The 57,671-nt window shown below is 37.1% G+C and carries 56 protein-coding genes (1 of these 56 running past the window's edge); 32 read left to right on the top strand and 24 right to left on the bottom strand.

The genetic code is table 11. From position 1 onward, the window contains the following. Positions 1-431: the 5' portion of an IMPACT family protein gene (locus tag QM481_RS17185; protein ID WP_283382626.1), read on the bottom strand. Its footprint begins 184 nt before the window's first position; the window shows 431 of its 615 coding nt (coding positions 1-431); its start codon is at positions 429-431; the stop codon falls past the left edge of the window. 425 nt (positions 432-856) lie between these two features. On the opposite strand from QM481_RS17185, the gene QM481_RS17180 reads away from it, so the two are divergent. From QM481_RS17180 to miaA, 3 genes are all read left to right on the top strand, one after another. Further along, positions 857-2,434 (top strand): NFACT RNA binding domain-containing protein, encoded by a 1,578-nt coding sequence (locus tag QM481_RS17180; RefSeq protein WP_283382625.1) that lies wholly within the window; start codon positions 857-859, stop codon positions 2,432-2,434. A 591-nt stretch (positions 2,435-3,025) separates the two neighbouring features. After that, positions 3,026-4,699 carry a sodium/sugar symporter gene (locus tag QM481_RS17175; RefSeq protein ID WP_283382624.1) on the top strand — a complete coding sequence of 558 codons (1,674 nt, stop codon included), beginning with the start codon at positions 3,026-3,028 and terminating at the stop codon, positions 4,697-4,699. A gap of 314 nt (positions 4,700-5,013) precedes the next feature. After that, a complete protein-coding gene (gene miaA / locus QM481_RS17170; protein ID WP_283382623.1) occupies positions 5,014-5,925 on the top strand; it encodes a tRNA (adenosine(37)-N6)-dimethylallyltransferase MiaA in 912 nt (303 codons plus the stop codon). Between the two features lie 285 nt (positions 5,926-6,210). Here the strand turns inward: miaA and QM481_RS17165 are convergent, their stop codons facing one another. Beyond that, entirely contained in the window at positions 6,211-6,444 is a 234-nt protein-coding gene (locus QM481_RS17165) for a hypothetical protein (RefSeq protein WP_166552946.1), read from the bottom strand. 383 nt (positions 6,445-6,827) lie between these two features. Further along, on the bottom strand, positions 6,828-7,268 hold the full coding sequence (locus tag QM481_RS17160; protein WP_283382622.1) for a GNAT family N-acetyltransferase: 441 nt from the start codon (positions 7,266-7,268) through the stop codon (positions 6,828-6,830). A 304-nt stretch (positions 7,269-7,572) separates the two neighbouring features. On the opposite strand from QM481_RS17160, the gene amaB reads away from it, so the two are divergent. The 7 genes from amaB (at position 7,573) to QM481_RS17125 (ending at position 16,825) form a co-directional block, all read left to right on the top strand. Next, positions 7,573-9,099 (top strand): L-piperidine-6-carboxylate dehydrogenase, encoded by a 1,527-nt coding sequence (gene amaB, locus QM481_RS17155; RefSeq protein WP_283382621.1) that lies wholly within the window; start codon positions 7,573-7,575, stop codon positions 9,097-9,099. A gap of 90 nt (positions 9,100-9,189) precedes the next feature. Beyond that, positions 9,190-10,107, top strand: a complete 918-nt coding sequence (locus QM481_RS17150; protein ID WP_283382620.1) for a DUF1338 domain-containing protein — start codon at positions 9,190-9,192, stop codon at positions 10,105-10,107. A 211-nt stretch (positions 10,108-10,318) separates the two neighbouring features. Continuing rightward, complete coding sequence (locus QM481_RS17145; RefSeq protein ID WP_283382619.1) at positions 10,319-11,374, top strand: saccharopine dehydrogenase family protein; 1,056 nt, start codon at positions 10,319-10,321, stop codon at positions 11,372-11,374. 514 nt (positions 11,375-11,888) lie between these two features. Further along, positions 11,889-13,061, top strand: a complete 1,173-nt coding sequence (locus QM481_RS17140; RefSeq protein WP_283382618.1) for a PepSY-like domain-containing protein — start codon at positions 11,889-11,891, stop codon at positions 13,059-13,061. Positions 13,062-13,165: 104 nt separating this feature from the next. After that, positions 13,166-14,470 (top strand): hypothetical protein, encoded by a 1,305-nt coding sequence (locus tag QM481_RS17135; RefSeq protein ID WP_283382617.1) that lies wholly within the window; start codon positions 13,166-13,168, stop codon positions 14,468-14,470. A 419-nt stretch (positions 14,471-14,889) separates the two neighbouring features. After that, positions 14,890-15,444 (top strand): RNA polymerase sigma factor, encoded by a 555-nt coding sequence (locus QM481_RS17130; RefSeq protein WP_166552953.1) that lies wholly within the window; start codon positions 14,890-14,892, stop codon positions 15,442-15,444. After that, positions 15,428-16,825, top strand: coding sequence for an outer membrane beta-barrel protein (locus QM481_RS17125; RefSeq protein WP_283382616.1), 1,398 nt, complete (start codon positions 15,428-15,430; stop codon positions 16,823-16,825). The genes QM481_RS17130 and QM481_RS17125 overlap by 17 nt, the downstream gene beginning before the upstream one ends. A gap of 40 nt (positions 16,826-16,865) precedes the next feature. Here the strand turns inward: QM481_RS17125 and QM481_RS17120 are convergent, their stop codons facing one another. The 3 genes from QM481_RS17120 to QM481_RS17110 form a co-directional block, all read right to left on the bottom strand. Then, positions 16,866-17,327: a DinB family protein gene (locus QM481_RS17120; protein WP_283382615.1), complete on the bottom strand. Its 462-nt coding sequence runs from the start codon at positions 17,325-17,327 to the stop codon at positions 16,866-16,868. Positions 17,328-17,500: 173 nt separating this feature from the next. Next, positions 17,501-18,127 (bottom strand): NAD(P)H-dependent oxidoreductase, encoded by a 627-nt coding sequence (locus tag QM481_RS17115; RefSeq protein ID WP_283382614.1) that lies wholly within the window; start codon positions 18,125-18,127, stop codon positions 17,501-17,503. Positions 18,128-18,287: 160 nt separating this feature from the next. Continuing rightward, positions 18,288-18,755, bottom strand: coding sequence for a nuclear transport factor 2 family protein (locus tag QM481_RS17110; RefSeq protein ID WP_166552958.1), 468 nt, complete (start codon positions 18,753-18,755; stop codon positions 18,288-18,290). 132 nt (positions 18,756-18,887) lie between these two features. Between QM481_RS17110 and QM481_RS17105 the strand changes: the two genes are divergently transcribed. The 3 genes from QM481_RS17105 to QM481_RS17095 all read left to right on the top strand — a co-directional run bounded on the left by QM481_RS17105 (position 18,888) and on the right by QM481_RS17095 (position 21,263). Further along, complete coding sequence (locus QM481_RS17105; protein WP_283382613.1) at positions 18,888-19,766, top strand: ChaN family lipoprotein; 879 nt, start codon at positions 18,888-18,890, stop codon at positions 19,764-19,766. A 203-nt stretch (positions 19,767-19,969) separates the two neighbouring features. After that, the gene (locus tag QM481_RS17100) at positions 19,970-20,539 is read left to right on the top strand and encodes a hypothetical protein (RefSeq protein ID WP_283382612.1); all 570 of its coding nucleotides are present in this window, start codon (positions 19,970-19,972) and stop codon (positions 20,537-20,539) included. Between the two features lie 163 nt (positions 20,540-20,702). Beyond that, positions 20,703-21,263 carry a GNAT family N-acetyltransferase gene (locus QM481_RS17095; RefSeq protein WP_283382611.1) on the top strand — a complete coding sequence of 187 codons (561 nt, stop codon included), beginning with the start codon at positions 20,703-20,705 and terminating at the stop codon, positions 21,261-21,263. Between the two features lie 81 nt (positions 21,264-21,344). Here QM481_RS17095 and QM481_RS17090 read toward each other — a convergent pair whose 3' ends face one another. Both QM481_RS17090 and QM481_RS17085 read right to left on the bottom strand, forming a co-directional pair. Beyond that, a complete protein-coding gene (locus tag QM481_RS17090; protein ID WP_283382610.1) occupies positions 21,345-22,517 on the bottom strand; it encodes a glutathionylspermidine synthase family protein in 1,173 nt (390 codons plus the stop codon). Between the two features lie 35 nt (positions 22,518-22,552). Next, positions 22,553-23,227: a Cj0371 family chemotaxis-regulating polar lipoprotein gene (locus QM481_RS17085; RefSeq protein ID WP_166552963.1), complete on the bottom strand. Its 675-nt coding sequence runs from the start codon at positions 23,225-23,227 to the stop codon at positions 22,553-22,555. A gap of 379 nt (positions 23,228-23,606) precedes the next feature. On the opposite strand from QM481_RS17085, the gene QM481_RS17080 reads away from it, so the two are divergent. Further along, positions 23,607-24,635 (top strand): S1 family peptidase, encoded by a 1,029-nt coding sequence (locus tag QM481_RS17080; protein ID WP_283382609.1) that lies wholly within the window; start codon positions 23,607-23,609, stop codon positions 24,633-24,635. Positions 24,636-24,720: 85 nt separating this feature from the next. Beyond that, a complete protein-coding gene (locus tag QM481_RS24925; protein WP_374760916.1) occupies positions 24,721-25,071 on the top strand; it encodes a LytTR family DNA-binding domain-containing protein in 351 nt (116 codons plus the stop codon). Between the two features lie 99 nt (positions 25,072-25,170). Here QM481_RS24925 and QM481_RS17075 read toward each other — a convergent pair whose 3' ends face one another. The 3 genes from QM481_RS17075 to QM481_RS17065 all read right to left on the bottom strand — a co-directional run bounded on the left by QM481_RS17075 (position 25,171) and on the right by QM481_RS17065 (position 29,154). Then, positions 25,171-26,508, bottom strand: a complete 1,338-nt coding sequence (locus QM481_RS17075; RefSeq protein ID WP_374760915.1) for a Gfo/Idh/MocA family protein — start codon at positions 26,506-26,508, stop codon at positions 25,171-25,173. Between the two features lie 121 nt (positions 26,509-26,629). After that, positions 26,630-27,997 carry a 3-keto-disaccharide hydrolase gene (locus tag QM481_RS17070; RefSeq protein ID WP_283382608.1) on the bottom strand — a complete coding sequence of 456 codons (1,368 nt, stop codon included), beginning with the start codon at positions 27,995-27,997 and terminating at the stop codon, positions 26,630-26,632. Between the two features lie 227 nt (positions 27,998-28,224). Beyond that, positions 28,225-29,154 carry a carbohydrate kinase family protein gene (locus tag QM481_RS17065; RefSeq protein ID WP_283382607.1) on the bottom strand — a complete coding sequence of 310 codons (930 nt, stop codon included), beginning with the start codon at positions 29,152-29,154 and terminating at the stop codon, positions 28,225-28,227. Between the two features lie 95 nt (positions 29,155-29,249). Between QM481_RS17065 and QM481_RS17060 the strand changes: the two genes are divergently transcribed. After that, positions 29,250-30,503: a dipeptidase gene (locus QM481_RS17060; protein ID WP_283382606.1), complete on the top strand. Its 1,254-nt coding sequence runs from the start codon at positions 29,250-29,252 to the stop codon at positions 30,501-30,503. Positions 30,504-30,765: 262 nt separating this feature from the next. Here QM481_RS17060 and QM481_RS17055 read toward each other — a convergent pair whose 3' ends face one another. Together QM481_RS17055 and QM481_RS17050 are read right to left on the bottom strand one after the other, a co-directional pair. Beyond that, positions 30,766-31,452: a hypothetical protein gene (locus QM481_RS17055; protein ID WP_283382605.1), complete on the bottom strand. Its 687-nt coding sequence runs from the start codon at positions 31,450-31,452 to the stop codon at positions 30,766-30,768. A gap of 5 nt (positions 31,453-31,457) precedes the next feature. Further along, complete coding sequence (locus QM481_RS17050) at positions 31,458-32,327, bottom strand: hypothetical protein (RefSeq protein WP_283382604.1); 870 nt, start codon at positions 32,325-32,327, stop codon at positions 31,458-31,460. 185 nt (positions 32,328-32,512) lie between these two features. Between QM481_RS17050 and QM481_RS17045 the strand changes: the two genes are divergently transcribed. The 5 genes from QM481_RS17045 to QM481_RS17025 are packed head-to-tail and all read left to right on the top strand — an operon-like array spanning position 32,513 to position 35,813. Beyond that, a complete protein-coding gene (locus QM481_RS17045; protein ID WP_283382603.1) occupies positions 32,513-33,115 on the top strand; it encodes a hypothetical protein in 603 nt (200 codons plus the stop codon). 32 nt (positions 33,116-33,147) lie between these two features. After that, complete coding sequence (locus tag QM481_RS17040; protein ID WP_166552973.1) at positions 33,148-33,981, top strand: ABC transporter ATP-binding protein; 834 nt, start codon at positions 33,148-33,150, stop codon at positions 33,979-33,981. A 28-nt stretch (positions 33,982-34,009) separates the two neighbouring features. Beyond that, the gene (locus tag QM481_RS17035) at positions 34,010-34,792 is read left to right on the top strand and encodes a hypothetical protein (RefSeq protein WP_283382602.1); all 783 of its coding nucleotides are present in this window, start codon (positions 34,010-34,012) and stop codon (positions 34,790-34,792) included. Between the two features lie 4 nt (positions 34,793-34,796). Next, positions 34,797-35,165 carry a GntR family transcriptional regulator gene (locus tag QM481_RS17030; RefSeq protein WP_095167038.1) on the top strand — a complete coding sequence of 123 codons (369 nt, stop codon included), beginning with the start codon at positions 34,797-34,799 and terminating at the stop codon, positions 35,163-35,165. Between the two features lie 33 nt (positions 35,166-35,198). Further along, positions 35,199-35,813 carry a hypothetical protein gene (locus QM481_RS17025; protein ID WP_283382601.1) on the top strand — a complete coding sequence of 205 codons (615 nt, stop codon included), beginning with the start codon at positions 35,199-35,201 and terminating at the stop codon, positions 35,811-35,813. A 53-nt stretch (positions 35,814-35,866) separates the two neighbouring features. Here QM481_RS17025 and QM481_RS17020 read toward each other — a convergent pair whose 3' ends face one another. The 6 genes from QM481_RS17020 to QM481_RS16995 form a co-directional block, all read right to left on the bottom strand. Further along, a complete protein-coding gene (locus QM481_RS17020) occupies positions 35,867-36,037 on the bottom strand; it encodes a hypothetical protein (RefSeq protein WP_283382600.1) in 171 nt (56 codons plus the stop codon). Between the two features lie 303 nt (positions 36,038-36,340). After that, entirely contained in the window at positions 36,341-36,532 is a 192-nt protein-coding gene (locus QM481_RS17015; protein WP_283382599.1) for a hypothetical protein, read from the bottom strand. A gap of 12 nt (positions 36,533-36,544) precedes the next feature. Further along, complete coding sequence (locus tag QM481_RS17010; protein ID WP_283382598.1) at positions 36,545-38,686, bottom strand: peptidase domain-containing ABC transporter; 2,142 nt, start codon at positions 38,684-38,686, stop codon at positions 36,545-36,547. Between the two features lie 86 nt (positions 38,687-38,772). Further along, positions 38,773-39,282 (bottom strand): TlpA family protein disulfide reductase, encoded by a 510-nt coding sequence (locus tag QM481_RS17005; RefSeq protein ID WP_283382597.1) that lies wholly within the window; start codon positions 39,280-39,282, stop codon positions 38,773-38,775. 35 nt (positions 39,283-39,317) lie between these two features. Beyond that, positions 39,318-39,965 carry a hypothetical protein gene (locus QM481_RS17000; protein WP_283382596.1) on the bottom strand — a complete coding sequence of 216 codons (648 nt, stop codon included), beginning with the start codon at positions 39,963-39,965 and terminating at the stop codon, positions 39,318-39,320. A 384-nt stretch (positions 39,966-40,349) separates the two neighbouring features. Continuing rightward, positions 40,350-40,544 carry a hypothetical protein gene (locus tag QM481_RS16995; RefSeq protein WP_283382595.1) on the bottom strand — a complete coding sequence of 65 codons (195 nt, stop codon included), beginning with the start codon at positions 40,542-40,544 and terminating at the stop codon, positions 40,350-40,352. A gap of 504 nt (positions 40,545-41,048) precedes the next feature. On the opposite strand from QM481_RS16995, the gene QM481_RS16990 reads away from it, so the two are divergent. The 7 genes from QM481_RS16990 (at position 41,049) to QM481_RS16960 (ending at position 46,726) form a co-directional block, all read left to right on the top strand. Further along, a complete protein-coding gene (locus QM481_RS16990; RefSeq protein ID WP_283382594.1) occupies positions 41,049-41,348 on the top strand; it encodes a hypothetical protein in 300 nt (99 codons plus the stop codon). 201 nt (positions 41,349-41,549) lie between these two features. Then, entirely contained in the window at positions 41,550-42,323 is a 774-nt protein-coding gene (locus QM481_RS16985) for a PASTA domain-containing protein (RefSeq protein ID WP_095167050.1), read from the top strand. A gap of 30 nt (positions 42,324-42,353) precedes the next feature. Then, a complete protein-coding gene (locus tag QM481_RS16980; RefSeq protein ID WP_283382593.1) occupies positions 42,354-44,261 on the top strand; it encodes a T9SS type A sorting domain-containing protein in 1,908 nt (635 codons plus the stop codon). A 33-nt stretch (positions 44,262-44,294) separates the two neighbouring features. Further along, positions 44,295-44,591 carry a rhodanese-like domain-containing protein gene (locus tag QM481_RS16975; protein WP_283382592.1) on the top strand — a complete coding sequence of 99 codons (297 nt, stop codon included), beginning with the start codon at positions 44,295-44,297 and terminating at the stop codon, positions 44,589-44,591. Between the two features lie 176 nt (positions 44,592-44,767). Beyond that, positions 44,768-45,055 carry a rhodanese-like domain-containing protein gene (locus QM481_RS16970; protein ID WP_166552980.1) on the top strand — a complete coding sequence of 96 codons (288 nt, stop codon included), beginning with the start codon at positions 44,768-44,770 and terminating at the stop codon, positions 45,053-45,055. Positions 45,056-45,222: 167 nt separating this feature from the next. Beyond that, positions 45,223-46,071, top strand: coding sequence for a prolipoprotein diacylglyceryl transferase (gene lgt / locus QM481_RS16965; RefSeq protein ID WP_283375528.1), 849 nt, complete (start codon positions 45,223-45,225; stop codon positions 46,069-46,071). Positions 46,072-46,294: 223 nt separating this feature from the next. Beyond that, positions 46,295-46,726 carry a hypothetical protein gene (locus QM481_RS16960; protein ID WP_283382591.1) on the top strand — a complete coding sequence of 144 codons (432 nt, stop codon included), beginning with the start codon at positions 46,295-46,297 and terminating at the stop codon, positions 46,724-46,726. A 197-nt stretch (positions 46,727-46,923) separates the two neighbouring features. On the opposite strand, the gene QM481_RS16955 is transcribed toward QM481_RS16960, so the two are convergent. The 5 genes from QM481_RS16955 to QM481_RS16935 all read right to left on the bottom strand — a co-directional run bounded on the left by QM481_RS16955 (position 46,924) and on the right by QM481_RS16935 (position 53,325). After that, the gene (locus QM481_RS16955) at positions 46,924-48,129 is read right to left on the bottom strand and encodes a C40 family peptidase (RefSeq protein ID WP_283382590.1); all 1,206 of its coding nucleotides are present in this window, start codon (positions 48,127-48,129) and stop codon (positions 46,924-46,926) included. A 61-nt stretch (positions 48,130-48,190) separates the two neighbouring features. Then, positions 48,191-49,441, bottom strand: a complete 1,251-nt coding sequence (locus QM481_RS16950) for a serine hydrolase (RefSeq protein WP_283382589.1) — start codon at positions 49,439-49,441, stop codon at positions 48,191-48,193. Between the two features lie 176 nt (positions 49,442-49,617). Then, positions 49,618-50,676, bottom strand: a complete 1,059-nt coding sequence (locus QM481_RS16945) for an aminotransferase class I/II-fold pyridoxal phosphate-dependent enzyme (protein WP_283382588.1) — start codon at positions 50,674-50,676, stop codon at positions 49,618-49,620. Between the two features lie 333 nt (positions 50,677-51,009). Then, positions 51,010-52,023 carry a dipeptide epimerase gene (locus QM481_RS16940; protein WP_283382587.1) on the bottom strand — a complete coding sequence of 338 codons (1,014 nt, stop codon included), beginning with the start codon at positions 52,021-52,023 and terminating at the stop codon, positions 51,010-51,012. A 93-nt stretch (positions 52,024-52,116) separates the two neighbouring features. Beyond that, entirely contained in the window at positions 52,117-53,325 is a 1,209-nt protein-coding gene (locus QM481_RS16935) for a molybdopterin molybdotransferase MoeA (protein ID WP_283382586.1), read from the bottom strand. A gap of 119 nt (positions 53,326-53,444) precedes the next feature. Between QM481_RS16935 and moaC the strand changes: the two genes are divergently transcribed. The 4 genes from moaC to tyrS all read left to right on the top strand — a co-directional run bounded on the left by moaC (position 53,445) and on the right by tyrS (position 57,127). Next, on the top strand, positions 53,445-53,936 hold the full coding sequence (gene moaC, locus QM481_RS16930) for a cyclic pyranopterin monophosphate synthase MoaC (protein ID WP_166552988.1): 492 nt from the start codon (positions 53,445-53,447) through the stop codon (positions 53,934-53,936). After that, entirely contained in the window at positions 53,936-54,493 is a 558-nt protein-coding gene (gene mobA / locus QM481_RS16925; protein WP_283382585.1) for a molybdenum cofactor guanylyltransferase, read from the top strand. The genes moaC and mobA overlap by 1 nt, the downstream gene beginning before the upstream one ends. Before the next feature lie 118 nt (positions 54,494-54,611). Continuing rightward, positions 54,612-55,274: a thiamine diphosphokinase gene (locus QM481_RS16920; RefSeq protein ID WP_283382584.1), complete on the top strand. Its 663-nt coding sequence runs from the start codon at positions 54,612-54,614 to the stop codon at positions 55,272-55,274. Between the two features lie 548 nt (positions 55,275-55,822). Further along, the gene (gene tyrS / locus QM481_RS16915; RefSeq protein ID WP_283382583.1) at positions 55,823-57,127 is read left to right on the top strand and encodes a tyrosine--tRNA ligase; all 1,305 of its coding nucleotides are present in this window, start codon (positions 55,823-55,825) and stop codon (positions 57,125-57,127) included. Positions 57,128-57,671 lie beyond the last annotated feature (544 nt).

Raw genomic sequence — 57,671 nt, 5'->3', positions numbered from 1 at the left:
AAACGTACTTCATAAATCTCATTGACTGTTTTTTCAATGATTTCCGCATTGATTAAGGCTTCTTGAGTAGCTGTTTTATAGGCGTTAATCAGACCCGGAACGCCTAATAAAGTACCACCAAAATAACGAACGACTACTACCAAAATGTTAGTTATATCTTTTGACAATAAGACATTTAAAATTGGTTTTCCTGCCGAGCCAGACGGTTCTCCATCGTCGTTGACCCTAAAATTGGTACGATCTTGTCCCAAGCGATAGGCATAGCAATGATGAACCGCTTTGAAATGTTCCTTTTTGAGTTGGTCTACTAATTCTTTTACCTCTGACTCGTCTTCAATAGGATAGGCATAGGCAAAAAATTTACTGCCCTTATCTTTAAATAGCCCTTCAGCCGAGCCAGTAATAGTTTTGTAAGTATCTTCAAATAACATAAAATCTCAATTTTGTTAGCGCTTTCAGTTGTTGATAGGCTGTGCTCTTAGAATACGTTTAAAATTTTATTTGGCACTTAAAGAAAGAATAAAATTTCCCTTCGCCACACCTTACTTTTCTTGTCTTGCCACAAGAAAAGTAACAAAAGAAAGGCAAGAAATCCTAAACTCGCCTTCGGCTCAAACAGTAGGATTTCATAAAATTAAATACTTCAAATTATAAAGTTTGAGAATGATTTATGAATATCTACAAATTTACTTAAGTAATTGGAGAAAATGATGCTATCAAGGATGATACGTGTTTGACTTCGTTGCTGAATAGTTTGGAGCTACAGCATAAAGCATAATTATGCGTAACTTTGTGTTTTGAGATTGAAAACCGATATCGTATCAAATATCTGTTGGTACGATTAAAAGATATTGTAATGCAAACGAATTATTATTTTCTTCGACAGCTTTCGAAGCGATTGGAAGAGGAGTTGGTAGGTTTGGTATTTGCCGAATGTTTTTCGCAAGAAAAAGATGAATTGGTCTTAGGCTTTTGTACCGATGGAAAACAGTGGAGAAAAAAGCGTGATTTTTACATAAAAGCTGTTTTGCATCCTGATTTTGCCTGTTTGAATTTTCCTGATGATTTTCGTCGCGCTGGTCGAAATTCGGTGGATTTATTCAAGGAAATCAATGGTTTGAGGGTTGAAAGAGTTCAACAATTTTTGAATGAAAGGGCTTTTGCGCTGTATTTTGAAAACAATTTTACCCTGTTATTCAAAATGTACGGTAATCGCTCGAATATCGTCTTATTCGAAGGTGACGAGGTACTGGATTTGTTTCATAACAAATTGGTTGTCGATAATAACCTTTCTCTCCAAACACTCGACCGTCCGATTGATCAGAGTTTTGAGGCTTTTGTAGAGTCTAATGGACAACTCAATGCTTTGTTTCCAACTTTTGGAAAAGAAATCGTAAAGCTAATTCAGGGAAAAATTAAGGCATTAGAACAGCCGACTCTTGAACAGCAATGGGCAATAGTCCAAGAAATCCTTAAAGAGTTAGAAGCTTCTCAGTTTTATATCAAGACCATTGATTACCAGCCTGTGTTGTCGATGATACAAGAGGGTGGCGAATGGGTGAAAACCTTGACAGACCCTATTGTAGCGAGCAATGAACTGTACTATTCTTTTGCTCGAATCAATGTTTTTGACAAAGAAAAAGGGCAGTGTATTCGTCATTTACAAAAGCAAATCTCACGTACCCAAACTTATATTGATAAGTCATATACGCAGCTTTCGAGTTTGGAAGAGGATGTCAAACATGAAGAAATTGCCAACATCATTATGGCCAATTTACATGCGATTCCTGAGCGAACAGAGGTGATAGAGTTATATGATTTTTATCGTGATAAACCTATTAAAGTAAGGTTGAAGCCTGATTTGACTCCCCAAAAGAATGCTGAAAACTATTACCGAAAAGCCAAAAATGAAAAGATAGAAATCCAAAAACTCATGGAGAATATTGAGGCTAAAGAGGAGTTGATGCAAGAATTGCAGGGGCATATCAGCAAAGTGGAGGCAATCGAAAGTCTGCGAGAATTGCGAAAATACATTAAGAATAATGTTAGCGAGCAAACCGACAAACAGGTGCTGACAGTTCAAGATTTATTCAAATATGTAAATTATCAAGGTTGGGAAATCTTAATTGGTAAAAATTCTAGAAATAACGATTTGCTTACTCAACGATACGCCCGAAAAGAAGACCTATGGCTTCACGCTCGTGATGTATCTGGCTCACACGTGGTCATTCGCCGACAAGCGGGGAAGAAGTTTCCAGTAAATGTCATTGAAAAGGCAGCAGGAATTGCAGCTTATTATTCTAAACGAAAAAATGATACACTGTGCCCTGTGATTGTTACGCCAAAAAAATATGTTCGCAAAACCAAAGATTTGCTAGAAGGTCAGGTAATTGTGGATAAAGAGGAGGTAGTTTTGATTGAGCCAAGTTTGTAATTACCAGTAGAGACGTAATACTTTACGTCTCAAGCTGAGTCAGGCATAGCATATTAATAACAAAAAGCGGTCGGAAAATATTTTCCGACCGCTTTTTTGATGCTCCCATACTGGATTTTACTCAGTATAAGACGCAATCATTGCGTCTCTACCACGAGAATACAAATTTTAACATAATCACTCATTCGCTCAATCACTCAATCGCTAAATTGTTTGATGCAGTACAAATATGAATAGGCTTAAGGCGCAATCATTGCGTCTCTACAAAAAAATCACAAAATGATACACCTCGTACCTTAAATAAATTATTTTTTATATAAAAAAGTTGCAATTGTTGTTCTAACTAAAGTATTTTTACTATTGTAGAACAGTGTAGAACTGTATAAGATAATGTGCAATCATTTGAGCATCGAAAAAATTTGGATTATTCTTATAAAATCAGAATTAATTTCAAGTTTTTAAAGCAATAGTAATATAAGTATCCAGTAAATAAATACATATTGCCTTGTTTGTTTTGCCATTAAAATTGTAACTTTCAGATTCAAAATTTAATTTATCCCTGATTATAAACTATTCAAATCAATTCAACCCATGCACAAAGGACTGGAACTTATTGATTATCTGGTATTTCTCATTTATTTCGTGGTAGTGGCTGGCTATGGCTACTGGATTTATCAAAAGAAAAAATCAAAAGAAGCATCTTCTACAGATTTCTTCTTAGCTGAAGGTTCGCTTACATGGTGGGCAATTGGAGCATCGATGATTGCTTCAAACATTTCGGCAGAACAGTTCATTGGTATGGCTGGTAACGGCTATAAAATGGGTTTGGCAATTTCGACGTATGAATGGATGGCGGCGGCTACGCTTATTATTGTGGCGGTATTCTTTATGCCAATCTACTTGAAGAATAAAATCTTTACAATGCCTCAATTCCTGAAACAACGCTATAACTCTACCGTGAGTACGATTATGGCTGTTTTCTGGTTGATTTTATATGTTGTCGTAAACCTTACCTCTATCTTATATCTAGGTGCATTGGCAGTTTCGACCATCTCAGGTCTTGATTTTACTTTGTGTATGTGGGGATTAGCAATTTTTGCAGTAATCATTACACTAGGTGGTATGAAAGTAATTGGTTTTACAGACGTTATTCAGGTATTTTTCTTGATTTTAGGTGGTTTGTGTACTACTTACTTAGCCTTGACGTTGGTGTCAGACCAATTTGGTTCACAAGGTGCAATGGAAGGTTTGAGTCATATCTTCAATAAGGCAGATGACCATTTCCACATGATTTTGAAAAGAGATAATCCAAACTTTACTTCTTTGCCAGGTTTGACAGTGTTAGTAGGTGGTATGTGGATTGTGAACTTGAACTATTGGGGATGTAACCAGTATATCACACAGCGTGCTTTGGGTGCTTCGTTACCAGTAGCTCGTGAAGGTTTGTTGTTTGCAGGTTTCTTAAAATTATTGATGCCTATCATCGTAGTATTGCCAGGTATTGCTGCTTATGTATTGCACGCAAATGGTATGTTCCAACAAGAAATGCTTGGAGCTGATGGTACAGTAAACGCTGACCACGCTTATCCAGTATTGTTAAACTTGTTAACACCAGGCTTGAAAGGTTTGTCTTTTGCGGCATTAACTGCTGCTATTGTAGCATCTTTGGCTGGTAAAGCGAACTCTATCTCGACGATTTTTACCCTAGATATTTATCAAAAATTCTTTAATAAGGAGGCTTCTGAAGAGCAATTGGTAAAAACAGGTCGTATCGTGATTGTAATAGCTATGGTACTTGCTATTTTGATTTCTCCATATTTGGGTATCGATAAAAAAGGTGGTTTTGACTTTATTCAAGAAATGACTGGCTATGTATCTCCAGGTATCTTTGCGGTATTCTTGTTAGGTTTCTTCTGGAAACGTGCTAACTCGGCAGGTGCTATGGCTGCAACGATTGGTTCGGTTGTAATTTCATTGGTATTGAAAGATTTGCCAGAAATGACAGGTATGTATGATACTGTATTTTACTCATCATTCTTGGATGGAGAAGGACATCATATCATTCCATTCCTTGACCGTATGGGCTTAACGTTCTTAATCTGTGTGTTGATGATGGTAGTATTAGGTTTGGCAGATTCGTCAACAAAAGATGGTGAGAAAGCGTTGAAAATCGATGCTTCTATGTTCAAAACTAACACGACATTTGCAGTTGGAGCTTCTGTGATTATTGCTATTCTTGTGGTTCTTTACACAGTATTCTGGTAGTTTTTTAACAGAAATAACATAGATAGAATCTTGTAGGGTTAAGTTTGATAGATTAATGAGATAAAATATTCGTAATTAAAACTCGTCAAATTTATTTAAGTAATTCCGAATTATTTAACTAGGATGATTCTGTCAATTTTATCAAAAAGCGGTCGAAAATTATTTTTTCGACCGCTTTTTTGGTTTTATAATTCTTGATATAAGTCGGTTTAAGACGCAAAGTATTGCCTCTCTACAGCAAGAATCCAAAATTTAAAATAATCACTCAATCAGTCAATCGCAAATCACTAAATGTTTTGTTGTAATTTTGTAGTATGTCAAATTCGTCAAAATATTTAATTATCATTGCTGGACCAACTGCCGTTGGCAAAACAGACCTATGTGTCAGGCTTGCTAAACACTTCGATACAGAAGTGGTTTCGGCAGATTCTCGACAGTTTTATCAAGAATTAGCTATTGGAACGGCTAAGCCTACCTCCGAGGAAATGCAGGGGGTAAAACACCATTTTATCGATTCTCACAGTATTGCCGATTATTACTCTGTTGGCGATTACGAACGTGATTGTTTGGCAGTATTAGAAGAAATTTTTACTCGTAAAGATGTAGCCATTTTGACTGGAGGTTCGGGGATGTTTATCAAAATCGTAACCGATGGACTCGACGAAATGCCTGAGGCGGATTTGGAGCTCCGCGAGTCATTAATGAAGCGTTTGGAAACGGAAGGGCTTGAAAGTTTATCAGCTCAATTGCGCGAGCTTGATCCCGTTTATTTTGAAGAAGTAGACCAACAAAATCCTCAAAGAATTGTCAGAGCCCTAGAAGTCTGTTTAGCTACGGGACAGCCTTTTTCGGCTTTTCGTAAAAATCAAAAAAAGGAAAGACCATTTGAGTGTATCAAAATCGCCCTTGAACGACCACGGGAAGAATTATACGCTCGTATTGATTTACGAATGGATTTGATGCTGGCGCAAGGGCTAGAAGAGGAGGCAAGAAACGCTTTGCCATACCGAGAGCATTATGCCTTAAAAACAGTGGGCTACAAAGAGATTTATGAGCATTGGGATGGTCAGTATGACCGTGACGAGATGGTGCGTTTGCTTAAAAGAAATACTCGTCGCTATGCCAAACGCCAATTGACATGGTTTCGAAACCAAGATGATTTCCAATGGTTCGATCCAAAACAAGAGGCAGAAATAGTGAAATACATTGAAAATGTAATGTTGTAAAAGGAAGTTATGATAATGGCATATTAGTTAAACATATTTTGAATAAAAATCCCGAAAGCCGAGTGCCAAAAGCTCAACGCCATCATAACAAATGTAGCGGCCTCTATTAGAAGTCGCTACAAAAGAATCCTTAAACCAAAACTAAATTTAAAATCTGAGCTTTCCAACATTCAAATTTGATTGAATGAGGACGCAATATCTTGACGAAAAGCCACTATGATTTTGGTGAAATAGTGTATTTACACAAAATCATTAAGACTTCTCTAAAATCTTCTTTGTAAAAAATTAACCTTTATTTTGTTGAAAAACTGTCCCTAAAACAGTAGCTCCCATGGCAACAAGCTTACTTTTTTCCTTAAGCTTTGCAATTGAAATGGTACTCTTTGTTTTAGTTTCTTTAGCGACCTTCTTCTCCGTTTTCTTTGGGGCTAATAGGTTATGAGGAAATCCAATAGCTAACGACTCGAAATTAACCGAAGTTGCAATTACAAAAGAGGTCAATACTATGAGCTTTTTCATGTGACTTGTAAGTTTTTTAGTGCTTTGAATCGTTAGTCGCTCAAGGCGATTTTTAATTACAATTCAAAGTTATAGGTTTTGTATAGTATTATGCAATACATAGTACCGTTTTTATTCCAGAAAACAGGATGAGTGGTAATCTGTTTGGATGAATGGTTGGCCTATTTGTCCATAAGATGCAGCTGGTAGAAGGAAAGTTGCAGGATGGCTGAAATATTTTTTCAACTATTTTCAAAAAAGAAATTTAAAGAGTTGTTATGTGTTGTAAATCAATGGATTATGTGATTTTGTTGGCTGAGATAAACTATTGTGCTGTTGGAAAATAATGTAAGATAGGTATGATATTATCCTCAACTTTAGCCTAATATCATTATCATACCGCTTTATAAAAACTTCTGTAATAAAATCCGACTTTGTTCGATTGGCTCACGTTTTTCAAAATCGATGATGTGAAAACCATTAGAAATACCAAAAATCTGCATAGCTTTTAGGTAATTTCTGGTTTTGAAGATAATGCTAGAATACCCTTCTTTTTTTGCCCAATCTTCCATTTGATCTGCTAAATTTTTAGCAATTTTTTGTTTTCGATACGCTGGCAATACAGCTCCCATCCAACTATAAAATGAACCATCGTCGCTTTTTTGATAGCCAGCTTTAAAGCCTACAGGTATGTCTTCGTCATAAGCCACAAGGATGAGATGTTTAGGTGAATGATCAAAACGCTCTTGGTAAACATCCTTGGCATACAGATTTTCAAACTCGGGGATACCCGCCGAAATGCTTAAAATGTCTTCTACGGTTCCTTGTCGATAAGATATTTGCATATTTTTTTAATTTTTTTTCGTGCCACAAAGATAATTTTCATCTGAGTTAAATACCATACTTCCAAATTTTAGGATAGCCTAAAATTTTTTAGACTTAGAAAAGTAATATTTTTTGACTTTTGTTGCGTATATCTTATAGCGTTCAATCTGCTTGAAAATGTTTGGAAATTTGAATAATAGCCCCTAGATTTCGAAAAAATCAATTCAACGATATTCCTGTCAATCATTTGACAATCTTTATTATATCCTAATGAAAAATTGGGGCTGAATGCTATTGCCCTTTTACAACAAACTATTGTAAACTATGCATGAATTACTCAAATCGCTGGGCATTGCTCAGTTGAATCATGGTACAAGCACAGGACTCAAATCATGGTCTTCGGGCGATACGGTGATTGATTCTTTTTCGCCTGTTGATGCTGAACTAATAGCCCAAGTATATCAGACTACTCAGGAAGATTATGAGTTAGTTTTGAGCAAAGCACAAAATGCCGGTACTGAATGGCGGAATATACCAGCACCAAAGCGTGGTGAAATAGTACGCCAAATGGGAGAGGCTTTTCGTAAGCATAAGGATAACTTAGGAAAGTTGGTTTCCTATGAAATGGGGAAAAGTCTTCAAGAAGGCCTTGGCGAAGTTCAAGAAATTATTGATATCTGTGATTTTGCCGTAGGACTTTCTCGTCAGTTGTATGGACTGACCATGCACTCCGAGCGACCCTCGCATCGTATGTATGAGCAATGGCATCCACTTGGCGTTGTTGGTATTATCTCTGCCTTTAATTTCCCTGTAGCCGTTTGGTCGTGGAATGCTATGTTGGCGTGGGTTTGTGGGAATGTTTGTGTTTGGAAGCCTTCTGAAAAAACACCACTGACAGCTATTGCTTGTCAGCATATTATTTCGGAGGTATTACGTCAAAATCATCTTCCCGAAGGATTATCTTCGATTATTACGGGCAAGGCTCAAGTGGGAGATTGGTTGGTATCAGACAAACGTGTAGCCTTGATTTCTGCGACAGGTTCTACACGCATGGGACGTGCGGTAGGAACTAAAGTTGCCGAACGTTTTGGTAAATGTCTTCTAGAATTAGGCGGAAACAATGCCATAATCATTACCGAAAATGCTGATTTAAACATCGCAATTCCTGCTGTGGTATTTGGTGCAGTGGGTACCGCTGGACAGCGTTGTACGAGTACTCGCCGATTGATTATCCACGATTCTATTTATCAACAAGTAAAAGAGCGTTTGGTTAAAGCTTATGCCCAGTTACGAATCGGAAATCCGCTTGATGCTCACAATCACGTTGGCCCATTGATTGATAAAGATGCTGTTAGGGCATACTTGTCAGCAGCTGCGCAAGTGGTAGAGCAAGGTGGAAAAATGCTCATCGATGCGGAGGTTTTGGAAGGTGCGGGTTTTGAGTCGGAATGCTATGTACGACCATGTATTGCCGAAGCCAAACCTGATTTTGCGATAGTTCAGCACGAAACATTTGCGCCAATTCTTTACTTACTATCTTATAGTACAATAGATGAAGCTATTGCGATTCAGAACAATGTGCCACAAGGACTTTCATCGGCAATTTTTACCTTAAACCTTCGTGAAGCCGAACAGTTTCTATCAGCAAATGGCTCAGACTGCGGTATCGCCAATGTCAATATTGGTACCTCGGGTGCTGAAATTGGTGGTGCTTTTGGAGGAGAAAAAGAAACAGGTGGAGGAAGAGAGTCAGGCTCAGATGCTTGGAAATCTTATATGCGTCGCCAAACAAATACCATCAATTATGGTACTTCGTTGCCCTTGGCACAAGGAATAAAATTTGATTTTTAAATGGGAAAATAACGATTGGGTTTTTAAAAGATAGAGTCCTTCGTCCAGATTTTATAACAAACTAATAAACTATTAACTAATTAAGCATTTATGAAAAATCAAGAAGAGATAACTCAAACGCTGATGAATCAGCTTTGGCAGAACTATTGTCAACGAGTGAGTTATGCACGTGCGTATGCCGACATGGTTTTGGAAAAAGGTGGACAAGTGGTCAACGACCACTGTGCATTCCGTACATTTAATACTTTTACAGGAGAACAAAAAGCAGGAATTACAGCCATTTCGGAGGTATTAGAAAGTTTGGGTTACGAAAAAATTGCACCTTATTCTTTTCCTTCAAAGCATTTGAATTCTTTTCATTATCAGCATCCGACGAATATTAATTTTCCGAAATTCTTTGTAACTCAACTTGAGGTAGCAGAATTGCCTTCAGAAACACAAGCACTGATTAATGAAGCAGTGGCTTCTGGAGAAGATGCTCTTGCAGGAGATGCGCGTAACTATTTGGCTGAACTTGCTGAAAGTAAAGAGTTATCTGATGACAAAGCCGAAGTTTTGATTACTGCATTGGTGAAATTCTTTGGTCGTCCTTGGAAGCCCGCTAAAAAAAGCACGATTCTGGAAGTAAATAAGGTATCTCAGTTTGCTGCGTGGACTTTGTTGCATGGTAATTCGGTAAATCACTTTACGGCTTATATCAACTATCAAAAAGTTGAAGGATGGGATGATATAGAGTCAACCATGAAAGGTTTGGAAGATGCGGGTATCCCAATCAAACCTGCTATTGAAGGTGCCAAAGGAAGCAAACTTCGTCAAAGTTCTACCCAAGCAGTAGACGAACTTTGTCCTGTAATAGAAGAAGATGGAAGCGAAGGAGAATTGCTATGGTCTTATGCCTATTACGAACTAGCAGAGCGTAATTATATCGAGCAAGATGGACAACAAGTTTGGTTTGATGGCTTCTTAGGTGAACAAGCTACGAACCTTTTTGAAATGACTAAGAGATAGTTTTTTAGGCACTAGGGGAGAGGGTTTAGGGGATAGTAGAGACGCAATGCTTTGCGTCTTAGGGATAGTTGTAATTGGTACAAAGGTTTTAGTCACTAAATAGATGATAGGGGTGAGGGTGTTAGTAATAAATTACATTAACAATTCATCACTAATCTGCCTAACCCCTCTTTGCCTATCCCCTTTCTCCTCATTTAAACATTAATTTTCTATGAAAAAAATACTTGTAATTGGAATGGGAAAAGTGGGCTCTTTGGTAGGAGTGTTACTTTCGAAAAGATTTGAGGTGACTGGTCTTGACAAAAATGGACCTGCCACTGAAGTTGGTTTTCCAACAATCAAGGGGGATGTTACGGATCGTACATTACTCGAAAAACTAATACCAGATTTTGATGCAGTGGTATCTTGTATGCCCTACAATCTGAATTTGGCCATAGCCGAAACAGCTTATCAGTCAGGCAAACATTATTTTGACTTGACTGAAGATGTTCCTACGACAACCGCTATTCGTGAAATGGCAGCTCGTGGAAGCCGCGCCGTTTTGGCACCACAGTGCGGTTTGGCGCCTGGCTTTATTGGTATTGTAGGTGCTGATTTGGCAAATCGCTTTACACGTTTGAGAGATATTGAGCTTCGTGTTGGCGCTTTACCAAAATACCCTAATGGCTTATTGGGTTATTCATTTACATGGTCGCCTGCTGGGGTAATCAACGAATATATCAATGACTGTGAGGTGATTCATAATGGCAAAGTCAAACTAGTTCCAGCATTAGACGGTCTCGAAACCATCAATATCGAGGGAATGGAATTTGAAGCCTTTAGTACTTCTGGTGGTTTGGGTACGATGTGCGAAACTTACGCAGGAAAGGTAGATACGCTTAATTACAAAACGATTCGCTATCCTGGACATGGCAAACTAATGCGTTTCCTTTTGTATGAATTAATCTTGAAAGATCGTCGTGAGTTAATTGAGGAAATTCTTACAGAAGCTAAACCCCCTGTTCAGGAAGATGTGGTTTATGTTTATGCCGTGGTTGAAGGCTGGAAAAACGACCGTATCGAGCGTGAAGAGTTTTATCGTGCCTATTCGCCAATCAAGATTGATGGGAAACATTGGCGAGCGATTTCATGGACAACAGCAGCTTCAATTGTTGCGGTGGTAGAACTAGTAGCCGATGGCAAACTGCCACAAACAGGTTTTATCAAACAAGAAGATATACCTCTAGCAGATTTGCTAGCCACAACGACTGGGCAATATTTTAGCTAAGTAATAGGTGTGATTGTAAGATATTAATTATCAATATTTTATAATCACACCTGTTGGCTTATTTCGAATTTTGAAGCTAGGAAGATGATACTATCTTTCATAATAAAATCTCTTAAGACGCAAAGCATTGCATCTCTACAGTTATAATACAAATGTTAAAATAATTACTAAATCCCTCAATTAGGGATGACTCATGTCTAAAGTACATTAAAGATTCCAATCCAATATCTCTACCTTTTTAAGAATTTTTAACAAACAGTGCAACCCTTCTTTTTCCCTTCCTGTCAATATCATTGAATTCAACAAGCCCATATATCTGATGCTGAATATTTTGGAAAATCTTCAACCATGGATGTATACCACACCCTACACTTCGAAACGTTTTGAAATAAAGCCATAGCTTTTTGCTATGATCAACAAAATATTTCTATCCATTGGGGAGTCAAACTAGAAAATCGGTATCTGGCCAACTGCTGAGAAAATCTTTTGACAATCCATAAGTCCGTAATCGAACATGAAAAAGTTCCTTTTATTTTCAGCACTCATGAGTGCAATTTTATTGGCAAGTTGTGAACCAGAACAAATTGCCGTTGATAACAGTACCAACAATTCAACTGTAATTCCTTCAGCAGTACGTTTAGCGGTTAGTAGCAACTTCCCGCAGGCAGCACAGGTAAACTACACGACGCTTAGTACAAGTACCACGTACGGGGTAGACTTGAAAGTGAGTGGAAAAAGTATGGAGTTGACAATTTCGGCAAATGGAACAGTTTTGAGTTCATTTAGCCTTTCGGACGATACGACTAAGGTTTCTTTACCTGCTAATGTTACAACCTATCTTAATACTAACTATGCAGGGTATAAATTGGAGCGCGTTGCAGCAGGAAAAGACAAAGATGGCAATACGCTTTATAAAGTTTTGATAGAATGGAATGATCAAAAAGTGACAGTAGTATTTGATGCCAATGGCGCTTTTGTAGCAGAATTCAAAGAACCTAAACGCACTGGACAAATTAAAGGTAAGTTTAGAAAATTCTATTCTGTGAGCTATGACCAGCTACCAGCAACAATTCAAACCCAATTAACAGGTTATACTTTTGTGCGAGCTGCTGCCAATGCCGACTCTACAGGCAATAAATTTTACTTTGTGCTTGCCAAAAAAGATAGTGTTTTCTATGAGTTTTCGTACGATAACGCAGGCAAATTGTTGACAACTAAAACGTATGCCCCTGCTGTTCGTAAAATTGAAGATAAGAATCTCAAACAATCTGAACTTCCAGCTAACATTACCGCTTATTTGAGCGCCAATTATGCTTCTTGGAAATACGAAAAAGGTATTGAAATTATCAAAAACGGAGCAGTAGATTCTTACTATATTTCTTTATCGAGTGATAAAAAACTAGTATTTCTAACTTTTGATGCTTCTGGCAATTTAACAAAAACTGTTAGTGGAGAATTGAAACTTCCTAAATTTGAGGACATTAAGTTAACGGCTGATGTGTTGCCTGCTATTATAACTAGCTATCTCAATACTACCTATTCAGGCTGGTCGCTCGATAAAGCAATAGCATTCAAAATAGATGGTGTAATCGAATCTTATTACTTACATATCGTTGTGGGTACAAGTAAATATCATTTATATTTTGATAAAGATGGGAAATTTTTGGTGGCAAAAATTGATAAATAGATAACTTAGCAGAAAGCTTTCTGCTTGAGCATTCAACCACATAAAATAAAGACAGACAACAAGGAAGATTTCAGCTTGCTAACGCTTTCTTGACATAAATCATAATGAAGTTTTTTATAAAACATATTGCCATTTTATTAAGCGTAGTGAGTTTATTGCTGGGATGTGACGAAATCAAAAAAGATGTTGTCAGTATCACACCAGTCAATACTCAACCTGCACTTTGGGATATTCATACGCTTTATACAGCTCCGTCGAATATGGTGACGATTAATGTCAAAGATTTTTTGAAAAATATGACAGGTCATGCCATTAAAATCGAAAAAAACGGGGCGTTCGGAAAAGCGTATTTTACCACCAATGGCAAGTTTATCGTGTATGTGCCCGACTCTACAGTGTCGGATGCTACCGATATGCTGATTTTGAGTGTTGTTAACCTAGATACTCAAAAGCAAGTCAAAGATAGCATCTGGGTAAAAGTGACCAACAATTGGGACAAAGTTCCATGCAACGCAGGCGTTATGCCAGACTTGTTTCATTGTCTCAATAAAGGTACAGAATGTGTGTTGGATGTCTTGAAAAATGACCGTTACTGTAATGCAATTTTAGATTCGGCAAGTCTTCAGATTGCTTTTGACCCATTGTTTGGGTCGGCTGTAGTCAAAAATAACCGAATTGTTTATACCCCCAAAAAAGACTACGACGGACCCGATTTATTATTTTATCGGGTCTGTTCGGCAGGCACTCAGGGTATTTGTATGACAGCAGCGGTAAAATTAGATGTGGAAGGTTCCTTGGTTAGAGCTTGTACTACGAGTCTGTTGCCAAACTATTATGTGATTCCGAGTAATAGTCCGAAGGTACAATTAGATGTTTTGTCGAATGATAATCTGTGCTCTACTTACAATGCCAATACGCTCAAAATAACGAAATGGCCAAAATATGGTACAGCCAGTGTCAATAATGGCAAAATCGACTATGAGCCAGCAACATCAAGTTTTCCTGGTTATCTAACACAAATAGATGATTATTTAGAATATACGCTTTCTGATAAATATGGTGTTTCCTCGCCTAGTGTGTGGGTAAAAGTAAGTCAGATTCGTGCGATTACTTGTGATGCCAAATTTGATAATGGCGTAATGGAGGTTTCGGAAACTATTGTTCAAGCCACACCATTTGAAGTTCCTTACCAACTTTATGTTTCATCTTGCGCCGAGATTGCTTCGATAAGCATCTCAGAGCAGGGGTCTCATGGAACTGCGTATGTAAAAGGTGCCAAAATTTACTATCAAATCAGCGCTTGGGATAAAGACAAAGGCAAAGATCGAGACGATCAAATTAAAATAAAATTGACTACAGCTCAAGGAAAAGAACTGAGCGCCAATTTTAAGATTAAAATCAAAAAATAAAGACGCATTTGGATTCATAAATAATTATACAAGTGGTTTGAATGTAAAGGCTTTCCCGAATTTCGGGAGAGTCTTTCTCGTAAATCAAATATTGTGATTGAAGTAGTTTTTCCCTTTTATATTTTCTAGAAAAACACTAATACTTCGTCACATTTACCCAGATGATATACCGAATAAAAGAATACCTATCCTAATTCGTTAGAATAGGTATTAAATAAAACTTGTTAGTCTTAAAATGATGATTACCAATAAATTACCCTCTTTTTTGTTGCTAACAAAACACTATTATGCAAAACAAGATTGGATTAATGAATATGTAAAATGTTGATATTTAAAACTTTACATTCGCAATTCATAACTCACAATTCTGCATTAATACTTAGGTGAGTAATCACTTAATGAAACTAATTGCCAACTGAATGATAAATGAACAGGATTTAGTCAGAGCCTGCCAGCGGAATGATCGCAAAGCCCAGACTGCCTTTTACAATATGTATAAGGGCAAGTTGATGGGTGTTTGTCGTCGTTATGCCCGTTCGAAAGAGGAGGCTGAAGACATTTATCAAGAAGCATTTGTCAAGATTTTTAATAACATTAAGTCTTTAGAAAAGCCAGAGGCTGTTGGCGCATGGGTACGTAAAACCGTTATTCATACTGCCATTAATTACTATCATGCAAATTTAAAATTTCAACAAAATACGGATTATGAAACAGTTGTACTCAGCAATGATGATTACCCGAATATTTTAGCAACACTCTCAAGCGAAGATTTACTAGCACTTATTCATCAACTTCCCGATGGCTATCGTATGGTTTTTAACCTATATGTAGTAGATGGCTATAATCACAATGAGATAGGGCAGATGCTTGGAATAAGCGAGAATACCTCCAAGTCGCAACTGTCTCGTGCAAAAGAGTTGCTCCGTAAACAACTAAAAAAACTGGGAATCGTCAGCTATGAACGCATCCAATAATGATATAGACCCCTTTGAAGGCTTTTTCCACGATAAGTTCAATGATTTTGAATCTGAAGTGGACGACGCGCTTTGGGCTAACATAGAGCCTCAATTGCCGTTACCTTCTTTCTCACGACTTATGCTTTGGCATTTGGCGGCGGCAGTGGTGTTGTTACTGCTGTCGTTTGGTCTATTGTCAAGATTTATGATCTCTCCAAACTCAGAAGTGAGTCATGTAACAACAGAACAAACGCATCAAAATACGGGAGCCCAGAGTACTAATACCTCAAAGACTGAATCAAATCAAGGTTTTGACAAAAGCATATCCCATACTCAAAGTACTGAGATAAACGCTCATAATGCCAATCCTGAAGTGGTAAAAGAACAAAAAGAGGAAGGTTTAGTAAAAAATAAAAAGGCAAACTCTATTGTCGAATATTCAACAACAAGCACAAATAGTAATATTGATGAGCCTGTAGCAAGCTCAAATATTGGAAAGAGAAACACCACGAAGTCTGGAGGTGTAGTAATTGCAAAATCTTTGAAAAGAGCGCAAAAGACTTTAAAAACAAAAGTCATTCCTTCGACTATGTCTACAGATGAATATGATAGAATTGTTCGTGCAACACATAATACAGGAGATTATTTGTCAACTTCAGAAGAGGCTTTAGAGCCTAATTTAGAAATTCTAGCCTTAAAAGAACCTGTGGATTTATCGGTGAAATTTAACAAAGCTCGTATTAAAGCGCAACAACGTAAACCTAATCGATATTTCCAACCAAGCAAGCCAGTATCCTTGTATTTTAGTGCAATGCCATTGGTTAATTACTACACGATTACCCCAAATGGCTCAGATTCAAAATATGTGCACAATATTGAGGTAGATGACGATAATAGTCGCATAGGGGTATATCTTCAGGCTGGCTTGAAGTTTACGCTGTCTGATAGATTACAACTAAAAACGGGTATTTCTTATACCAAATCTAGTCAAAGTATTAGTTTCAAAGTTCGAACAGATTCTTTGGTGGTTCGTAGTGTAGATAACCAAACAGCAGATGTGGCTTTTGAAGAACAAAGCAAAACGTATGCTTTGTCATCGCATTATATCGGTACACGAGTTGACTTGGAATATACCTTTTTGAAAGGCGACGCCCTAAGTCATCATGTGTTACTAGGTATGGAAGGAAATACTAGTTTGAATGGCACTGCGGCTGGTAAAATCAATAGCTTTTTGAATATTGGCTATGGCATAAGTCGTCAAATAGGAGACAATGCCTATCTTTTTATTGAGCCGACTATGAGTATTGCGCTCAACCACCAATCAGATGCAAGTGCTCTTTTGCTGGTAAGACCTAATAAAATTGGCTTTAATATTGGGCTCAATTTTAAGATAAAATAATTTATCCTAATGAATGGAGCGTGCTTTGAGAGAGCACACTCTATTCTTTAAACATCACCCCCAATTGCTTCAAATGATGATCTAAGTGACATAAATAATCTTGTGCTACTTCCCATAGGGTAGGATAGGCATCAGGCACTGCTTCTTTTGTCCAATTTGTTAAAACTTGATATTTTTCTTCTGGTAAGTTTGCCAATACCCGCACTAGATGCTTATTAAGCAGTCTCCATAATTCCAGCAAATCTTCAGAAGGATAAGTCTGATAATCAGCCGATTTTACCCAAATATTCTGCTCATAAATAATCTGTGCTTTGGATTGATACTGACCTACTACAAAGCGACGAATATTGTTTTGTGCCGAGTCAATCAAATGTCCAAGCACCTCTTTCTTACTCCATTTTTCAGGTGAGCTTTTCAACGATAGTGATTCTTCAGATTGGGATTGCCAATAGGCACTCACAAGGTCTATTCTGTAACTCAGCGATTCAAGTAGTTCTTTCATGTGTATAAACGAGTTATGAGATGAAGATAAAAAGGGAGTTAAAAAGTTCAAACTGCTTCATTTTCAAATCATCAAATTACCAAATTTTCAAATCAAAAATACTTTTTCTAAGATAACAAAAAAAAGACTACACTCACAGAGCATAGTCTTTTATGGATAACCAGATAATCATATTAAATTTTTACGAATAACTTATCTGCTGTTCTTCTAACCTTTTTCGCTTTTGCTAATGAGTCATTCGCTTCATCGCGGTAACCCAAAGCTAAAATGGAAACGCTTTTTAAGCCTTTTTCTTTCAAACCTAAAATCTCATCAACTGCCGAAGGATTAAACCCTTCCATTGGAGTGGCATCTACTTGCTCGTAAGCAGCAGCTACCAAAGCAGTACCCAATGCTATATATGTTTGGCGAGCTGTCCAGTTGAAGTTTTCTTCAGCCGAGCGACTCAAAATACCACCAAAATTGGCTCTAAAACCAGCCAACGACTCCACAGGAATACCACGTTCTTCGGCGATATGGGCCATGTAGGCATCTACTTGAGCTTCAGAAACGTTGTCCCAAGCAGCAAATACCAAAATATGTGAAGATTCTACAATTTGTGGTTGATTGTATGCCGCTGGTTGAATTTGTTTGCGCAATTCGGGGTTTTCAATTACAAAGACTGTATATGGTTGAAGCCCCATCGACGATGCCGACAAACGGATAGCCTCTAAAATATGGTCAATTTTTTCTTCAGGAACTGTAGCTCCTGTCATTCTCTTGGTCGCGTAGCGCCAATTCAATTTCTCTAATAATTCCATGAGTTTGGTCAGATAAAATATTTAATGTAACGATATTTAATGTATGTACATTTAATAAACCAAAGGCTATGAAAAAAAGTTTCAAGGAAAGAGAAAATGTTAAATTTTTTGGAAAATATTATTGGAAAGAGAAAATTGTAGCCAGAAGAAAGGCTTTTGTTTATGTGTGACTTTTCGAATAAGATTCGAGTCGTTGCATCGCTTGTTTGCGAACACTATTTTGTAAAAAACTTGACCAACCCAAAAGTTTTCCTTTTAGTCCTAAGGATTGACTGGCCCATTTGTAAAAATTAAAATGGTCATTTTGTTGATAGATTTTGTTTTCTGAGAATGAAAAAGTAGATGTGATGGTATTTACAACAGGCAATCCTGTACTTCCAAAAGTATAAGAAGCCCTCCATGTAGCTTCTACCTTGTTTTTATGAGTACGAACTTTCAACAGTTCAATTTTCATATCAGAGCCTCGTTCTATCAGCATACGCCACATATCCATAACAAATGGCTGTTTTAGATAAAAAATGGGGTCTTTGAAGGTGGCTTTAGGATGATAGCAAGCTTCCATGCTTTGGGTATCTTTTTGAGAAAAGGCATGGTAAAAGTTAGTGACTAATTCTTCTTGTGTCGTCATTGGGGATTGGTATTTAACAGTATAGCAATGTATCGGTTCGGAAAATTAATAAAGATAGCGCAGAAAGAATCATCTTTCTACAAAAGTGTTATTTTAACATCAATTTGAAAATAAAACATCCATTTTTTTATTATGCGGAGACTTACCCTAATACTATTACTAGCATCTTTTGCTTTTGGTTTTGTTGCTGACAAGCCAGCTTATTTAATTTATACTGGACAATTGAAGTCCAGTTCTTATGAAAAACTAATTTCTGATGCCAAAGAGGCAGATATTGTGTTTTTTGGAGAACTTCACGATAACCCCATCGCTCATTGGTTAGAGTTACAAGTTACTAAAGACTTATATACGGAAAAAGGGGGTAAGTTGGTTTTAGGAGCCGAAATGTTTGAGGCTGACAATCAAGTAGTTCTTGATGAGTACTTGAAAGGTATTATTACAGGAAAACAGTTTGAGACTGAAGCTAAAATGTGGCAAAACTATGCCACCGATTATAAGCCAATGGTCGATTTTGCCCAAAAAAACAAGATTCCTTTCGTGGCAACCAATATTCCAAGACGCTACGCAAGCTTAGTTTCAAAAGGGGGCTTAGAAGCACTTAATCAGTTGAGCGATGACGGAAAAAAAAGTGTAGCGCCACTCCCAATTACTGTCGATTTGACCCTGCCAGGTTATGCCGAAATGATGAAAATGGGAGGGATGCATGGCATGGGAGGAAGTACCATTTCTGCCGAAAATATTGCTAAGGCTCAAGCAAGTAAAGATGCAACCATGGCACATTTTATTTTGAAGAATTGGTCTGAAGGTAAATCATTTTTGCACTTCAACGGCAGTTATCATTCCAATAACTTTGAAGGAATTATTTGGTATTTGAAGAAAGCAAACCCAGCTTTGAAAATTGTCACCATCAATACCATAGAGGAGGCAGACATCAAAGAACCTAATACCAAGCATAAAGGCTCTGCCAGCTTCGTAGTAGCGATTCCAAGCGATATGATTAAATCTTATTAGTTGTAAGTGCTGAGTTCAGAAAAGATGTTTATTTCGGATATCGGATGTTGGATTTCGGAAGTGTAAACTTCTATATTTTAGAAAAAATAAAGGTATTTCCTTTACTTCCGAAATCATAAATCCTAAATCTGAAATAGTTGGAAATCCTTCTTACAGTCCTAATTCATCATTCACAATTCACCATTAATACTTAGTCCCCTCTCATGCAAGATATTGAACCCTTTTATCAATGGGAAAGTCATTATGTGGCATCAAAAGACCCTCGTTCTCCCTTTTATGGAAGGTTATATAATACTTCCATGTACGAAAATGACATTTATGGTTATTACATTCATCCATTTTGGGATGAGTTTGAGTCTCCTACTTTATATTGTAAAATCCTTTTTGCCGATTATAATCGACAGTTTGTAATTATTGAAATGTTTGGCGAATGGAATGATACGCTTCATAATGACGTCATGTGGTTTAAACGCAATGTAATCGACCACTTGATTGGACAAGGTATTAATCAGTTTATTTTAATTGGTGAAAATATCCTCAATTTTCATGGCTCAACCGATGATGATTATTATGCCGAATGGTTTGAAGAAGTAGAAGATGGTTGGATTGCAGCTTGTAATTTTAGAGATTTTATCCAAAAAGAATGGACCAAATATCACCTTGACTATTATATCAATTTTGGAGGTACCTTAGATGTTGTCAATTGGCGCACTTTACAACCTGTAGTACTTTTTGAAGTCATCAAAAGACTCATGGTGAGAAGATTGAACTAATGCTTTTTTGTTATAAAAATATCGAAAAAAGGTATTTTTTCTTATAAATTAAAATTTAGAGTTTTGTCTTTCGAAATAAACAAATCAATACTATAGGCACAATAAAGTGTTGATTGTTTGGAGTTTAGAAGATTAACGAAATAGAATTTAAAGTTTGAGCCAAATGTCAATCGTATTCACTACCATCACAAGCGAGGAAGAAGTAAATCAAGTATTAGATTTACAACAACAGAATCTCAATAAGAACATTTCAGAAGACGTGGCTACAAGCCAAGGTTTTGTAACTGTTCAGCATAATTTTGATTTACTGTCTAGAATGAATGCTGCTGAGCCACAAATCATTGCCAAGGATGGCGACAAAGTGGTAGGTTATGCGCTGGTTATGCCAACAAGCTTTAGATATGATATTCCAGTATTGATGGCCATGTTTGATATGTTGGATGAACTCAACTATCAAGGTAAGCCAGTAAAAGAATACAAATATTATGCGATGGGGCAAATTTGTGTAGCCGAAGAGTATCGTGGACAAGGGATTTTTGATGGTATGTATGCCTTACATAAAGAGCGACTATCTGGTAAATATGACCTTTGTATTACCGAAGTCGCTAAAAGAAATACACGCTCGTTAGCTGCTCATGCCCGTGTAGGGTTTGAAATTATTCACGAGTATTTTGATACTACCCATCCAGAATTGTGGGAGGTGGTTTTGTTGGACTTGCGATAAGCTATTGAATGATTTAGTGATTTAGTGAATGAGTGATTATTTTAAAATAATCACTCATTCACTAAATCACCACTCACTAAATTACTCGATAATATGTCCAGCAAATTGTGCCGTATTATTAATGATTTTTCCTCCTTTTCTAAAGCCTAAGCCACAAGCTTCGCCCGCAAAAAATACGCCCGCTTGATAGTAGGTCCCTTCCGCATCTTGCAAGAAATCGACGTATTCTTGATAAACTTTATTCTGTTCAAAATATTCTCCTTCTGTTTCCGAAACGGCATTTCCTGCGGTATCCAAGATTTTAACATTAGCACCTTCACGACCAAAAAGAACTTTTTCGACAGAAGTCTTATTGACTAATGGTGTTGAGGCTGTTTCTAAAAGAAGTGGATGATTTGGGAATAATTGCCACAAAATTTTCAAGATACCTTTTGATTGGAAAAGAAGTGTGTAGGCAGGATTTAGCACAATTGTTTTTTCATTTGTAACCAAATCTGTCAAAATCTGAGCTAATTCTGGTTCGTCCCAACCGATATATTCCCAAGGTACAAGCTTAAACCAATAATCATAGCGAGTGAAACTGCCATCGTTGGAACTTTGTTTGTAGATACCTTCTACGCTCGAAAACTCAGTGCGTTCGATATGCTCAAAAGCTACCTCAAAACCCGCCTCACGGGCTGCTTCGCCCAATACCTGCATATTGGTGTCGTCCTCTGGATAGCCCTCCATCGTCGAAATCAAAAGCGTTGGTTCATGGTCAGGATTTTGCTTGCGCATTTCGCCAAACTGAGCCACTAAAGATTCGTACAAAGTATTAAACTGAAGTGTTTCGTCCAGTCGATTGGCTTTCAACGATGCCCACTGTACAACTGCTGTTTCGGGAATACAGGTAGCTGTATCGGCATTAAATTCAATGAGTTTGATGGGCTTTCCATCGAGTCCACCAGCTAAGTCGAAACGTCCGTAAATATGCCAATGACGGTCGTTGTCCCAAGAATACTTTACTAATTCGACAAGATTTTCAGGAATACCTAATTCAGCAAATTTGTTTTGGTCAATGACATGTTGAGCTGCCTCAATGTACATTTCATATAGCTCATTGACTGCGGCATAATACTTTTCAGCTTCAGTTTCAGAAACTACCACTACTTGGTTGGTCAAATAACTTTGTGTATCCTCTCCAAGCATCCAATACCAGTCGGCATTACGAAGAGCTGACTCAGGCGAGTTACTTAAACTTTTTAAATGAATCATAAATTTTGAAATTGGGTGAAATAAAATTAGGCTATTTAGCCATGGAATCCTCCATGTGAGCTACTGTGGAAAAAGCCAGAGCGCCCACCCGTTGGTCTACTAAAAGTTGTACGAGAGGTATTAATAGCATGATGTACTTGTTGAGAACTATTATATACCTGCTGACTTACATAATATCGACTCCAAAGACTGCTACCAGTGTGATAGCGACGCCTGTGTGTAGTATCGTTTTGGGTTTGAGTAGAGCTAAAACCATTGCTCGACAAATCGGGACGATAGTTTGAGTAGCTAGGACTCAGAGTTCTACCCAAAAAATATCCCATACCACCATAAAGTAAAGCATTTGATAAACTTGAGCTTTGCCCAATATGTTGAGGATGTTTAGCCACGTCTTGGTCAATAAGCGCTTTTACAGCCCTTGGCGATAAGGTGTCTTGTTTTCCATCCAAATAAGTGACGTATGCCACCGAGCTATCCGCATCGGTTTCAATTTCTTTCGTTATTTTAAAAACGCCTTTACTGGTTTCTGATATATATGTTTTTACACCTTTTTTATAAACTTCTACCTCTTCATAGTCTCCATCATCGTTTTGATTACTCGAACAACTTTGTAATAAAACCGCTGGTCCGAATAAACTCAAAGCGATTGTACTTCCTATAGTGATGTCTTTTACCTTCTTGATAAAAGCATGTTGTTTAGACGGGGTCATCTGAAATTTTGGTTTAATGGTTGTCAGTATATATTCAAAGTTAGGACTAAAAATGGAGTTACACTAAAATCTTTGAGGAATGGTTTTCAGCACAATGGAGCGGTTGTTTTGGGGCGATTTTCTATGCTGTTCAAATGCTTGAATGATAATTTACTATTCATGTAAAGAAAATGCCCATCTATTCATCAAAAACATCCATTCAAGAGGGAAGTCTGATTTACTAAAATCGGGAAGCCTACATTTGTAATGTTGTTTAGGCTATGACAACCCTCCAACGGTCTGTTAACATTATCTGATTTATGTGGCGGCATAAATTGGATTGATGAGACCGTTGGTTTTATATCCTAAGTATTTATTTGATAAAAGTCTATTCAAAATTATGATGAACATCAGAAGATTTTTATATCTATTTCTTGCTTCTTTGGCTCTATTTGGCTGTAGTAAAAATAATGATGCAACCCCCAATACCGATGGAACAGCGCCAACAGATGTACCTGCTACATTTGGTGTTCGTCACGATATACCTTTATCAAAATACGAAACCGTTGCCACCAATCAAGCTCCATTCAATACCTCTGATTATCCTGATTTTACACCAGTAGTGTTTATCAACGCTGATCATGGCGAAGCTAGCGGTACTTGTACAGGAACTCTAATTGGATCGCAATGGGTGTTGTCGGCAGGTCATTGTTTTTTTGATCCTGCCAAAGATACTGCTCCAACGAGTATCTCAAAGCTGAGTATTTTGGTAGGAGCAGACCCAAATAATCCAATCGAAACACGTAAGGTTTCGGCCTTGTATATAGCACCGAGCTGGTTAGATGGCGGTGATTTTTATAAATATGGAAATGACATTGCGTTAATAAAACTTGCCTCGCCGATAACATCTGTAACCCCTGCTGCTGTGAATTTTACCATGGATGCTGAAACTATCGGAAGTACAGTATGGTATGCTGGTTATGGCGATTATAGTGCTCAAGCGGGACAGGATGCTAGCAAACGCTCTAAAAAACATGCCTTAGAAAATATATTGGATCGCCGTATGGGAGGACTTACTCATGTGATAAGTGGGGTAAACTATGAAGGAGGAACTTTGGCTTTTGACTTTGATGATCCATCAGGAATAATTAACACACTAGGAGATAGCTATGCCAATGACCAAGAAAAAGCCTTGGGCTCAGGTACAAGTACTAACAAGGCTTTGGATTGGGAAGCTACAACAGTGCAAGGAGATAGTGGAGGACCATTATTAATGAAAATTAATTTTAAATGGACAGTTATTGGTGTGCTCAACGGAGGTGTGACAGAGCCCCTTGTAGGCTTAAAAGATGGTGCGTATGGTGATATTAGTACCTTTACCAGAACGGCTTCTTTCCGTACATGGATTCAGGATACAATGAAAAAATAGAGTGCCTTTTACGCTCGTAAATGAGCCTTTATACTACCTCATAATTTGATATGATTTATATTTTAACCTATTCAATTGAATATTTATGAATTTCGAAAACTTTTGCACAACTACACATGGTTATCTTGAATTTAGATTTCAGAGAATCAAGATACCTATTCAACAAATTGTGATGTTGCAGGCTGATTGCAATTACACGTATATATACATGAAAAGTGGGGAAAAGTATCTTTTTGCCCGTACTATCAAGTTTTTTGAGTATATGCTGAAAGATTATAGGTTTGAAAGAATTCATAAAACCTATATGATTAATTGTGCACATATCAGAAATTATGACGCCAAAAATCAGAACCTGATATTGAGTAATAACCTAAAAGCAACCATTTCAAGACGTCGAAAATGTCAATTACGAGGACAAATTTCGTGCTTAAATTAAGCTCCTAAATATCTAACTGTATTTTCTTGAACCTTTATAAAAGCGAAATCCCACCTTTTGAGTGGGATTTCGCTTTTACTAGTATGTTAAAGTCAAATCTTAGTATTTGAAGATTTTTGACCCAGCCATTACGTTTTGTGTTTTTGCATCAAACGTTACTCTTTCGCCAGTACGATAAGCTGCATTGGCCATGATACAAGCGATTGAGTGTTGATAACCTGCTTCGATTGGAGCGTTTGGTGTTTTGCGTGAACGAACACATTCCATCCAGTTTCTGATGTGGTTAGACGTCAATATGTCATAACCTGTATTCGCATTAGTTTCAATCTTAGTTACTTCACTCAACGAAAGTTCTGGCAACAAATTAGCTTTTAAGCCCATTTCTGCTGCTTCTCTTTCTGTCAAACCACCACGAGGAGAGATTTTGTTTGTATCAAGATTTAACTCACCGCCATTTGAATAGTAAATTTCTTTTGTACCACCCGCAGAATTAGAGAAACGGCTTGTAAACTGTACTTGGAAGCCTTTGTTTTTATCATTTTCAGGACCGTAATCAAATACCACTGTCATCGTATCTGCATTTTTACGACCGTCGTTCCATTGGTAGATTCCTCCGTTAGCTACAGCGCTACGTGGGTGCTCTAAGCCTGTAAACCAGTGTACAGTATCAATTTGGTGGCTCATCCATTGACCAGGAATACCCGAAGAATATGGCCAGAATAAGCGGTATTCTAAATATTTGCGTGGATCAAAAGTATCAGCAGGACGGTTGATTAAGAAACGTTTCCAGTCGATATCTGATTCTTTCAAGATAGAAGTCAACTTTGGACGTCTCCAACGACCTGGCTGGTTTACGTTCCACATCAATTCTACCATTTTGATGTCACCAAATTTACCTGACTTGATATAATCTTCTGCTGCGAAGTAGTTTTGACCACTACGACGTTGAGAACCAATTTGTACGATTTTTCCAGAGCTTTTTACGGCTTTCAATACCGCACGAGCATCATCCATCGTTTCAGCAAGTGGTTTTTCGGTATAAGTATCACAGCCAGCTTGTACTGCTTCGATTGTATGAATAGCGTGTTGGAAGTCAGCCGTAGAGATAAATACAGCATCTACTGCTTTGGCTGCATATAGCTCGTCGTTGTTGCGATATGTGGTGATTGAGTTGCCTAATTCTTTTTCCAAAAATGCTTTTCCTTCTTCACGACGGCGATTCCAAAGATCTGAAACTGCTACCATTTCGAAGTTCATTTCTTTCATGAATGCTTTGAATGGAGGTACGTGAGAGGCACGGAAACGGTCAGAATAACCCACACAACCTACACGTACGCGGTCGTTGGCTCCTATAATTTTTGAGTATGATTTTGGACTAAATGCCAAAGCACCTAAAGATGCAATAGCTGATTTTTTGACAAAGTCTCTTCTTTCCATGATAAACAGTGAGTTTGAAATGATTAGTTACTAGGTAAAATTGGGAGGTAAATATTACAGCAAAAGGCTTTATGCAGTAAGCTGTAGGCAGTGCTTAAAGCCTACAGCTTACTGCTTAAGGCTATTTTTCTATTGTTCTAATCTTTAGATTTCTGAATGATACGTTGTCGCCGTGGTCTTGGAGGAGGATATTTCCTGTTTTGCCCATACCAAAACCATCGTATTTGGCATATTTACTACGAGCTACAAGTGCTTTGAAAATGTTACTTCCTCTTTCGTATTCTACTACCTTGAAGCCATTGAGCCAATGTTGCACCATGTTGTTTGGATATACAATTATACGACCTTGGTTCCAGTCTCCAATTTTTCTTTGGAAACGTTTGTCTGGCTTATAAGATGGAATCAAGTCATACAAACTACCCAAGGTACGATTGCCCACTGCTCCCATTTTCGCATCAGGATGCTTTTCATCATCTAATACTTGAAACTCCAGACCTACGCCAGATTTACCATTTGAATCGAAGTCTTCGTTTACAAAATATTTTACCCCAGCATTAGCACCATCTGACAATTTAAACTCAAATGTTAGTTCGAATGCCCCGTACTGTTCGGTTGCTACGATGTCGTTGCCTGTTTCCGAACCATCTGAAGGACTCACATTGATGGCACCATCTACCACTTTCCAGTGGATAGTCGGCATTTTATCTTGGTGAACGCCTCTCCAACCTGTAAAATCTTTACCGTTGAATAATAATTTAAAACCTTGTGATTTTTCTTGCTCAGAAAGATTATTGAGGGTAAGGTTCACAACAGGTGTGTTGTCGGCAGGGTGAGGGTGAATATCTGCACCTGTTTGAATACGGATATTTCTCCAACGAATTTGTTGTCCTGGCGCTTGGTCTTTACCGATTGAGTGTACTTGCAAAGCAATAAATCCTTTGTCTGTCACATCATCAATCAAACAAGCTACTGGAATATCGTTAATCCAAGTACGAATTACATTGCCAATTGCCTCCACACGGTATTTGTTCCATTGTCCACCACGTTTGAAAGCTTTTTGTCCAGCAGGGTTGATGTTTGGGATATACAACCAGTCACGGCGAGCTTCGTCATACAAACCACCCGACCAAGCACGGTCTGATGGGTCAACTTCCATTTGATAACCGTGTACACGACCGTTTTGATAATCTGGTTTCGATAAGCTTCTGAACTGAATACCTGAGTTCATGCCTTCAGCTACGTTAAGTTCTACTTCGAAAACAAAATCACCATAGTCTTTTTCTGTACACAAAAATGAGTTGGGAGTTCCTGAAACCGTAGTACCCACGATTTCACCATTTTTAACCTCATATTTAGCTTGCCCACCAAGTTGTTTCCAACCTTTTAAGGTTTTGCCATCAAATAATGAAGTCCATTTTTCCTTTTGGGCATTGGCTGTAAAAGTGAGCGCACATACCAAAAGACATCCGTTAATAAACTTTTGTATCATATATTTTTTAATAGATAGTTTTATACAAAAGTCTAGGATGTTTTTTTTTTACTCAAAAAGAGCACTTAAAAAGAGACAACCTAAGGCAGGCTTTCGACATAAGGCAAAATATTACCAGATAAACTGGTTGAGAGCACGCAGTGTAAAACCTAATTTCAGTAACAAAGTGAACAGGCAAAGAGGCACAGAGTGATTGTTAGATTACTCTGTGCCTCTTTGCCTTGTTACTAATCAATGTAAAGTAATGCTTTGTCAACTTTGGCAGGAAGTGGACCTTTGGTGACTAATTTGAGTGTTGCTAAGTTAGCACCTGCTTGTGAGCAAACTTCTGGTGTTTTCCCTTCGCTAAAGGCAGTCAAAAAACCTGCCCAATAGGCGTCTCCTGCACCTGTAGCGTCTATGACTTCGATAGGTTTTACGCCTACCGTAATTTTATCTTTTCCTTTATTATAAGAAATAACAGAACCATCGCCCCCTTTTGTCAAACAGATAAGGTCGGCACCCATGGCATGAAAGTCTTCCAAAATCTGTTCTTCCGTAACTTTTTTACCATATAATCTTTCGGCGTCGTCTTCACTGAGTTTTACCAGTCCATCTTGCCCGCAATAGGCTGAAATGACTTTCCAGGCTTGTTCTCTATCAGGCCAGATTTGAGGCGCATAATTACAGTCGATACTCACACGGCAACCCAAAGCATTGGCACGCTTAGCGGCATCTACAATGGTGCTTTGTGCGGGTTCTTGACTTAAGGCAAAACAAGTAGTATGAAATACCGCTGATTCAGATAATAACTCATCAGAGATATGTTGTGGTTGCAACATCCTGTCGGCTGTACGATAAGCGATAAAATCAGGCGTTCCTTTTGTTCGAGATACCACTACAATACTCGTAGGCTGAAGTGGGTCGACGGCAATATGCTGTGTATCGATTCCTGTTTTGGCTACTTCTTCACGTAAGAAAACACCTAAGTTGTCATTTCCAATACAAGAAATCAACGCCACAGGCTGCCCCAAACGAGCCATATTGGCGGCCATATTGGCAGGACTACCTCCTTGAAAACGCTCAAATACAGGTGTTTCTAATATGCTAGAGGCCAATTCTGTTCCGATAAGGTCAACCAATAGTTCGCCTACCGAAAGTAGTACGTATTTTTTCATGATATAAAAATGGTTTTATGATTTGTGGTGCAAATTAAAGATTTATTCCAAAGAATTTTATAGATTAAATAAACAAACTAATTTCTTGAAAAGATATGCGCAAAACACTACCTCTCATTACAATATTTTTATTAAATCTTGCTTTTATCTCTTTTTCATCAACGACGATTCCTCAAAAGCAAAAAACTACCATCAAAACAACGACGGATGATGAGGCATTGAAGAAAAAAGCAGAGGCATTAGCCCATCGTTTTGTCATCGTTGATGGCCATGTGGACCTACCATATCGCTTACACGGCAAAATGGAGGATGTTTCTGTGCAAACTGTGGGCGGTGATTTTGACTATGTTCGAGCTAAAAAGGGTGGTTTGACAGCGCCTTTTATGTCGATATATGTGCCTGCTGATTTACAGAAAAGAAAGGGTTTTTCGAAAGCTTTAGCGGATTCATTGATTGATTTGGTAGAAAATTTAACCAAAACCTATCCCGACAAGTTTGCTTTGGCCAAAAGTCCAGCCGACATTTTACAAAACTTCAAGAAAGGCTTGATTTCTTTGCCAATGGGTATGGAGAACGGCTCGCCTGTAGAGAGCAATCTTGAGAACCTCAAGCATTTCTACGACCGTGGTGTTCGCTATATCACCCTGTGTCATGGAGAAGATAATTTTATTTGCGATACTTCCTACGATACCACACGCACATGGGGTGGTTTGAGCCCGATTGGTCGTCAGGTGGTGCGCGAAATGAATCGTTTGGGTATTATGTTGGATTGTTCACATATTTCTGATGATACCTTCGAACAAGTGGTAGCTTTGTCAAAAGCACCTGTTATTGCTTCGCACTCGTCTTGTCGCAGTTTTACGCCAGGTTTTATTCGAAATGCCCCCGATGTTTTGATTCAAAAAATGGCTAAAAAGGGCGGAGTAATCATGATTAATTTTAGTTCAATGTTTTTGGATTCAGCTTCAAATAAAGCTTACGAACTCAAACGCAACGCTATAAAAGCTTTTCAGAAAAGTAAAAACCTTCCTGCGGATGCTCCTGAGGTACAGGCTTTTGAAAAGGAATATGTGGCAAAGTATCCAACGCCACTAACTACTGTAGAGCGAGTGGCTGATCATATAGACCATGTCGTAAAAATCGCAGGCATCGACCACGTGGGACTAGGTTCGGATTTTGATGGGGTAGGACCCACACTTCCAGATGGTCTCAAAGACTGTTCAGAAATACCGAATTTGATTTATATTTTGCTTAAAAGGGGCTATTCAGAAAAAGCTATCGAAAAGATATGTTACAAAAACTTGTTCAGAGTATGGAATCAGGTGGATAAGGTGGCGGAGAGGAAATAGACAAATTAAATATTAGTCATTCTAAATTTTGAGCAATCTTCTTAAAAGTATTTTAATTATTATTTATTGCTTTTGGGAAGGGTAAAATTAGCTTTCTATAGAAGAGATATACCGACAGTTAATTCAAAACGGTGTTCGAAAAACTTATTTCGAACACCGTTTTGATATTATTTTGTCGAATAACATTAGGTCTCTACAAGTAAAAAGTATATTAAAAGGAACCTCTCATTTGCTCACTCTCTGGATTTGGAATGACTCGTTTTTATACTGAAAGAGCATTTCTTCTATCTTTTACCAGCTGAGGTATATATTTATTTTTAATCTGTGAGTCCCCTAATCCTAGTCTTTGGTATATATTTCCACCTATGCCAGGGATAACTTCATCTTCGTTAGAAACTTCATCATCAATAGCAAAGTAGATGTACTCAAACTTTTTACGTATGGAAGACTCAAACTCTTGATTAAGAGAACTCTCTGATGATTTGAACATGACTGGAGCAACTATAAGTATTTTATCAGGGTTAATTTGATTGATAAGAAACGTCAAATTCGTTCGCACAACGCATGAGGTATAGATAATTGACTTACAGATTATTAAGGTCTTACAGTTTGAAGTTTCTTCGATATAAGACTTCACAATAGGAGCTACTATTAGTTCCTTATCATCGGCAACTTTCGCCCGTAGGTTCCAAAATACAGCCAAATTGATATTCGTATTCCATAAAGATTGTAGTATTCCTTTTCCAAGCCAATCGGCATCTTCAGAAGTACAAGCGAGGACTATCTTTTCAGAAGAGGTAATTTTGGGATTAATAAGTACAGCAAGCTTTTTGCCTAAAATATTTAAAGCATTGGCATAAATCTCTGCACGAGTTTGCTTATCAGCTAATAGAGAAAGATTAGCCTGAATTTCTTCATCATGTTGGGCAAAAGTTGTATATCTTCTCATGGGATTTATGCAATAATAGTTTCTAAGGCTTCAAAACTGCTAGGCGTTTGGATCAAAATTTCAGTCTCAATTTCTTCAAAATCAGGAGTTCCGATTGGAAATGGAATGATACCTGTATCGGTGTTTTTAAACTTCCATGTTAAATAGTTATTATGAACAATGTAGCTAAAATTAGGAATTAAATCTAAAACCAATTGTATTTCATGCGATAAATAAAAAATCTCTCTTGGTCTGATAAATGATAGTGACATCTTTTCTAAGTGAGTATATATATCTTCAAGCGATATATCTTTTTTATTACAAGCGTTCCAAACTCCTAAAATGGCAGTTGCCAAGGCTTCCAATTTGTCGATTGGAGGTGAATTAACTGCAATTAGCTTTTTAAGCTCTTCTCTAAAAACTAGGTGCTGACTAACTAAATTATGAATACTATCTGAATATGGGAAAAATACAACTTCAGTGTATGGAAGTAAGCTTTTAGGTAGTGATCGAGTTAAACTCAGTTGTAAGGGCTCAGAACTTACAATAAGAAATAATCTGAACTTGGAGTATTGATCTTTTTCAATTCGCTTCTGATTTAAAAAGTCATAGCATAAGCTTTTTTGCTTATTGCCATGTTCCCACTTTAGCGATTTGCTATTCTTTATTTGATAAAATTCTTTGTTGTCTTCTTCTAAAATGATTAGCAAGTCATCTACAAATGCCTCAACTTGGGAAGAAAAAACTACTTGTGCTTTCGATTCTGAATATGAGTTTAGGTATTCAGTAACTTTGAAAATGGCAAAGTGATTTTCAAATCTATTGCCCTTTTCATTATTAGCTTCTCCCTTCAGCTTATTGCTAAGATATTGTCTTTTTTTAGATGTAGTACTCATGGTATCATCAAATGTGGTTGCGATAAAGTAAATATAATGAACAATATTACTTTAAAAAATAGAGTCTTCGTTTTTCCTCCCCATTCATCCACCTTTTCGACCGCTCTACATTTGACTTTATTTCACACTTGACTTTTTAATTTTAATTGTTCTATATTTGTAGTGTACTATTTAACTAATACACTATGTTTAAATTTATTCTGACACAGCGATGGATTGTAGGGTGTATTCGATTTTGGTTAGGTTTTATCTTACTAAGTGCTGGGGTTACCAAAATGTTACATGGCAATTTTATCCAACTCATTGGTCCTCCTTGGTTGATTGAAGTGCTCGCCAAACATCAATTGGGTTTGTTTGCCGAGTTTATTGCGATTAGTCAAATCATCATTGGTTTTTGTTTGCTGGTCAAGCGATTTGCTACCCTAGGAGCAGTAATGGCTATTCCGATGTTCCTGAATATTCTGATGGTGACTATTTCGCAGGACTGGAGAGGAACACCTTATGTGGTAAGTTTCTTTTTGGCTTGTAATATTTACCTTTTGATATGGGATTTTGATAAACTCAAATTCTTGCTCATCGATCAGGAGGGGGCTGTTCCGAAGGGAGGGATTACCAGAAAAAACATACAAATAGATTTGTTATATCTCATTGGTTTGGTGCCCATATTAATAGCAGTGTTAATTACTATGCCTTTGAGAGCTTCACAGATACTCGCATTTGGCGGATTGGTGTGGTGGATAGGCGTGTACGTTTGGCAATTGATTAAAAAACAAAATATTCATAAATAAGAAATCTTCACTTCAACCTCAAAACTCAAAATATGGTTTCGATACATAATTTAGGATTTGGTTATAGCAAGAAAAAGCCTGTATTCGAAGGGCTGAATCTTGAACTCCAAACGGGCAATGTCTACGGGCTACTTGGGCGTAATGGCGCTGGAAAATCTAGTCTTCTGCGTAATATAGCTGGTTTACTTACGCCTACATCAGGGCAATGTACTGTCAACGGGCATACGCCACATTTGCGACAACCTAAGTTTTTGCAGGAGTTATTTTTCTTGCCCGAAGAACTACATATTCCACCCATCAGCATGAAGGAATTTGTGTCGGTGTATGCGGTGTTTTATCCAAATTTTTCCCAAAACCAATTGAACGAATATCTCAAAGAGTTTGAGGTGGATAGCACAGCACGACTTACCGAATTGTCGTTGGGACAAAAGAAAAAGGCCTTGATAAGTTTTGCGTTGGCGACCAATACGCCTTTGCTTATTATGGACGAGCCTACCAATGGCTTGGATATTCCGTCGAAAAGTCAGTTTCGAAAAATCATTGCTTCTTCCATTACCAACGAGAGAGTTATCCTGATTTCGACGCACCAAGTACGTGACCTTGAATCTTTGATTGACCCGATTATTATCATGGATAACCGAGAGGTTTTGCTCAATGCAGGTACCGATGTGATAGCTGAAAAGCTTTCTTTCAAAACAGTTCAGCAAGTGACTAATCATGAAAAAGTCCTTTATTCAGAGCATTCTATCAGAGGATTTGGTATTGTGATTCCAAACGAAGATGAGTCATATACCAAAGTAGATTTGGAGTTATTGTTCAATGCAGCTTTAGAGAAGCCACAGGTAATCAAGCAATTATTTAACTAAACTTGGGAAAATTTTTTAGATAGAAAACATGAATCAAACATTAGATATACAAAGATTAGGGTGGTTAATCAAACGCATTTGGGTTGAAAACCGAAAGCTGTTTGGCATGACCTACGTTGTAATGGTGCTGTTGTGTATTGCAGCTTATTATTTGGGACGTGATGCGGGTGGTGCTATTGTGGATAGAGACATCAGATTTGGAAGCTTGATTGTCGGAATGTTCGGGCTAGGAGTATTGTTTGCCAACTATATTTTCAGAGATTTTTCTCATACACCTTCTACGATGAGTTATCTGTTGCTTCCAGCATCGCATTTAGAAAAATTCTTGAGTGGACTTTTTTATGTGTTTATTGTTTATCCAATTGTCATTATATCAACACATTCATTGATTGATTATGCTGCATTCGAAATCATAAAGTTTTCTTATCCAGATACTCCTATGGAAAGGACGATTATTCCATATTCAGAGATTTTTGAAACATACTTTACTGTTCAGGATACAATGTTTTTCAATGGGGTTACTTTCCTAATGAACTTCTGGACTTTTACGATTATGGGAACTTTATTTTTCCAACGATTATCGTTAATCAAAACGGCCTTTTTGGGGTTTTCGAGTATCGCTATCATAGCCTTATTAGAATACCTAATGATTCATTACATTCTTGGCGATTTGAGTACTATCTCGTTTAATCCCGAAAAAGGCTCGCTTTTAACAGCGTATATCACTGTAGGTATCGTTATACTTCGCTTCGTTCTACCTCTGTTTTGGTTGTTGATTGCATATTTAAAGTTAAAGGAAAAGGAGGTTTAACATCATGGAATTTAGAGAAAACCAAGCCATATATCTACAAATAGCAGAGCTAATTTGTGAGAGAATACTGCTCAAACAATGGGCATCAGAAGATAAAGTTCCTTCTGTCAGAGAACTTGCCGTTCAATTAGAAGTTAATCCCAATACAGTTATGAGAACGTATGATTTTTTAGAACAAAAAGGTATCATTTTTACCAAAAGAGGCATGGGCTTTTTTGTATCAACAGATGCACACGATAAAGTGACGGAGTTTCGACGTGAAGAGTTTTTACAAAATGAATTACCTCAGTTCTTCAAAGCCATTCACTTATTGGGAATCGACTTTTCAGAATTACAAAATAGATTTGAAGCTTTTAAAACCGAAAATTATTAATCCATGAAGACATCCAACAAACTCCTTGTGACAATGGCAGCCTTGGTCATCATAGGGTTATTAAGTTTTAATATTACTTTAAAAGGCAAATTGGTTGAATATAAAGAGACTCATAAGAATACGAAATTGGTCCTAAAGCCGTTCAAATATCTGACATTTAGCGCAAAAGCTGCAAGGTATGTAAATGTGGATATTGCCCAAAATCCTGAGTATGCTATGTTAAGTGCTCAGGAAGGTGTTACTCAAAAATATGTTGGTGATACCCTGGTGCTAGAACTCAACGAATCCGTAGATTATATGCAATTACAGTTGCCAAGAGTTTTAGGTATCAATGTGACAAGTGGAGAAGCTATCCAAATTAATATAAACAATACGTTTAAAGTAGATAGCTTGTGGATAAAATCACAAATTTCTAGTACGACACTTGAATTAAAAGGTATCGAAACAAGCAATTTGGATTTGTATTCTTCTCAGTCCTTAATCGTGAATTTGGACCATATAAAAGCTGATCGTTTAGCAATAAATGGGGGAAGAAATAGTGAACTAAGAATAAAAGACACGAAAGTTCAACCGAATCAGTTAATGTTGAGCGACAGTATTGCTGTACAGGTTTTGGGTAAAGATGCCATGAAGATATTGAATAAATAAAGAGTAAGTAATAAAAAAAGGCACAAAGAGGATTTAGCTTCTTTGTGCCTTTTTTATTCTAATTTCTCAGTATCTCGAAGTTTACTTTTACCAGTAAGGTAGCAAACCAAACCGAATAAAATAACATAAATCTCAAGCTCGTAAATTTTGAAGAAAAATAAAACAACCATTAGAATACTAATGGTCAAGCTTGCTGCTTTGTAGAATTGATGTTTATTGTTCATGTTTTGATAAATTCCTAGTTCAAGGCTCAGTCTTGGACTTATTTTTTTAACGGTTTATAAACAGAAGCAACATTCAGTCCGAGACTAAGTCTCGAATTAGGGAAGTATTCTTAGAACCTTTTTTATCCTCTGTTATTCTATGCAAAAAACAGTGCATAAACAATAGCTATTCCACCAACTGCCGTTGATAGGACTTCTATCAAAATTATCAATTTTCTTCGATTTGCTTTCATGTGGTGAATAGTTAAAGGTGCAAATTGTGTCCATAAAGTTTCCTCAGCTAACAGATATATGTTTAACGTATCACTTTCTATCAGTCTCTCGAAAAAGATATACCGTTAGTATCCCAGCCATAAATCCTCCTATAAACCAAAGTGTTTTAGATAAGCTCGTGAACGGTGAAAGCTTCTGAAATGAAAAAGTAGCATCGGAACTTGATGACATATAAAAGGCGATTACGAACCATAATAGGGTAGTTGGGGATTTGAATTTCATGGTTTTTCAAAATTAAGATATATATAATTCCGATTGTGAGGTTACGCCATTTTCTAAATGGTAGATATGGTCTATCTTGTCCATTAAGTTATAACGATGCGTAACTAAAATTATACACATATTTGCACTTAATTTCTCAAGGAGTTCTACTACAAACTTTTCCGTTTTACTATCCATGGCAGAAGTAGCTTCATCAAGCAATAAAACTTTTGGTCTACGATATAATGCTCTAGCAAGAGCAACTAACTGCTTTTGCCCTCCCGAAAGATTAATGCCTTCTTCGCCCACAATGCTAAGATAACCTTGTGGTAGATTTTCAAAAAATGCCGATATACCGATTGACTGGCAGAATTCAACAACCTTTTGTCCTTCTTCAATTACATTTCCGAGCAAAATATTATCAATTAATGTGCCATTAAAGATTTTAATATCTTGTGGAACAATGCCAATATGTTCACGCCAGATACTGGCTGGTATATCTTTTATTGATAAAGTCTTATTGATAATAATATCTCCTGATTCAAAATTTTGAAATTTTTGTAAAATCTGCAATATTATACTTTTTCCGGATCCTACTTCTCCTAAAAGCCCAACTATTTGCCCTTTATTGACAGAAATAGATACATTTTTCAAGAGTTGTGGACGTCCTACGAATCTAAAAGATAAATTATTAATTGATAACGAATTTATATCTGGTAGCGAATAATTATCTTGATGATATGTATGAGTAGGTTCTGGTTTGATATTTGTAAATTCAAACATTCTTTCAAATGCTACTTTAGCTTCTTGAAGTTGAATATTAGTTGTTGCTAATCGACTAACAGCTCCGATCATACCCGAAACAATAGAGATAATTGCCATCATTGCTCCAATTTTGATGTTTTGATGTAATACCGCAAATGATGATATAGCCAAAATGGCTGTAACAATGAGGACATTTAGTAATTCGTTCCATAGTCCGTATCTATTCCCCAGCGTACTTAGTTCATAGATTTTCTGCTGAAAAAGTTGGTAATAAGCTTTCCCTATTTGTGTAAATATTCGCTCTTTATTGGCCGATTTAATCACTGAAATACCTGTTATGGCATCCACAAAATGGCTTTCTGTAGAGGCATACTGGCTCATTACTTCTTTTTGATATTTGATGATTTTATGGTTGTATTTCCAAACCAAAAAACTATACAGAGGTAAGCTAACAAGAGAAAGTAAACCTATACTTATCGAATAGTTGAAAATGTAGAATGCCGAAACTAATAATACTAAAATATCAATTACCACATTGCCCACTAAATAGCTAATTACTTGCTGAATTCTACGGGTATCATTTAGCCTTGCTATAATTTCCCCTGTTTTACGAGTATCAAAAAATGACTTTTGTAGGTGGAGTAATTTACCGTAGAAATCGTCCATCAAACGATTGTTGAAATCTTGGCTTTGCCGAAGTAAAAAAAAGCCTCTCAAATAACTTAATCCAGCTCTAGCAACTAACAAGAACGCTAGTAGACTCATGCCTAACCATAAACGCTGAGTTTGATGTTGAGGAATAATCTCATCCAATAATTTTTGACTAAAAATAGCAGTAGTCATCCCTAAAACTGCAATAGCAATCCCTAAAACCGCTGCTATCGCCAACATAGGTATATCTTCTCTGATGAGTTCTTTAAACCAAACAATCTTTTTCTGATTACTAGAATAAACTTTTTCAAAAGCTGCTGTTGGGTTTAGTATTAATACTGCCCTTGTTCTCCAGCGTGTCAGTAGTTCTGACTCGTTCCAAATTTCAATACCTTTGGCTGGGTCTCCAATGATAAAACTTCCATCTTCAGATGCTTCATAACAAACAACATAGTGCTCTAGCTTTTCATCAATTACTACATGGAGAATACATGGGAAACGTGCCTCTTTTCTAAAAACATTAAGCTCATCAACTTCAAACGCTTCAGCTTCCAGATTCAAACTATTGGCAGATTGTTGTAATCCTAATAGGCTTGTTCCTTGAATATTGGTGCCGCTTGACTCTCGTAGAGTTTCAAGTGTACTGTCTCCACCATAATAGCGAATCACTGATAATAGGCAAGCAACCCCACAATCGGATTCACCTTGTTGTAAAACAAACCCTTTAATATTTTGATGACTGTCTTTTTTTGTATTCATAATTGAGGAAGAAAGAAGTGAGCGAACCAAATAGTCAGAATAAGAAAAATGAGTACAAGTAAACGAGGCATAATAGTGTAGGATTATTATTGTGTATGAAGGTATTTCAAAAGGGCTTCTACCTTAGTTTCACCCTTAAATTCCTTTTGCAAGTGATGCTTGTCATCGTAGATAAAAATATGAGGAATAGAAATAGAGCCAAATACCTTTTCGACTTTCGTAGCATCCAAGTGCGCTAAATAAGTATTAGGTAAGCTTTTTAGACGATACCTTTGGGCAAAAGTATCTATCACAATACTATCTGCGATAGAAATCCACCAAAGATTTACATGCTCGAACTCTTCTTGATTTTCGGTTATGGCTTGAGCTTCATATTGACAATGTTCACACTCTGGGTGGAAAAACAGTATAATAGTTGCAAACTTGTTCGGCTTAGGATTATAACCAATCCATTCAAAAGTAGAGACTTGAGGTAATTGCCGTACTTGTTGTGCGTAAAATCTTTTTTCTTCTATTTTCTGATATGAACTATAGGTAAAATATATAATTGCTGTCAAAATCAAGAAAAGTATTCCAAATAGTAGTAGTTTTTTCATAAGGTATAGCAATTTTAAAGTCTATTTATTGAAATTTATGGAGCTAGATTAAGGCTAATAAAGGTAATAAAAGCCACCCAAAGCAAAAGCCCTGTACCATAACTAGAAGCCACAACTTCCATACTTTTATTGAGAGATAGATTAAGGAGTTTTTTGAGCCAATAAGCCAAAAGAACCCAATAAATCAATTCAAACACATTCATTAACTGAAGTGGATAAACTTGCCAAGAAGGAAGCTTCTGTACATCAAATAATTGTAAAGCTGAGAGAGGAAAGAAATATTGTAAATCATTTAAAGTATAGTGCGTTTGGATAAACAAAAACCAAAATAGTTTTATAACAGGAACTACTAAAAAAGGAATTTCTGCCAACATTACTGCCTTAAAAATGATGGAAAAACTTACTTTACGATCAAAGAAAAAGAAACCTGTTTGTAGAACAAGAGCGACTAGTAAAAACTTCAGATAGTATATAATTGGCACAAGTAAATATCCTACCCATGCCCATTTACGAGATTGCTCTATTATACTTTCAATTTTCTCTACTGATAATTGTTCAATGAGCGTGTTGTAATAGAGTGTATCAGAAATTAGAAATAAATTGGTTAAGCATGTTAATAACACTATCAATGCTACTAGGAGTAAAAATACAGTTATATTTTTACTCTGATAAATCATACCCATAAAATAAATTTATTTAGATTTTTACAAAACAATTCCTCTATAATACAACTGAATCAGGTAATTTATTGAATCTTATTTTACATTATTAATGCTTAAGATTATATACATTTATTGCCTAGAATGTTTATGCTGTAGACTCAACTTTTTTTGTGATTAATAATTTCTTTCACTATTAGGGAAATAATCAGAATTCCATACAAAATGACAGTAAGTAGTATGGTGCTGTGATTATCATTCAATTTACTTTTATTTGTAATCAAAAAGTATATCCAGACTGCTAATGCAGCAATAAGGAAGAAGTATCTTATCGTTTTTTTCATACCTCTGAAGGTTAATAGTAAAGTATATATTTTGTAAAATATATACTTTACTGAACATCAATATTTAAACAGCATTTTTGCCTGCACAGTACAAAGAGAGTGCCAATCCTCCAAGTGCTAGTGCCATTCCACCTGTAGCAGCGATGCCGCCAACTATTAGTCCTGATATGCCCCAACCAGCAATTGCTCCTGTCGCAAAATCACATACAGGGCCACCGCCCTGAATGTTTTCTAACTCTGATGATAATTTCTTTTTCATTTTCTTTAATTTTTTAGGTCCATGGACAAGAATATGCTGCAGCGGCACCTATAACGAAACAGACTCCTCCTAATGCATAAGTCATAGGTGTAGGGACAGAAGCGAGTAGAGTTCCAGCACCAAAGAATAGAGTGGCACCTGATGTCATTTCACACCTGCCTCCTCCATGTAGTACTTGAATTTGATTAATTTCAATCTTTTTCATGTTGTTAAAGTTTTTGTTAGAACATAAATTTGATACATATTTTATATGTACAAGACAAACTTAAAAGAAGCCACTGAACTTATAGTTCAGTGCTAAATAAATTTTCAAACTATTCTTTTATGATGGAATAAAAAAAGGCCGTATTGCGGTTTTTACAGTATACGTGTCACATCAAAACAAAGTATTTCATAGTAAAACTTTAAGATATTTTGTTTTTTGATAAAAGAGCAATTATATTCACAAGCGAAAGATTAATACTCTCTTAGCTCATTATTGACCATTCTTATATCTATACACTTATGATTCTAAAAATCTGTGAACGTCTTCGCTATTTGGATAGGCTTATCAAACTGAAAGCCACTGGTACTCCAAAAGAACTTTCCCAAAAGTTAGGTATTACTGAACGTGCTTGGTATAAGTACCGAGATGAACTGATTCATGATTTAGGACTACCTATTACTTATTGTACCTATCATAAAAGCTATATTTACACCGAAGAGGGTTGCTTTGAGATAGGTTTTCGAAAACTGTCTAACCCAGCTAAAGAGAAGATAAGAGGAGGGGCTAGTCTGGAGCTATTGAACGTTAGCTTTCCTTAAATAATAATTTATCATTTCTGAAGTTAATATTTTGTATAGTATATGTGTCCTCGTTGGTTCGCTAGCGAGGACTTGTTTTTATAACCTTTTCTCAACATCTTACATTCAAATATCCCAACCCAATGGTGCATTTTGTGAAAGGCATTTTCCAAAAACAAACTTATCTTGTAAATTGCACCAAATACCATAACGAAGACCGAAATGATCAAAATTCCAACTAATTCTAAAAAAGACGTCTATACTCACGCAGCCATTATTGTATGCCTATTAATGGTCTTATTTTTTGGATTTTTCTTTATTTACCTTCCTTGGAGTACCAATCACGGCGAAACTATTACTGTGCCTAGCTTGAAAGGCTTGACAATGGAGGAGGCCGAAGATTTATTGGACGAAAGAAACTTGGACTACGAAGTGACCGATAGTACTTTTACACCTGGTAAAAAACCTCTTACGGTACTTTCCCAGTATCCGCTCGAAAACTCTAAGGTAAAACAAGGACGAAAAATTTATTTGACAATCAATACCGAAACGGCTCCAATGATTAAGCTTCCAAAACTGACCGAAATGTCAGTACGAAGTGCCGAACAACAGTTGTTGATTGCGGGTTTGCTCAAACCTTCACTTGAATACCAAAACGATATTCGTGAAAATGAGGTACTCGAAGTAAAATATCAAGGTACGAAAATCGATGCTGGAACGTTAATTGCAAAAGGTTCGAAGGTCACGCTCATCGTGGGCAATGGCACAGGTAATGTCGAGTTAGAAATCCCTTGTTTAATAGGCAAACCGCTCGATGAAGCTATTATCATAATTTCTGGTTCTGGTTTACAAAAAGGAACCGTTATTTATGATCCAGATTCGACCGAACCAGCAGGCACAGTGATTCGTCAGAATCCTGCTTGTGAAGATGGCAAAATTAAAGCTGGCGAAATGATTGACCTTTGGGTAGCGGGGAACCCTCCGTCTGGAGAATAAACCTACCAATGGGTATTTAATAAAGTTCAAATGAAAAACATTTCTTCTTACACTTTTATAGGTTCTAAGAAGCCTTTCTGCGGAAAGGGTAAAAAAGGGTGGTTAATTTTTTTACCACTCTTTTTTATTGCTCAATTCCGTACTTTGGCTCAACTACAAACTATTTCTCTTGGCACTCCTGTTACACCTAGTGCGGCAAGAGTAGCTGCCACCAACGCAGCCAAGCTCCCATTCTTTGACGATTTTTCGTATGGACTCAAACTCAATACCAATAATTGGTTGAGTTCGGGAGGTACGTTGGTCAACAATGATTATGCGACGAATCATCCTACCATCAATATACTAACTTTTGATGGACTCAAAGCTGATGGTAATCCCTATAATTTTGTTAATAGTTTGGCTGAAGGACCTACCGATACCTTGACTTCTCAAGTATTGGATTTGTCCAATTATTTGCCTGCCGATTCTCTATATCTGAGTTTCTTTTGGCAAAATAGTTCTTTGGGCGACAAGCCTAATACGAATGATTCTTTGCGGGTACAGTTTTTAACTAATGGCGGTATTTGGCAAACGGTTTGGGTGATGAAAGGAGATCAAGAAGTAGCAAATTTTCAACAGGTATTGATTCCGATTCGAGCACGCAATTTGTATTTTCATAACCAATTTCAGTTTAGATTTCAGAGTTTTGGTCGCCAGTCTGGACAGTTTGATATTTGGAATATTGACTATGTTTATTTGAATACCAAGCGTAATCAAAACGATAAATACTATGCTGATTTGGCGGTAAGACGAAATATGCCATCGCTGCTCAAACGATATAGAGCTATGCCTGTCAGACAGTTTATGCGTCGCCCAACACAGGAACTCAATGATTCCTTGAGTACAGATGTCGTGTATTTGAACCAAACGGCGGTCAATAACTTTTTTGATTATGATTTTACCGTAAAAGATTTACTGACTAATACAACACTACAAAAAACTACTCAGGCCAATGTGGTGATTAGCCCCAATCCAGCGGGTTTATCCAGTGTGAAAATTGCACAGAAACTAGCTACAACCTTAAGTCAACTGAGTAATGACAAATACAGTTTACAAAGCACATTTGCGCTAAAAACTACCGACGAAGGTGTTATTATCAATAGAAAACAAAACGATACCATTCGCATAACAACGGAGTTTTCGGACTATTATGCTTATGACGACGGAACAGCGGAGGCTGGTGCATATTTAGGAAAAGGCTTTGGGCGAATTGCCGCGCAGTTTACCAATAATTCCAATGATGTAGTTTCGGGAGTTCGCATTAATCTATTACCCATGTTGACCAATCTTGAAGGTAATGCCATTACGATTCAGATCATGGAAAATGACAAAGGAAAGCCAGGGAATGTGATTCGTTCATTATATAGTAAGGTGTCATATAGCAAAGTGGTGAATGGTTTTATTGAATATACTTTTGACCCAGTTGCGGTAAAAGATACTTTCTATATTGGTGTTTTACAATTTACTGACGGCGAACCTTTGATTATTGGTTTGGATAAAAACTCTTCACAGTTTTCTTCAAAATACTTTTATAATTTGGGTACGCAATGGGTAAATCTTGCCACTCAAACCAATAATGCTGATTTTAAAGCCGCTAATGGTGCATTGATGATGCGACCTATTATGGGTGGAACTGTCAAGGAAGTAATTTTAGGAACAGAAAAAGATATTCAAGACCAACAATTAGTGGTATTCCCTAATCCTGCGAAAGAATATGTTTCATGGAATGATCCAACTTTACGTAATGTCGAACTTGTCGATTTTCAGGGGCAAAGTATTTTGAAACAAAGAGTTTCCGAAAGTAGAGTTTCAGTCGAAAATCTTAATTCAGGCATATATTTATTGTTACTCTCAGACGAACGTAATACATTTGTTCGCAAAATCAGTATCGTTCGTTAAATTGTGACCTCAACGAAGTAAACAGAATAAAACATGGATATTACAGTAGAAGAATTAAAACAACGCCTAGATGCTGGCGAAGAATTCAACTTTCTTGATGTAAGAGATGAATACGAATACGAAGAAGATAACTTGGGCGCATTGTTGATTCCATTAGGCGAATTGCCAGACCGTTTAGAAGAAATCGATGGCTGGAAAGGACAAGAAGTAGTGGTTCATTGTCGTTCAGGTGCTCGCTCGGCACGTGCAAAAGCATTTTTAGAGTCACAAGGATTTACTAATGTTAGAAACGTGTTAGGCGGAATTTTGGCTTACAACGATTTAGACTAGATTCTTGAAAGACATGAAATCAAAATGGTTCGGGCGAAGGTCTGAACCATTTTAATTTTGTTGAAATAAAATAATATTAATTAGGCTACTGAGTGGACGGACTTCTTGAATGTTGAAGAGATTCTTCTTTTTGCCCGAATACCAATAGTTGACCGCCCCAAGCCCTAGAAACTATCATGATTGATATCTCAGCAGAGGAGTTTAAAAATCGACTTAAGGAGCTTCAAATCGTAGATATTCGTACTGAAGCAGAGGTTCAAGATTTTGATTTGGGAGGATTGCATTTACCCTTTGATGAATTACTAGAAAAACTTGATGAAGTAGATTTCTTGAAAAATAAAGAGTTTGTCATCATTTGTTATACAGGACTTCAAAGTAAAGTTGCAGCTACAATTCTCAGAAAAAGAGGCTTCGAAGGAGTGCGTAATCTTACAGGTGGCATAGAGGCATTCCTGAGTATTTAGCTCAAATAGAAAAGCGAAAATTTGCGAGTTGAGCGGATACCCTATGATTTTTAAAATCAAAAGTCATCATTCTTAACTGAGCACGCTTAGCTTATTCTTAGAAAAGTTTTAAATTTGGCTTTCAGATACACAACGAATTCCATTTAAACAATAATCCAATAAACCGAATGTTAGCATATATAGATTGGTTCACAAGTTCTGATATTTTCACATTTCCCGAATCTTTACCTTTAATAGGTGGCTTACCTGTGCGTTGGTATGGGGTAATGTTTGCCACAGCTTTTTTGTTAGGCTATCAAGTTATTTCATATTTTTTCAAAAAAGAAGGTCGTCCACTCGAACAAGCCGATGAGCTTTTGCTCTATGCTATGATCGCCACTGTGCTCGGCGCTCGAATGGGACATTATTTCTTTTATGAATATCCAACTTTATTGAGTAACCCCGGTCATTTCTTCTGGTCAATGATTCGTCCACCTTATGCAGGTTTGGCCAGTCATGGGGCTGCTATAGGCTTATTTTTAGCCTTCTATTTGTATGTTCGCAAGCACAAAGATATTAGCTATTTGTACGTAACTGACCGTGTTGTACCTACAGTTGCCTTGGGCGGAGCTTGTATTCGTATTGGTAATTTGATGAATTCTGAGATTGTTGGAAAGGAGACAGATGTGCCTTGGGCATTCAAATTTTATAATGATCCATCGCTCAATCACGACTATTTTGCGGTAGTGCCTCGTCACCCAGCACAATTATATGAAGCTCTTTCTTGTATTGTCTTATTTGTGATTCTTTTTATGATTTGGAACAAGAAAAAAGAAAAAACACAAGAAGGCTTAATGACAGGTGTATTCATGGTAGTCTTGTTTATTCTTCGTTTCTTCTATGAATTTATTAAAGAAAACCAAGTAAGCTTCGAAGATGGTATGAGCCTTAATATGGGACAATGGCTAAGCATTCCAGCTATTTTGTTTGGATTAGGAGTACTTTGGTATTCGTTTAAGAATAAGAAGGCTGTTTAGGAGAAAAGGCATAAAGTAGCAAAGGCACAGAGGGACAAAGTGGAGAGTTTGAATAATCTCACTTTGTCCCTCTGTGCCTTTGTGCCTGTTCCCTCTTCATACCTGTTCACGTTTTTGTGACATTTATTTGATTTTTGCGTAACATAAGTGCTTGATTTATCAATAGATAAATTGTAAATTGATTGAAAATAACTTCAACTTATCACCCAAACACAAATCACTCATGGAAAATAATCAAACTGAACCTACTCCAAAAGGACAAATTGAAGAATTGAAAGATGCAGCTGTAGACAAAATTGAGGACTTAGCTGCAACCGCAGGTGAGAAAATCAAAGAAGCTACAGGAGTAGATGTAAAAGCAAAAGCTGAAGAGTTAGCAGCTGAAGCAGGTGCAAAATTAGAGGAACTTGCAGATGCCGCAGATGATAAAATTGAAGAAGTATCAGCAGTGGTTTCAGAAAAAATTGATGCTGTCGAAGATAAAATCGAAGAATTAGTTGGTGGCGACTTAGGCGAAAAAGCAGAAGAGCTAAAAGCTCAAGCTGAAGAAAAGCTAGAAGATATTCAAGAAGCTGCCGCTGAAAAAGTTGAAGAAGCAAAAGAAGCTGCTTCTGGCTTGTGGTCAAAAATTAAAGGAGTTTTTGGAGGTAATTAATCAAGTACCGTTCCACAATTGAGAAGGAGCATCAATATCCAAATACATATCAAAAAAGCGGTCGAAAATTGTTTCGACCGCTTTTTTGATATGTAAAATGCTCAATATCTCTTTTTAGATGAGAGTAACTGTGTCTCTACAGGTGAAATATAGGTTGAATACTAATCACTCATCTACTAAATCACCATTCACTAAAGTTACTGTGGATAAACGCTATCTGTTTTGAGTTTTACGACACTGCCAGTCTTCAGAATACGCTTAGCTCTCAAATATCTTTTGACATTGTATTCGTCGAAGTTGGGTGCTGATGCACTGACACTGCCAATGCGAACTTTGTCAGAAGCATGGATAAACTGATTATTACCAATCCACATACCTACGTGCACTACACGTTCGGAACCATCTTCTCTTTTTTCTCCAAAGAATAATAAATCTCCTTCTTTCAAATTGCTCCAAACCCCAGATTTATCAATCGTTTCTCCTACCATTACTTGCTGCGAAGCATCACGTGGCAATAAAATACCATTCAAGAAATAAACCGTTTTAGTAAAGCCACTACAATCCACGCCTTTAAACGAAGTTCCTCCCCATAGATATGGCACTCCCATCAAACGCTTAGAGGTATTCACTAAGGCATCTTCTGTGGCGGTGGTATTATTTACCCAATTTTTCACTAATTCAGCTTCTTTTGAGAATACGTATCCTATACGATTATCTGGCAAAATTACTTCGTAGTAGCCATTTTTTTCAGCTTTTAATTCCATCACACAACCTGCAACAATATCTGAAACAGGCATGGAGCTATTATTAGCTTCACTATAAACCGTACCAAATGAGTTGGTATAAATTACCTTGCTTTTTGCTTTCCAAGTATTTAATTGCTCTGTGGTAATGGCAGTAATTGCTCCACGGTCTACCCAAGCGATGTAGTGATCGGGGGTTTGAACCAACAGCCATCCATTATCTTCTCTATCCAAAATACGCACGGGCGTACCCATAAGAGCCTGCGAAGCCATTTCGCCCGAATGACGAGGACTATAACGTAAATTACAAACTGAAACTTCTACCAAACCCCATACTTTCTCACCCAGCTCTACAGCAGGAAGTGTACGGATTTGATCAACGATTTCGAGTTTTTCATTTTTTAGTCTTTCCAATAAAAAGCTTTTGGCTCCGATAAGATTGGTCTTTCCTATCAAAATTAATTGATTTTTCTGACGATAGGCATCTATTTGAAAAATAGCTGTTCTTTTATCAGGAGCAAAGCGATGACTAAATTGATCGATGACTTGTGTTACGGAAGAATCTGCCTTAGTGCGTTTTGCGTTATTATTTTTTCCTGGGTTCAACCACGTTGAGCCAATAAGCACAACCCATGAAAATAGTATTGAAATTAGCTTCATATTAAAAATTGGGGTTTAAGACGCCCTCTTCAACCCGCAAAAACTATGCCGAGCAGTGGTTTTATTTATCGTATTGAAACTTAAACTTGCTCAAGTTAGGAAGATGTTTTTTAGGTCTATTTGCTTCATATTGATACACCAACTCACCTAAATTTTTCATAAAAGGAAAGCCAATAGTATCATAGTCGTATTTGCTGTCATTAAAAATTTGATCTTCGTTGCACAAAATCACTGCCGACAACATAAACTCGATCCCTTTTTCAAAATCAACGATATAGGCATTGTCTAACAAAAAACCGTAAGCATCGCCCACTTTGTTGAAAATGCGAATATTGGGATTGATCGCAGCATCTTTTTGTCCTCCATACATCAAAAACTTACAGTATGCTGGCCAATAGTCAGGAAGACTGTACGCAGGGTATTTGCTTTCTGTAGGCATCTGAGACATATATTTGTGCAAAAACTGATAGTCTTCATTCGTCAAATCAAAACGTTGTTCTTTGGGAACAGCATTGGGGAAAATAATCGCACGCAACAATTGTTGTTGTTCGATTAATGGGAAAAAATTCTTTTGCGTAAACTCAAATGGCTCATAGATGGTAGCATCTCCTTTGACATATCCTTTACCCATTTTGATAGGTTCTACAGGGAAGTATTCTTTGGTAGCCGTAATCATCGGTTGCTCATACACCACCTGAGTATTTTCTTTAAAGCTAATGGGGTTTGTTCTTTTGTTTTGCTCCACACTCATGCCTACTTCCAAACGATGTACAATGCGTGTATCTTTCAACCCTTTTGCTCGTAAACCATCATTAAAACCTTCCTGACCCATAAATTCATACAGACGATTAAAGGCATCATTATCCGATACCATCAAGATTTTTTTGGCATAATGCGATACCGACGCCATTCCATTGGCAGAAGTACTGTCGCCCGTCACAGGGGTATGACGTTCGTATTCTGCACCCGTAAACATGGGGGTATCTTTGGTTAATCCTTTTTTATTAAGCTGGTTTATTTTTTGTAAGGCCAGTACACAAGCAGGCAATTTTACGGTACTTGCTGGGTAAAAGTACTCTTGAGGATTGAGCCTAAAGCCATAAGTCGTGAAGCTCGGGCGATTTAAGACATCTCTATTTATTTGGGTATAGACAATTTGAACCCTAAGTCTATCAGCATTATCAAGAATAAATTGAAATTTTTCTGGTTGAGATTTCATCAACTCAGGTAACAACTGAAAATCTATTTTTTGAGCATAAAGCTGTGTTGACATTGCCAGTATTGTCAAGAATTGTATAAGTGTTCTTTTCATCTGTTCAAATGGTTCAAATATCAATTGAGAGTGCAAGCAATAATTAGTTCTGGTTTTGAAGTGTACAAAAGAGTAAGTTTATGTCATTTGCCAATAGCCGCAATCTTTAATCTTTTGTACACCACCAATTATGGTTTTATAATTTTTCCCGATAATACAGTTTTCTTTTGAAATCCTTATCCTGATATTTTAGCAAATTGGTTGCACAACTGGGCTAAATATAAAAGCTCGTCTTCATTGTGCATCGCACTAATTACCAAACGACTCACAGGTTGGTCATGCACCGTAGGATAGGGAAAGCAGGATGTCATGACTCCATGGTTCTTCAAAAAATCATGTAATCCTTCTCGGTGAGTACAAAATGCAGGGTAATTTTTGATTGTATCCAAATAATCTACTTCAAGATTTTCTGTAAAATACTGGATGTTATGAATAAGCTTTTCTTTTTGCTCATAATACAAACCTGTACTAAGCATAAAGGCATCTAACAGGGCAGGCATCATTGGGGAAGCTCCAGCAAACATAGGCGTGTGGCGGAGGTGATTGATAATTTCGGGTTTACCCAAAATCACACCACCAGTCATACCCATAGCTTTGTTGAGCGAACCTGTCACAATCAAATGAACATTGTCGTTAAAGTCAGGCTCAAAGCCTAGAAAGTCTGCAATATGTTGAATCCCCAAGCTATGTGAAGCATCAATTACAACAACGATTTCTTTGTTTTTGGGTAAAGTTTTAATCCAACTAAAATCAAAGTCCTCGACATAGGGTGAACCCACCGAGTCGGAACAAATCACAATTTTTTCAGCAAGATTTTTTGAAATATTCTCTGAAATCGTACTAGCCCATTCCTCGTAAGAATCAATCGGCAAATGCTTATGATGAGGCCAAAGGGCAGGGTGTGTTTTGGGCGCTATTTCAACATGATATTCCAAACTTTGATAATATGATACTGTTACCTGACCTGCCGACATACCCGAAGCTACCGTCAAAGCAGCAGGTGCTCCAAAAAACTGAGCTAAAGCTTGCTCGGCCTCTTCATAGATAGAAAGGCGAACATTGTTGTTTCTAGAACTTCCCCACGAACTTCCCCACTGAACTAAAGATTCAATCAGATTTCGTTTGAAAGTAGGATGCTGTGCAATACCCAAGTACGCCGTACCACTAAACCAATAGTAATCTTGGTCTATAGTTTGGAGTGTATTGCTAGGTATTTTGGATGAATAAAAAATCATGACTTTACTTTGGATAAAATGTAATTAAGAGAGTGTTTACAAGTCAGTTTTATAATAAGAATATGTTTAAATTTTATAAATTATTAGTAATGAGAAAGTTTGTAATTATTTTTCGAAATCCTACTGTTTGAGCCGCAGGCGAGTTTAGGATTTCTTGACTTTCTTTTGTTACTTTTCTTGTGTTAAGACAAGAAAAGTAAGGTGTGGCGAAGAGAAAATTTGTTTTTCTGATACGTGCCAAATAAAATTTTTACACATACTCTAAGAATTTGGAACATGTACGTTTAATTTTTAGCCTATTGATCAAAGCATTAAAGCTTAATGCAGCTAAAATCATTTTAAATTGGCGCCAGTTCCATTTTCATCGGCATAAATCACTTTACCATAATCGATGATAACTCCAGTAGAAATTTGATCATCGACCAACAAAATACCGTCCATATCAACATAATCCAATAATGGTAAGAGTTGCGCAATTGCCGAACAACCTACATTCGATTCGGTCATACAGCCTACCATCACTTTCAAACCCAACTTTTTGGCATGAGCAATCATGCGTAGGGCAGGAGTGAGACCACCACATTTCATTAACTTAACATTGATACCGTGAAAAAAACCATAACATCTTGCCACATCTTCTTCTACAATACAACTTTCGTCAGCAATAATCGGAAGTACTGATTCGGCAAATACCTTTTTCATCCCTTCCCAGTTATCAGCTTTCATTGGTTGCTCGATAAACTCAACGCCTAATTCTTTCAAGGCAATAGCATTTTGTATTGTTTCTTCAACACTCCAAGCGGTATTGGCATCTACTCTGAAGACAGCGTCGGTATGCTTGCGCAACTCTTGTACAATCTTGATATCCTCCTTAGTGCCTAATTTGATTTTATAGAGTGGAAAGGGTACCTCTTGCATTTTTTCCACCATTTTCTCCAACGTGTCAATTCCTATGGTATAATCCGTAATAGGATTATTGCTAGGGTCTAGTCCCCAAGCTTTGTATAGGGGTAATCCCTTTTTCTTAGCCCAAAGATCATTAGCTGCGATATCCAAAGCACATAAAGCAAATGGATGCTCATCCTTTAAATAAGGAAATACATCTTCCCAAAATTGTTTGGGATCTTGTAAATCATAGCTTTCTACAAAGTCTCTCACGGACTCCAATTGAGCTGTCATTTTTTCCATAGTCACGCCGTAATATGGCGTTTCTGTTGCTTCTCCAAAACCTCTAAAGTCCCCATCTTGTAGTTCGACAATCAAAGTTGGTTGTATATCTCGCGACTCGTGAGTAATCGTAAATGTGTGTTTTAGGGGTAATTGGAAAGTGTGAAGTACCAGTTTCATAATCAAAAAATTGGGTTGAATGAAGTAAGTTATATCAAAAACTACAAGAGCAATAAGCGCAGTAGCCTATTGCTCTTATAAGAAAAATTCAAATTAACGAAATCGGACGAAATTAACTATTTCTCCTATCTCAAAATGAGTTTTTTCAGACGGGAGTTCTACAAAACCATCACAGTTGGTCAAGTTAGCAAAATCTGCCGAACCACTGCCTTCAAACGGAATGGCCAACATTTTTCCATTATCAAAATATACCTGTGCAGGCGCAAAATAGGTAAGATTAGGTTTGAAAAACACTTCTTTAGCCAAACTCACTTGTTCTACTTTGGGCTTTTGCTGTGCAATCACAGGTAAAGCATATTTACAAAAACATAAGAAGGTAGATACAGGATTGCCAGGAAGGGCAAAAACTAATTTTTTACCTTCGTTATTTTCTACATCTTTTGTGCCAAACCAAAATGGTTTCCCTGGTTTCTGAGCTACTTTATGAAAACATTTTTTTACACCTAATTGGGCTAAAATCTCAGGAACATAATCTTTCTTTCCTGCCGAAACACCACCACTTAGCAAAATGACATCATGCTCTTCTAAAATTTGAGTAAGCTTTTCCGTTAATACTTCAGGGTCATCAGTCAAATGGAATAATTGAGCTTCGATATTCCAAGTTTGTAGCGCTGCTGCCAACATATAGGAGTTTGACATACGAATTTGATGACTTTCTGGCTTTACAGCAATATCCACTAATTCGTCTCCCGTCGAAATTACCGCTACTTTCGGCGATGCTACTACCTGTACTTCTTGCTTACCGACCGACGCCATTACGGCAATTTCGGCTGGACTAATTCTGATACCTGCTTCCAATAAGATTTGTCTTGCAATTTTATCAGAACCTTGTCGGTGTACATTTTGTCCAAGAGTAATTTCTTCAAACGGAATGGTGATTTTAGCTATTTTCTTGCCTTCGATTTCCTCTATAATCACGTCTTCATATCGTACCACCGTATCGCAACCCGAAGGCAAAATGGCTCCTGTCATAATTTCGATACAAGCATGTGTATCTTGAAGCTGTTTTTGCGTTTCTCCAGCAAATTGAATTTGCTCTACCAAGATTGCTGCTGGATTAATACCTTCAAAAGCAAAAGCGATGCCATCCATCGCTACCCGATTAAAAGGAGGGAAGTCTCGGTCAGCCGTAATGCTTTCGGCTAATATTCTTCCTTTTGAACTCAGTAACGCTACTTTTTCGTTTTGCTGAGGAAATGTATATTGTTGAATAATCTGGTAAGCCTCTTGTGATATTATCATAACTTTGAGAACGTTTTTAGCTTTTTTTCTTTTTATGATAAAACTTGAAAAGACAAATTTCTACAATTTACCTTACCTTTTGAGGAGGCGTACCGTATTTTTGTAAAAAACATAGAGCAATGGCACAAGAACAATCCGAAAATAAAGACTTTTCACATTTAGATACTCAGCATAACCCTTCTATGGTAGATGTTTCGGGCAAAACTATTACCAAACGTACCGCAACTGCCAGAAGTATTATAGCACTCACGCCCGAAATTGTGGCGCAATTTGTCAATGGAGATATTCAAACTAAAAAAGGGGCGGTTTTTCAGACAGCTATTATTGCAGGAACAATGGGAGCCAAAAAGACTTCAGATTTAATTCCTCTATGTCATCCATTAGGGTTGGATTCATGTAAATTCAATATCGAATTACAAGGCAACGAGGTAATCATTGATTGCACGTGCTCATTAACTGCCAAAACGGGCGTCGAAATGGAAGCCCTCACGGGTGCAACTATTGCCGCTTTGACTGTATATGATATGTGTAAAGCATTTTCACATGATTTAGTGATTAAAGAAACTAAGCTCCTATCGAAAACAGGAGGGAAAAGCGACTATAAAGCCTAATGAATGGATTGATACTTTCGGGGGGACAAAGTTCTCGTATGGGTCGTGAAAAACGATTGATTCAATATCATGGCAAGACACAAGAAGAATATCTCTTTGAGTTGCTGAGTTTATATTGTGAAAAAGTATTTGTTTCACTAAATACCAATCAGCAAAGTGACTATCCTTATATATATGATGCGTTTCACGAATTAAATAGTCCTTTAGTGGGCATTCTTTCTGCTTTTCAGCACGAGCCCAAACAAGCTTGGCTGGTGGTAGCTTGTGACATGCCTTTTGTCAATCAAGAAACGATTCAATTTTTGATTGAAGCCAGAGATATATCTCAAAAAGCCACAGCTTTTCAAAATCCAGAGGAGCTTTTTCCTGAACCACTCATTACGATTTACGAACCAAGTATTTATCCCGACTTGCTGCAAGCCTATCAACAAGGACGTAAATCTGCTATGCGAGTATTATCGCAGCAGCCCATAAAGCTGATTAATGCGCCTGATCCACAAATGCTAAAAAGTATTAATACTCCAGCAGAATACGAGGAGGCTATCAAGAGGAAATAGTATGTATTAATTCCTCATGACAAAATGAAAACATTTAAGCCTAACACCTACGGCTTACAACCTAAAGCGTTTTAATTATACATCCGAAATCAAATATCCGAAATCCGCATTCGAATTTATGTCATCTCATCATATTATACGCGACGAACAAGAACCAGCCTTAATCATTGCAAACGGCGAAGCTTGTAGTCAAGAATTACTTGGACAGCTTTTAGAATGGTCACCACTTATTGTTGTGCTAGATTCAGCTATTCATCGAGTTCTCGAATTAGGCATAAAAGTGGATGTATTACTTGGGGATTTTGACCGCGAGCTTGATATTGATGCTATTCGTTCAGCTCAGTATCCCATTGAAATTGTCCATACGCCAGACCAAGAAAAACATGATTTAGAAAAAGCTTTCGAATATCTAATCGCTCGGGGCTTTCCAGCGGCTAACGTAGTTTGGGCTACTGGTCGCCGTGCCGATCATACCATGACCAATATTACTAATATTGTTAGATTTCGAGATCAGCTCAAAATTGTCATGATTGATGATTATTCAAAAATCTATCTGTTACCTTATCAGTTTGAGAAGTGGTATACCAAAGGCACGCCTATTTCTTTGATTCCTATTGGTGAGGTGCATGGTATTCAAACATCAGGTTTGAAATATAACCTATTCGACGAAGCACTTACTTTAGGTTATCGAACAGGTTCAAGTAACGAAGCCGACCAAGACGGGTTTGTAAAAGTTTCCTACGCAAAAGGCGATTTACTCATGATGGAGTGTACAGACTAAAAAAGGCTTGAAAATTACTTTCAAGCCTTTTTTTATACTGAGTTAAGATCTAAACTGGTCATCATTACTAGTCCTTCTTTTAAAGGAATACAAAACACCTGAAGCCAAAATGGCCAAAACAATAACATAAAGTGTTCTCATAGCATTAACTGGTTATTTCAGATGCACGATGAGCGCATCGGAGGTGTTACAAATAGTTACGGTGAAATGTCAGAAAATTAACGAGTAGTAGCTAGGGATATTTTGTGTTTGTAATTAAATATTACAATACAATTACGTAAAAGTCAACACTTTAGATTGCTATTGCAGGATTTTTATTTTGTGGTAATACAAATTAGTGATAAGTGCTTGTGCACACCTAAGCATTTTCACTTATTCAATAATGAAAGTCTATAAAATCCTACATTCTCTATTCTTTTCTTATAATCTTACACAGTTGAATAATCTCGAGGATTTGTTGCGGATAAAGTCTAACTTTGCGGGAAATTTGGAATCTATAGATACACAGATAGTCAACAAACTATTTGTTCATAATTATTAAGCACAAAATGCATAAGAATTTCATTGAAGAATTGCGCTGGAGAGGTATGCTCCACGACATGATGCCCGGAACAGAAGAACAACTCAATAAAGAAATGACAACCGCTTATATCGGTTTCGATCCAACGGCATCTTCTTTACATATTGGTAATCTCGCTACAATCATGTTATTAAAGCACTTCCAGCTTTGCGGTCACAAACCGATTGCCTTGGTAGGCGGTGCAACTGGTATGATTGGCGACCCTTCGTTCAAAGCAGCTGAGCGTTCTTTCCTATCTGAAGAAACCTTGCGTTTCAACCAAGAGGGAATCCGCAAGCAATTATCTAAATTCTTAGATTTTGATTGTGGCGACAACTCTGCCGAATTAGTAAATAACTATGACTGGTTTAAGAATTTCTCTTTTCTTGAGTTTTTAAGAGAAGCAGGAAAATACCTTAGCGTAAATTATATGATGTCGAAAGACTCCGTAAAGAAACGTTTAGAAACAGGTATTTCATTTACAGAGTTCTCTTACCAGTTATTACAAGGATACGATTTCTATTGGTTATACAAAAATAATGGTGTTCGTCTCCAAATGGGTGGTTCTGACCAATGGGGTAACATTACAACAGGTACAGAAATCATTCGTAGAAAAGAAGGTGGTTCAGAAGAAGTAGAATTTAATAGAGCTTTTGCTTTAACTACTCCACTTGTGACCAAAGCAGACGGAACCAAATTTGGTAAATCAGAATCAGGAAACGTTTGGCTCGATGCAAGCATGACAAGTCCTTACGAATTCTACCAATTTTGGTTAAATGCTGCCGATGCCGATAGTCACCGTCTATTGAGAGTATTTACATTACTTTCTCGTGAGGAAATCACTGCTATCGAAGAAGAACACGCTGCTGCACCACACTTGCGTATCATGCAAAAAGCTTTGGCAAAAGACGTGACTTGTCGTGTTCACTCTGAAGAGGCATATAATATAGCAGTAAAGGCATCAGAAATCCTTTATGGAAAAGGCACTGTCGATGCTTTACAAGGAATGAGTGATCAGGATATTCTTTCTGTATTTGCAGGAGTGCCTCAAACAATCATCGCACGTGGAGATTATGAAGCTTGTACTAATATTACAGATTTAGTATCAACTGTAACTAATGGAGAGGTATATGCTTCAAAAGGAGAAGCTCGTCGCGCTATTCAAGGGAATGCTTTAAGCGTAAACAAATCAAAAGTTCCAGATCCAAATCATCCAATTGACTTTATACTTCTTAATAATAAGTATCTGTTACTAGGAAAAGGGAAAAAGAACCATCTTTTGATTGTCGAATAAAAATAATAATTGTTAAAGACCTTCAACTAACAAAAGTTGAAGGTCTTTTTATAACTATTCATAGAATTTATTTACCAAAGGGTTTGATAGGTTGTATGCTTTGACTTTTAGTAGTAAAAAAGTTTGAGATCTATTTATTTTGTTATCAACGACTTACAAAAAACTTTAAAAAATAGTATTAAAAAGATTTGGAAGGTTGGGAATAAAGTGGGAATTTTGCACTCCCAAACGACGGGAAAGGAGTTGTAGCAAAGAAAGAAAGTTAAGCGTTGCGAAAATAAATTTTAAAAAATATTTTCAAAAACATTTGGAAGTTAAAAATAAAGTTACTAATTTTGCACTCCCAAACAACGGGAAGCGGTTAAATCGAAAGAGATTTGACGACAAATTTTGAGATAATAAACTGATGATAAGTTGGTTAATTATTTTGAGATAAAGAGTTCTTTGAAAAGCTGGTAAGAAAAGATAAAAGAAAATACGACATTCTAAGATAGGTTGTGATGTTATAATTCTTTAGAATAAGACAGAACAACATTTCATTAAA

Origin of the sequence: Flectobacillus rivi (genome assembly GCF_030056655.1) — a bacterium.
In the GTDB taxonomy this organism is placed as follows: domain Bacteria; phylum Bacteroidota; class Bacteroidia; order Cytophagales; family Spirosomataceae; genus Flectobacillus; species Flectobacillus rivi.
This window is presented reverse-complemented; position numbering and strand designations above follow the sequence as displayed.

What these genes read in the sequence shown, in the direction of transcription:
- QM481_RS17180 (WP_283382625.1), top strand. Translation starts at nt 857, where the DNA reads ATGCAAACGAATTATTATTTTCTTCGACAGCTTTCGAAGCGATTGGAA.
- QM481_RS17175 (WP_283382624.1), top strand. Translation starts at nt 3,026, where the DNA reads ATGCACAAAGGACTGGAACTTATTGATTATCTGGTATTTCTCATTTAT.
- miaA (WP_283382623.1), top strand. Translation starts at nt 5,014, where the DNA reads ATGTCAAATTCGTCAAAATATTTAATTATCATTGCTGGACCAACTGCC.
- QM481_RS17165 (WP_166552946.1), bottom strand. Translation starts at nt 6,444, where the DNA reads ATGAAAAAGCTCATAGTATTGACCTCTTTTGTAATTGCAACTTCGGTT.
- QM481_RS17160 (WP_283382622.1), bottom strand. Translation starts at nt 7,268, where the DNA reads ATGCAAATATCTTATCGACAAGGAACCGTAGAAGACATTTTAAGCATT.
- amaB (WP_283382621.1), top strand. Translation starts at nt 7,573, where the DNA reads ATGCATGAATTACTCAAATCGCTGGGCATTGCTCAGTTGAATCATGGT.
- QM481_RS17150 (WP_283382620.1), top strand. Translation starts at nt 9,190, where the DNA reads ATGAAAAATCAAGAAGAGATAACTCAAACGCTGATGAATCAGCTTTGG.
- QM481_RS17145 (WP_283382619.1), top strand. Translation starts at nt 10,319, where the DNA reads ATGAAAAAAATACTTGTAATTGGAATGGGAAAAGTGGGCTCTTTGGTA.
- QM481_RS17140 (WP_283382618.1), top strand. Translation starts at nt 11,889, where the DNA reads ATGAAAAAGTTCCTTTTATTTTCAGCACTCATGAGTGCAATTTTATTG.
- QM481_RS17135 (WP_283382617.1), top strand. Translation starts at nt 13,166, where the DNA reads ATGAAGTTTTTTATAAAACATATTGCCATTTTATTAAGCGTAGTGAGT.
- QM481_RS17130 (WP_166552953.1), top strand. Translation starts at nt 14,890, where the DNA reads ATGATAAATGAACAGGATTTAGTCAGAGCCTGCCAGCGGAATGATCGC.
- QM481_RS17125 (WP_283382616.1), top strand. Translation starts at nt 15,428, where the DNA reads ATGAACGCATCCAATAATGATATAGACCCCTTTGAAGGCTTTTTCCAC.
- QM481_RS17120 (WP_283382615.1), bottom strand. Translation starts at nt 17,327, where the DNA reads ATGAAAGAACTACTTGAATCGCTGAGTTACAGAATAGACCTTGTGAGT.
- QM481_RS17115 (WP_283382614.1), bottom strand. Translation starts at nt 18,127, where the DNA reads ATGGAATTATTAGAGAAATTGAATTGGCGCTACGCGACCAAGAGAATG.
- QM481_RS17110 (WP_166552958.1), bottom strand. Translation starts at nt 18,755, where the DNA reads ATGACGACACAAGAAGAATTAGTCACTAACTTTTACCATGCCTTTTCT.
- QM481_RS17105 (WP_283382613.1), top strand. Translation starts at nt 18,888, where the DNA reads ATGCGGAGACTTACCCTAATACTATTACTAGCATCTTTTGCTTTTGGT.
- QM481_RS17100 (WP_283382612.1), top strand. Translation starts at nt 19,970, where the DNA reads ATGCAAGATATTGAACCCTTTTATCAATGGGAAAGTCATTATGTGGCA.
- QM481_RS17095 (WP_283382611.1), top strand. Translation starts at nt 20,703, where the DNA reads ATGTCAATCGTATTCACTACCATCACAAGCGAGGAAGAAGTAAATCAA.
- QM481_RS17090 (WP_283382610.1), bottom strand. Translation starts at nt 22,517, where the DNA reads ATGATTCATTTAAAAAGTTTAAGTAACTCGCCTGAGTCAGCTCTTCGT.
- QM481_RS17085 (WP_166552963.1), bottom strand. Translation starts at nt 23,227, where the DNA reads ATGACCCCGTCTAAACAACATGCTTTTATCAAGAAGGTAAAAGACATC.
- QM481_RS17080 (WP_283382609.1), top strand. Translation starts at nt 23,607, where the DNA reads ATGATGAACATCAGAAGATTTTTATATCTATTTCTTGCTTCTTTGGCT.
- QM481_RS24925 (WP_374760916.1), top strand. Translation starts at nt 24,721, where the DNA reads ATGAATTTCGAAAACTTTTGCACAACTACACATGGTTATCTTGAATTT.
- QM481_RS17075 (WP_374760915.1), bottom strand. Translation starts at nt 26,508, where the DNA reads ATGGAAAGAAGAGACTTTGTCAAAAAATCAGCTATTGCATCTTTAGGT.
- QM481_RS17070 (WP_283382608.1), bottom strand. Translation starts at nt 27,997, where the DNA reads ATGATACAAAAGTTTATTAACGGATGTCTTTTGGTATGTGCGCTCACT.
- QM481_RS17065 (WP_283382607.1), bottom strand. Translation starts at nt 29,154, where the DNA reads ATGAAAAAATACGTACTACTTTCGGTAGGCGAACTATTGGTTGACCTT.
- QM481_RS17060 (WP_283382606.1), top strand. Translation starts at nt 29,250, where the DNA reads ATGCGCAAAACACTACCTCTCATTACAATATTTTTATTAAATCTTGCT.
- QM481_RS17055 (WP_283382605.1), bottom strand. Translation starts at nt 31,452, where the DNA reads ATGAGAAGATATACAACTTTTGCCCAACATGATGAAGAAATTCAGGCT.
- QM481_RS17050 (WP_283382604.1), bottom strand. Translation starts at nt 32,327, where the DNA reads ATGAGTACTACATCTAAAAAAAGACAATATCTTAGCAATAAGCTGAAG.
- QM481_RS17045 (WP_283382603.1), top strand. Translation starts at nt 32,513, where the DNA reads ATGTTTAAATTTATTCTGACACAGCGATGGATTGTAGGGTGTATTCGA.
- QM481_RS17040 (WP_166552973.1), top strand. Translation starts at nt 33,148, where the DNA reads ATGGTTTCGATACATAATTTAGGATTTGGTTATAGCAAGAAAAAGCCT.
- QM481_RS17035 (WP_283382602.1), top strand. Translation starts at nt 34,010, where the DNA reads ATGAATCAAACATTAGATATACAAAGATTAGGGTGGTTAATCAAACGC.
- QM481_RS17030 (WP_095167038.1), top strand. Translation starts at nt 34,797, where the DNA reads ATGGAATTTAGAGAAAACCAAGCCATATATCTACAAATAGCAGAGCTA.
- QM481_RS17025 (WP_283382601.1), top strand. Translation starts at nt 35,199, where the DNA reads ATGGCAGCCTTGGTCATCATAGGGTTATTAAGTTTTAATATTACTTTA.
- QM481_RS17020 (WP_283382600.1), bottom strand. Translation starts at nt 36,037, where the DNA reads ATGAACAATAAACATCAATTCTACAAAGCAGCAAGCTTGACCATTAGT.
- QM481_RS17015 (WP_283382599.1), bottom strand. Translation starts at nt 36,532, where the DNA reads ATGAAATTCAAATCCCCAACTACCCTATTATGGTTCGTAATCGCCTTT.
- QM481_RS17010 (WP_283382598.1), bottom strand. Translation starts at nt 38,686, where the DNA reads ATGAATACAAAAAAAGACAGTCATCAAAATATTAAAGGGTTTGTTTTA.
- QM481_RS17005 (WP_283382597.1), bottom strand. Translation starts at nt 39,282, where the DNA reads ATGAAAAAACTACTACTATTTGGAATACTTTTCTTGATTTTGACAGCA.
- QM481_RS17000 (WP_283382596.1), bottom strand. Translation starts at nt 39,965, where the DNA reads ATGGGTATGATTTATCAGAGTAAAAATATAACTGTATTTTTACTCCTA.
- QM481_RS16995 (WP_283382595.1), bottom strand. Translation starts at nt 40,544, where the DNA reads ATGAAAAAGAAATTATCATCAGAGTTAGAAAACATTCAGGGCGGTGGC.
- QM481_RS16990 (WP_283382594.1), top strand. Translation starts at nt 41,049, where the DNA reads ATGATTCTAAAAATCTGTGAACGTCTTCGCTATTTGGATAGGCTTATC.
- QM481_RS16985 (WP_095167050.1), top strand. Translation starts at nt 41,550, where the DNA reads ATGATCAAAATTCCAACTAATTCTAAAAAAGACGTCTATACTCACGCA.
- QM481_RS16980 (WP_283382593.1), top strand. Translation starts at nt 42,354, where the DNA reads ATGAAAAACATTTCTTCTTACACTTTTATAGGTTCTAAGAAGCCTTTC.
- QM481_RS16975 (WP_283382592.1), top strand. Translation starts at nt 44,295, where the DNA reads ATGGATATTACAGTAGAAGAATTAAAACAACGCCTAGATGCTGGCGAA.
- QM481_RS16970 (WP_166552980.1), top strand. Translation starts at nt 44,768, where the DNA reads ATGATTGATATCTCAGCAGAGGAGTTTAAAAATCGACTTAAGGAGCTT.
- lgt (WP_283375528.1), top strand. Translation starts at nt 45,223, where the DNA reads ATGTTAGCATATATAGATTGGTTCACAAGTTCTGATATTTTCACATTT.
- QM481_RS16960 (WP_283382591.1), top strand. Translation starts at nt 46,295, where the DNA reads ATGGAAAATAATCAAACTGAACCTACTCCAAAAGGACAAATTGAAGAA.
- QM481_RS16955 (WP_283382590.1), bottom strand. Translation starts at nt 48,129, where the DNA reads ATGAAGCTAATTTCAATACTATTTTCATGGGTTGTGCTTATTGGCTCA.
- QM481_RS16950 (WP_283382589.1), bottom strand. Translation starts at nt 49,441, where the DNA reads ATGAAAAGAACACTTATACAATTCTTGACAATACTGGCAATGTCAACA.
- QM481_RS16945 (WP_283382588.1), bottom strand. Translation starts at nt 50,676, where the DNA reads ATGATTTTTTATTCATCCAAAATACCTAGCAATACACTCCAAACTATA.
- QM481_RS16940 (WP_283382587.1), bottom strand. Translation starts at nt 52,023, where the DNA reads ATGAAACTGGTACTTCACACTTTCCAATTACCCCTAAAACACACATTT.
- QM481_RS16935 (WP_283382586.1), bottom strand. Translation starts at nt 53,325, where the DNA reads ATGATAATATCACAAGAGGCTTACCAGATTATTCAACAATATACATTT.
- moaC (WP_166552988.1), top strand. Translation starts at nt 53,445, where the DNA reads ATGGCACAAGAACAATCCGAAAATAAAGACTTTTCACATTTAGATACT.
- mobA (WP_283382585.1), top strand. Translation starts at nt 53,936, where the DNA reads ATGAATGGATTGATACTTTCGGGGGGACAAAGTTCTCGTATGGGTCGT.
- QM481_RS16920 (WP_283382584.1), top strand. Translation starts at nt 54,612, where the DNA reads ATGTCATCTCATCATATTATACGCGACGAACAAGAACCAGCCTTAATC.
- tyrS (WP_283382583.1), top strand. Translation starts at nt 55,823, where the DNA reads ATGCATAAGAATTTCATTGAAGAATTGCGCTGGAGAGGTATGCTCCAC.